This is a genomic window from Cohnella sp. AR92 (genome assembly GCF_003990975.1).
Classification (GTDB): domain Bacteria; phylum Bacillota; class Bacilli; order Paenibacillales; family Paenibacillaceae; genus Cohnella.
Genome location: NZ_RZJR01000019.1, coordinates 1 through 57,671 on the forward strand (window position 1 = coordinate 1; position 57,671 = coordinate 57,671).

The 57,671-nt window shown below is 54.8% G+C and carries 45 protein-coding genes and 1 pseudogene (1 of these 46 running past the window's edge); 37 read left to right on the forward strand and 9 right to left on the reverse strand.

Annotated features, from left to right (window positions below; all coding sequences use genetic code 11):
* Positions 1 to 466 (forward strand): annotated as a pseudogene (locus tag ELR57_RS24575) (hypothetical protein); the annotation flags it as partial.
* A gap of 147 nt (positions 467 to 613) precedes the next feature.
* Here the strand turns inward: ELR57_RS24575 and ELR57_RS28130 are convergent.
* Positions 614 to 772: a hypothetical protein gene (locus tag ELR57_RS28130; protein ID WP_192896614.1), complete on the reverse strand. Its 159-nt coding sequence runs from the start codon at positions 770 to 772 to the stop codon at positions 614 to 616.
* 126 nt (positions 773 to 898) lie between these two features.
* Positions 899 to 1,063 (reverse strand): hypothetical protein, encoded by a 165-nt coding sequence (locus ELR57_RS28135; protein WP_192896615.1) that lies wholly within the window; start codon positions 1,061 to 1,063, stop codon positions 899 to 901.
* 212 nt (positions 1,064 to 1,275) lie between these two features.
* Here ELR57_RS28135 and helD point away from each other — a divergent pair, with 212 nt between their 5' ends.
* The 3 genes from helD to ELR57_RS24590 are packed head-to-tail and all read left to right on the forward strand — an operon-like array spanning position 1,276 to position 6,608.
* Positions 1,276 to 3,657, forward strand: a complete 2,382-nt coding sequence (helD, locus tag ELR57_RS24580; protein WP_126962001.1) for an RNA polymerase recycling motor HelD — start codon at positions 1,276 to 1,278, stop codon at positions 3,655 to 3,657.
* Positions 3,654 to 5,504: a DNA helicase RecQ gene (gene recQ / locus ELR57_RS24585; protein ID WP_126962003.1), complete on the forward strand. Its 1,851-nt coding sequence runs from the start codon at positions 3,654 to 3,656 to the stop codon at positions 5,502 to 5,504. The genes helD and recQ overlap by 4 nt, the downstream gene beginning before the upstream one ends.
* Positions 5,505 to 6,608 (forward strand): M24 family metallopeptidase, encoded by a 1,104-nt coding sequence (locus ELR57_RS24590; protein ID WP_126962005.1) that lies wholly within the window; start codon positions 5,505 to 5,507, stop codon positions 6,606 to 6,608. It abuts the gene before it with no gap.
* 48 nt (positions 6,609 to 6,656) lie between these two features.
* On the opposite strand, the gene ELR57_RS24595 is transcribed toward ELR57_RS24590, so the two are convergent.
* Positions 6,657 to 7,580 (reverse strand): proline dehydrogenase family protein, encoded by a 924-nt coding sequence (locus ELR57_RS24595; RefSeq protein WP_126962007.1) that lies wholly within the window; start codon positions 7,578 to 7,580, stop codon positions 6,657 to 6,659.
* 129 nt (positions 7,581 to 7,709) lie between these two features.
* Here ELR57_RS24595 and ELR57_RS24600 point away from each other — a divergent pair, with 129 nt between their 5' ends.
* The 15 genes from ELR57_RS24600 (at position 7,710) to ELR57_RS24670 (ending at position 22,241) form a co-directional block, all read left to right on the forward strand.
* Entirely contained in the window at positions 7,710 to 8,783 is a 1,074-nt protein-coding gene (locus tag ELR57_RS24600; protein ID WP_158630155.1) for a lactonase family protein, read from the forward strand.
* 87 nt (positions 8,784 to 8,870) lie between these two features.
* On the forward strand, positions 8,871 to 9,662 hold the full coding sequence (locus tag ELR57_RS24605) for a lipase family protein (RefSeq protein WP_126962011.1): 792 nt from the start codon (positions 8,871 to 8,873) through the stop codon (positions 9,660 to 9,662).
* A gap of 171 nt (positions 9,663 to 9,833) precedes the next feature.
* Positions 9,834 to 10,715 carry a LysR family transcriptional regulator gene (locus tag ELR57_RS24610; protein WP_126962013.1) on the forward strand — a complete coding sequence of 294 codons (882 nt, stop codon included), beginning with the start codon at positions 9,834 to 9,836 and terminating at the stop codon, positions 10,713 to 10,715.
* A gap of 157 nt (positions 10,716 to 10,872) precedes the next feature.
* A complete protein-coding gene (locus ELR57_RS24615) occupies positions 10,873 to 11,760 on the forward strand; it encodes a transporter substrate-binding domain-containing protein (protein WP_126962015.1) in 888 nt (295 codons plus the stop codon).
* A gap of 54 nt (positions 11,761 to 11,814) precedes the next feature.
* Positions 11,815 to 12,624, forward strand: a complete 810-nt coding sequence (locus ELR57_RS24620) for an amino acid ABC transporter permease (RefSeq protein WP_126962017.1) — start codon at positions 11,815 to 11,817, stop codon at positions 12,622 to 12,624.
* Entirely contained in the window at positions 12,621 to 13,331 is a 711-nt protein-coding gene (locus tag ELR57_RS24625) for an amino acid ABC transporter permease (protein ID WP_126962019.1), read from the forward strand. Before ELR57_RS24620 ends, ELR57_RS24625 begins: the two co-directional genes overlap by 4 nt.
* On the forward strand, positions 13,328 to 14,080 hold the full coding sequence (locus ELR57_RS24630; protein WP_126962021.1) for an amino acid ABC transporter ATP-binding protein: 753 nt from the start codon (positions 13,328 to 13,330) through the stop codon (positions 14,078 to 14,080). Before ELR57_RS24625 ends, ELR57_RS24630 begins: the two co-directional genes overlap by 4 nt.
* A gap of 30 nt (positions 14,081 to 14,110) precedes the next feature.
* Positions 14,111 to 15,124 carry an LLM class flavin-dependent oxidoreductase gene (locus ELR57_RS24635; protein WP_126962024.1) on the forward strand — a complete coding sequence of 338 codons (1,014 nt, stop codon included), beginning with the start codon at positions 14,111 to 14,113 and terminating at the stop codon, positions 15,122 to 15,124.
* A gap of 24 nt (positions 15,125 to 15,148) precedes the next feature.
* Positions 15,149 to 16,414: an amidohydrolase gene (locus ELR57_RS24640; protein ID WP_126962026.1), complete on the forward strand. Its 1,266-nt coding sequence runs from the start codon at positions 15,149 to 15,151 to the stop codon at positions 16,412 to 16,414.
* 13 nt (positions 16,415 to 16,427) lie between these two features.
* Positions 16,428 to 16,940, forward strand: coding sequence for a DinB family protein (locus ELR57_RS24645; RefSeq protein ID WP_126962028.1), 513 nt, complete (start codon positions 16,428 to 16,430; stop codon positions 16,938 to 16,940).
* Positions 16,941 to 17,012: 72 nt separating this feature from the next.
* Positions 17,013 to 17,537: a GNAT family N-acetyltransferase gene (locus ELR57_RS24650; RefSeq protein ID WP_370452346.1), complete on the forward strand. Its 525-nt coding sequence runs from the start codon at positions 17,013 to 17,015 to the stop codon at positions 17,535 to 17,537.
* 17 nt (positions 17,538 to 17,554) lie between these two features.
* Entirely contained in the window at positions 17,555 to 18,880 is a 1,326-nt protein-coding gene (locus tag ELR57_RS24655; protein WP_126962032.1) for an LLM class flavin-dependent oxidoreductase, read from the forward strand.
* 155 nt (positions 18,881 to 19,035) lie between these two features.
* The gene (locus tag ELR57_RS24660; RefSeq protein ID WP_126962034.1) at positions 19,036 to 19,503 is read left to right on the forward strand and encodes a cupin domain-containing protein; all 468 of its coding nucleotides are present in this window, start codon (positions 19,036 to 19,038) and stop codon (positions 19,501 to 19,503) included.
* A gap of 486 nt (positions 19,504 to 19,989) precedes the next feature.
* A complete protein-coding gene (locus tag ELR57_RS24665; protein WP_126962036.1) occupies positions 19,990 to 21,054 on the forward strand; it encodes a LacI family DNA-binding transcriptional regulator in 1,065 nt (354 codons plus the stop codon).
* Between the two features lie 20 nt (positions 21,055 to 21,074).
* Positions 21,075 to 22,241: a sn-glycerol-1-phosphate dehydrogenase gene (locus tag ELR57_RS24670; RefSeq protein ID WP_126962037.1), complete on the forward strand. Its 1,167-nt coding sequence runs from the start codon at positions 21,075 to 21,077 to the stop codon at positions 22,239 to 22,241.
* Positions 22,242 to 22,383: 142 nt separating this feature from the next.
* Here ELR57_RS24670 and ELR57_RS24675 read toward each other — a convergent pair whose 3' ends face one another.
* From ELR57_RS24675 to ELR57_RS24685, 3 genes are all read right to left on the reverse strand, one after another.
* Positions 22,384 to 22,590, reverse strand: a complete 207-nt coding sequence (locus tag ELR57_RS24675) for a helix-turn-helix transcriptional regulator (protein ID WP_126962039.1) — start codon at positions 22,588 to 22,590, stop codon at positions 22,384 to 22,386.
* Positions 22,583 to 23,038: a hypothetical protein gene (locus tag ELR57_RS24680; RefSeq protein ID WP_126962041.1), complete on the reverse strand. Its 456-nt coding sequence runs from the start codon at positions 23,036 to 23,038 to the stop codon at positions 22,583 to 22,585. Before ELR57_RS24680 ends, ELR57_RS24675 begins: the two co-directional genes overlap by 8 nt.
* A 182-nt stretch (positions 23,039 to 23,220) precedes the next feature.
* The gene (locus ELR57_RS24685) at positions 23,221 to 24,153 is read right to left on the reverse strand and encodes an AraC family transcriptional regulator (protein ID WP_126962043.1); all 933 of its coding nucleotides are present in this window, start codon (positions 24,151 to 24,153) and stop codon (positions 23,221 to 23,223) included.
* A 182-nt stretch (positions 24,154 to 24,335) separates the two neighbouring features.
* Between ELR57_RS24685 and ELR57_RS24690 the strand changes: the two genes are divergently transcribed.
* The 8 genes from ELR57_RS24690 (at position 24,336) to ELR57_RS24725 (ending at position 35,076) form a co-directional block, all read left to right on the forward strand.
* A complete protein-coding gene (locus ELR57_RS24690; protein ID WP_126962045.1) occupies positions 24,336 to 25,064 on the forward strand; it encodes a ThuA domain-containing protein in 729 nt (242 codons plus the stop codon).
* Between the two features lie 132 nt (positions 25,065 to 25,196).
* Positions 25,197 to 25,535, forward strand: coding sequence for a PadR family transcriptional regulator (locus ELR57_RS24695; protein ID WP_126962047.1), 339 nt, complete (start codon positions 25,197 to 25,199; stop codon positions 25,533 to 25,535).
* A gap of 1 nt (position 25,536) precedes the next feature.
* On the forward strand, positions 25,537 to 26,070 hold the full coding sequence (locus ELR57_RS24700; protein ID WP_126962049.1) for a DUF2812 domain-containing protein: 534 nt from the start codon (positions 25,537 to 25,539) through the stop codon (positions 26,068 to 26,070).
* Positions 26,071 to 26,425: 355 nt separating this feature from the next.
* Complete coding sequence (locus ELR57_RS24705; protein WP_238162682.1) at positions 26,426 to 30,772, forward strand: carbohydrate binding domain-containing protein; 4,347 nt, start codon at positions 26,426 to 26,428, stop codon at positions 30,770 to 30,772.
* Positions 30,772 to 31,632, forward strand: coding sequence for a glycoside hydrolase family 16 protein (locus tag ELR57_RS24710; RefSeq protein WP_126962053.1), 861 nt, complete (start codon positions 30,772 to 30,774; stop codon positions 31,630 to 31,632). The genes ELR57_RS24705 and ELR57_RS24710 overlap by 1 nt, the downstream gene beginning before the upstream one ends.
* A gap of 138 nt (positions 31,633 to 31,770) precedes the next feature.
* The gene (locus tag ELR57_RS24715; RefSeq protein ID WP_238162680.1) at positions 31,771 to 33,180 is read left to right on the forward strand and encodes a sugar ABC transporter substrate-binding protein; all 1,410 of its coding nucleotides are present in this window, start codon (positions 31,771 to 31,773) and stop codon (positions 33,178 to 33,180) included.
* Positions 33,181 to 33,253: 73 nt separating this feature from the next.
* The gene (locus ELR57_RS24720) at positions 33,254 to 34,222 is read left to right on the forward strand and encodes a carbohydrate ABC transporter permease (RefSeq protein WP_126962055.1); all 969 of its coding nucleotides are present in this window, start codon (positions 33,254 to 33,256) and stop codon (positions 34,220 to 34,222) included.
* Positions 34,219 to 35,076 carry a carbohydrate ABC transporter permease gene (locus tag ELR57_RS24725; protein WP_126962057.1) on the forward strand — a complete coding sequence of 286 codons (858 nt, stop codon included), beginning with the start codon at positions 34,219 to 34,221 and terminating at the stop codon, positions 35,074 to 35,076. The genes ELR57_RS24720 and ELR57_RS24725 overlap by 4 nt, the downstream gene beginning before the upstream one ends.
* A 29-nt stretch (positions 35,077 to 35,105) precedes the next feature.
* Here ELR57_RS24725 and ELR57_RS24730 read toward each other — a convergent pair whose 3' ends face one another.
* Entirely contained in the window at positions 35,106 to 36,749 is a 1,644-nt protein-coding gene (locus tag ELR57_RS24730; RefSeq protein ID WP_126962059.1) for a response regulator, read from the reverse strand.
* A gap of 1 nt (position 36,750) precedes the next feature.
* Positions 36,751 to 38,481: a sensor histidine kinase gene (locus ELR57_RS24735; protein WP_158630157.1), complete on the reverse strand. Its 1,731-nt coding sequence runs from the start codon at positions 38,479 to 38,481 to the stop codon at positions 36,751 to 36,753.
* 119 nt (positions 38,482 to 38,600) lie between these two features.
* Here ELR57_RS24735 and ELR57_RS24740 point away from each other — a divergent pair, with 119 nt between their 5' ends.
* A complete protein-coding gene (locus ELR57_RS24740; protein ID WP_158630158.1) occupies positions 38,601 to 40,178 on the forward strand; it encodes an extracellular solute-binding protein in 1,578 nt (525 codons plus the stop codon).
* A 96-nt stretch (positions 40,179 to 40,274) separates the two neighbouring features.
* Here ELR57_RS24740 and bglS read toward each other — a convergent pair whose 3' ends face one another.
* On the reverse strand, positions 40,275 to 40,991 hold the full coding sequence (bglS, locus tag ELR57_RS24745; protein WP_126962065.1) for a beta-glucanase: 717 nt from the start codon (positions 40,989 to 40,991) through the stop codon (positions 40,275 to 40,277).
* A gap of 263 nt (positions 40,992 to 41,254) precedes the next feature.
* On the opposite strand from bglS, the gene ELR57_RS24750 reads away from it, so the two are divergent.
* The 9 genes from ELR57_RS24750 to ELR57_RS24790 all read left to right on the forward strand — a co-directional run.
* Entirely contained in the window at positions 41,255 to 42,874 is a 1,620-nt protein-coding gene (locus tag ELR57_RS24750; protein ID WP_126962067.1) for a response regulator, read from the forward strand.
* A 4-nt stretch (positions 42,875 to 42,878) separates the two neighbouring features.
* Complete coding sequence (locus ELR57_RS24755) at positions 42,879 to 44,657, forward strand: sensor histidine kinase (protein WP_126962069.1); 1,779 nt, start codon at positions 42,879 to 42,881, stop codon at positions 44,655 to 44,657.
* Between the two features lie 3 nt (positions 44,658 to 44,660).
* Positions 44,661 to 45,647, forward strand: a complete 987-nt coding sequence (locus ELR57_RS24760; protein ID WP_126962071.1) for a substrate-binding domain-containing protein — start codon at positions 44,661 to 44,663, stop codon at positions 45,645 to 45,647.
* 234 nt (positions 45,648 to 45,881) lie between these two features.
* On the forward strand, positions 45,882 to 47,396 hold the full coding sequence (locus tag ELR57_RS24765) for a sugar ABC transporter ATP-binding protein (RefSeq protein ID WP_126962073.1): 1,515 nt from the start codon (positions 45,882 to 45,884) through the stop codon (positions 47,394 to 47,396).
* A gap of 17 nt (positions 47,397 to 47,413) precedes the next feature.
* Complete coding sequence (locus ELR57_RS24770; protein ID WP_126962075.1) at positions 47,414 to 48,433, forward strand: ABC transporter permease; 1,020 nt, start codon at positions 47,414 to 47,416, stop codon at positions 48,431 to 48,433.
* A gap of 71 nt (positions 48,434 to 48,504) precedes the next feature.
* On the forward strand, positions 48,505 to 49,518 hold the full coding sequence (locus tag ELR57_RS24775; RefSeq protein WP_192896616.1) for an ABC transporter substrate-binding protein: 1,014 nt from the start codon (positions 48,505 to 48,507) through the stop codon (positions 49,516 to 49,518).
* 594 nt (positions 49,519 to 50,112) lie between these two features.
* On the forward strand, positions 50,113 to 55,068 hold the full coding sequence (locus ELR57_RS24780; RefSeq protein WP_158630159.1) for a S8 family serine peptidase: 4,956 nt from the start codon (positions 50,113 to 50,115) through the stop codon (positions 55,066 to 55,068).
* Positions 55,069 to 55,089: 21 nt separating this feature from the next.
* Positions 55,090 to 55,758 (forward strand): hypothetical protein, encoded by a 669-nt coding sequence (locus ELR57_RS24785; RefSeq protein ID WP_126962078.1) that lies wholly within the window; start codon positions 55,090 to 55,092, stop codon positions 55,756 to 55,758.
* Positions 55,759 to 57,671, forward strand: partial view of an RHS repeat domain-containing protein gene (locus ELR57_RS24790; RefSeq protein ID WP_126962080.1) — the 5' portion only. It continues 3,040 nt past the right edge of the window; the window shows 1,913 of its 4,953 coding nt (coding positions 1–1,913); the start codon lies at positions 55,759 to 55,761; its stop codon lies off the right edge, out of view.

Sequence of the window (57,671 nt, forward strand, 5' to 3'; positions counted from 1 at the left end):
GATCGTCGAATTGTATGGCTACCGGTTCAAGATCGAATGTACGTTTCGGGAAATGAAGCAAGTGATCGGCGCGTTCGGCTATCGCTTCTGGAGTACGTCGATGCCCAAGGTGAATCGTTTCCGCCGCAAAGGCGAAAGCGATCCGCTGGAGCAAGTGACGAGCGAGTCGGATCGGCAGCGGATTCGGTTGACCCTTCAGGCGATCGAAGGCTTCGTCATGTGCAGCGTCATCGCCACGGGCATCGTACAGTTGATCGCTCTACGCTTTTCCGGTCAAACGCCTGCACTGTTCTTCCGTTATTTGCGTACGCCGTCCAAGTCCATCGTCTCGGAGGCGACGGTAACGGCATACTTGCGCAAGTCGATTTTTCGCCTGTTTGCCCAAAATCCACAGTTATCCATAACGAAAATAATCCGTTCCAAGCAAAATTCGTCCGATTTTGACGCCAATTCAATGGCTTCTTAAGCTTTAGAACTTTTTACTGTCCAGTAGAGAAATAAATATGAAAAATCGAATACATTCGCCAACCCTGGCGTGAAGCACAAAATCTGCCCGCGAAGCCGGTCGTTGACCGGACGGGCAGATTGGATAGCGCGCTGTCATGCGGAAATCTTACTGCGGACGAATCCGGACGACGCCGATGTCCGTCGCGTTGATAGAGATGGCGTTGCCGCCTTGGTTGATCGAAGCGTTCGCGGTTTGGCCGACCTTGACGTTGGTTTTATGGCTGCTCCACTTCACCGTGCGGCTGGATTTGTTCTTCTTCAACATGGCTCACCTCCTCTCGCGAGGATGGGGGATGAGCGGGCGAAGGCTGGGCAGACAGAGAATGGGCGGATAAAGACTCGGGGGATGAGAATTGGGCAGATGAAGGATGGGCAGGCAGAGGCTGGCGGATCAGCGCCTGCGGCCTTTGGACTTGGCGATCTTGATGTTCAGGGCATTGCTGGCAAGGGCGTTGCCGATAAAAGAATGGGCGGAGGCGGACTGACGAATCTGGATGACCAGATAGTGCTTGTCGCCTACCCGATAGCGGAAAGTCTTCACGCGGGTTCGGTTCACGCGGATCCTCCTTGTCTGTCTTGTCTCCTGTACAGGTTATGCAGCGAATGTCCAAGCCGAAGCGGCGCGTGCTGAAGGCAATCGTACGACCTTTGTCGAATAGGATAGGGTAATCGAGGGGCGGACAACGCGGCGAAGAGCTTGCACTCGGAGAGCGAGCATGATAAAACAAAGGGATATTGATGTTGGCAAGCTGTAAGGAAGGACGTGAAGTGTTGGAAAAGTCGGAAGTCAATCGGCAGGAAGAGACGGCGAGGTTGGCGGAGGTTCTCGGAGTCATCGACAGACGGCTCTATAAGGAGCTGTCCGTTCTAGGGGATCGGCGGGGCGATGTCGTCGGGATCCGGCAGGAATTCTGGGACGACGTCAGCTTCAACTTCTCGGATGCGACGGAGCTGGGGGAGACATGGAGCAGCATCGTGCAGCAAGCCGAGCTGCTGGCGGAACGGGAGCGCAGCCACCGGGTCGCGTCGACGGCGGTGGAGCGGCTGGCCTGGCAGCACGACAACCCTTATTTTGCGCGGATCGACTTTATGGAGGGACAGGGAACGGACGGCGAGCCGAATCCCGTCGAGCAGATCTACATCGGCCGCTCGTCGCTGATCGCCGAGGACGGCCAGACCTTCTTGATCTATGACTGGAGAGCCCCGATCTCGAGCTTGTTCTATGACGGCGAGCCGGGACCGGTACGCTATGAGACGCCGGGCGGGACCATCGAAGGGACCATGACGCTGAAGCGTCAATTCGTCATTCGCGGCGGCCAACTGAAGCATGTGTTCGACACCGACGAGACGATCGGGGACGACATTCTTCAAGCGGTGCTGTCGGAGCGTTCGGATACGTCCATGAAGAGCATCGTGGCGACGATCCAGAAGGAGCAGAACCGGATCATCCGCGACGAGAAGCACAAGCTGCTTGTCGTGCAAGGAGCGGCGGGTAGCGGGAAGACGTCGGCGGCGCTGCAGAGGATCGCTTATCTGCTGTACCGTTATCGCGATACCCTGACGCCGGACCAGGTCATTCTGTTCTCGCCGAACCCCGTATTCAAGGGATATGTCTCGCGGGTTCTGCCCGATCTGGGAGAAGCGAACATGCGGCAGATGACGTTCCGCGAGCTGATCGAATCGAGGCTCGGCCGGCGCTGGGAGGTCGAGGACCTGTTCGCGCAGACGGAGGAGCTGGCAGCCGCGAGCGGGACGGCAGAAGGCGATTCGCGGGAAGCGGCGGCCCGATACAAAGGGTCCGAGCACTTCTTCACGACCGTGAGGAATTACTTGGATCGCCTCAAGACGGCCGGCGTTCGCTTCCGTCCGCTTCGCTTCCGCAGCGGTACGATCGTCTCCGCGGAGGAGATGGCGGCGAAGTATTACGGTGACTTGGGCCGCGAGGATTTCGGGGATCGGCTGCTCAAGCTGAGACGATGGCTCAATGAACGGCTGAACGCTTGGATCGAGAGCCAGATCGGGGAATCGTGGCTGGAGGAAGCGGCGGAGCTCGCGGACGATGAGGATATCCAGCGAATCTACGTTCAATTGCGGCGCGAAGGAGGCTTCCATGACGAGGCGTTCGACGACGAGGATCGCATGACCGAGCTGCTCATGCGCAGGGTCGCCGAGCAATCGATCGGACCGCTTCGCAAGGCGGTGAAGGGCTTCCGCTTCATGGACCCGATGGCGACGTACCGCGAGCTGTTCCGCAGCCGCACGCTGTTCACGGCATGCGCCCCCGACGGCAAGCTGCCGCCGAAGTACGAATGGATGGCTCTCCGCGCGGATGAGACGCTCGGCCGCAAGATGATCGATCACGAGGACGCGACGCCGCTGCTCTTCGTCATGGAAGCTCTCGAAGGCTTCCGCAAGATCGAAGGGGAGGTCAAGTACCTGTTCGTCGACGAGGCGCAGGATTATTCGCCGTTCCAGGCGGCGTTCCTCAGGAGACGCTTTCCGCACGCGCGACTGACCGTGCTCGGCGACTTCAACCAGGCGATCTACGCCCAAGCGGAAGAGAGCGGAGGCTTCGGCGGCTGGACGCGTCTGGTGCCGGAAGCGGACACCGCCGTCTGGCGGCTGACGACGAGCTACCGCTCGACGCGGCCGATCGTGGAATTCTCGAAGCGAATCCTGACGCCGCAGGATGCGGAGAGCATCGCTCCCTTCAACCGGGAAGGCGAATATCCCCGCATCCTCTCGTGCCGCGACAGCTCCGAGCTCGCGCAAGAGATTGCCGCCAGAGCGACGGAGCTTCTGGAGGCGGGCTACGCGACGATCGGCATTATCGCGAAGACCGCGGTCGAATGCGGGAATGCCAGCGCCTTGATCAAGGAGCGGCTGCCGGACGAGACGCCGGTGACCCTCGTGACCGGGGGCTCGGCGAAGCTGCCGAAGGGCATCTCGATTCTTCCTTCTTATCTGTCGAAGGGAATCGAGTTCGACGCGGTGCTTGTCTGGGATGCGTCCGCCGAACGTTACGGAAGAGAACAAGATCGCAAGCTGCTCTATACGGTGTGCACCCGCGCGCTTCACGTGCTGGACGTCTATTACGCCGAAGAGCTGTCGCCGCTGCTCGCGTTCGCAAGACAGGAGGCGGAGCGATGAGTCTCGAAGCTTATCCGAGCCCGAACCGCATGGAAGACGCCAGACGGGCGCTGCGGCGATTCTTCGGCTACGATTCCTTCCGCAAGGGGCAGGAGACGCTGGTCTCCGCGATATTGGCGGGCCGGGACGTGCTCGGCGTCATGCCGACCGGAGCCGGCAAGTCGATCTGTTACCAGCTGCCGGCCGTGCTCCTTCCCGGAGTGACGCTGGTCGTGTCTCCGCTCATCTCCTTGATGAAGGATCAAGTAGACGGGCTTACGGAGACGGGAATTCCGGCAACCTACATCAACAGCTCGTTGTCGGCCAAAGAAACGAACGATCGGATGCGCGGGATCGAGGAAGGGCGCTATAAGCTCGTTTATATCGCTCCCGAGCGGCTGGAGTCGGAGCGATTCCTTAACTTGATCGGACGGATCGAGGTCCCGTTGATCGCCGTCGACGAAGCTCACTGCGTCTCTCAATGGGGACACGATTTCCGTCCGAGCTACATGGGCATCGTTCGCATCCTTCCGTATCTGGAAAGCAGGCCGGTCATGGCGGCGTTCACGGCGACCGCGACGGACGTCGTCAAGGAGGACATCCTGGAGCGGCTGCGCCTGCGCTCGCCCGAGCGCGTCACGACAGGGTACGCGAGGGACAACCTGGCGCTGTCGGTCGCGAGAAATACGGACAAGCGGGAATTCCTCGTTAAGTACATCCGGGAACGCACCGGCCAATCGGGCATCGTCTATGCGGCCACTCGGCGAGAGGTGGAGGCCTGTCAGCAGCATCTCGCGAAGCTCGGACTCCGCGTCGGCAAGTATCACGCCGGAATGACCGAGGACGAGCGTTCCGCCGTACAGGACGCGTTCCTGCGGGACGACCTGCAGATCATCGTCGCGACGAACGCGTTCGGCATGGGCATCGACAAGTCCAACGTTCGTTACGTGGTCCATTACAACATGCCGAAGAACCTGGAGGCGTATTACCAGGAAGCGGGGCGCGCCGGCCGCGACGGGGAGCCGGGCGAATGCGTGCTGCTCTTCTCCGCGGCGGATACCGTGACGCAGAAGTTCTTCATCGAGCAGAGCGAAGCGGACGAGGAACGGAAGCGCAATGACTATCGGCTGCTGAACGACATGGTGGAATATGCGAATACCTCGGATTGCCTGCAGCGCAGCATCGTGCGCTACTTTGGCGAAGAGGGCGGGGAGCCGTGCGGACGGTGCGGCAACTGCACCGACACGCGGGAGCTTCGCGACGTGACGGAAGAAGCGAAGATTATTTTCTCCTGCGTGGCAAGAATGAGGCAGCGCTTCGGCGTGACGCTCACCGCCAAGGTGCTGCGGGGAGCGAATGACGCGAAGATCCGCCAGTTCGGGTTCGATTCGCTGACGGTGTACGGAATGATGAGCAAGACGCCGGAGAAGGAGCTTGTCCGGCTGATCCACGAGCTGATCGCCGACGGTTACCTGCGGCTGACGGACAGCCAGTACCCCGTCGTCCAGCTGGCGGAGCGGGTTCGGGGCGTCATCGAAGGAACGGAGCGGGTGATGAGCCGCGTCGAGCCGGAAGCTCAAGCGACAAGAAGCCGTTCGCGTTACGGAGGAGGCCGCGCGGACGGCTCGGAAGCGCCGTACAGCGAGGAGCTGTTCGCCAAGCTTCGCGAGCTGCGCAAGAAGCTGGCCGATCGGGAGGGCGTGCCGCCGTTCCTCGTCTTCAATGACGCGACGCTGCGGGAGATGTGCCAGAGATTGCCGGCCTCCGAGCAGGAGATGCGGGAGGTCAAGGGGATCGGCGAAGCCAAGTACGCCAAGTACGGCGCCGAGTTTCTGCGCTTGATCAGCGAGAATGGGAGTGAACAGTAAATGAGCACGATTTACCATACGAGAAGGAAGAAGACGTTTGAATTTCTGAAGGAGAAGGGAATGGACGCGGCGCTGCTCACGTCACCTTCGATGATCTATTACTTAACGGGATTCCGCTCGAATCCCCATGAACGGTTCCTTGCGCTGCTGCTCGACGCCCGTTCCGAAGAGGAGACGCTGTTCGCTCCGATGCTGGACGCCCAAGCGGCCAGCGAGCAAGGCACTGTCGATACGATCATTCCGAGCGGCGATACCGAGAATCCTTACGAGAAGCTGAAGCAGAAGCTTGGGGCCGCCCCGGCCAGTCTCGCTATCGAGAAGAGCAACGTCACCGTGGACAAGGCCGAGCGCCTTCAAGACGTCGCTCCGGGCGCCCGATTCGAGGATCTTACTCCGTTCTTGGAAGCAATGCGCATGCGCAAGACAAGAGATGAGGTCGAGAGGGTTCGGCTTGCCGTCGAGACGATCGAAAAGGTCATGAACCATGCGCTCACCCATGCCGTCGTCGGCATGACCGAGCTTGACCTGACCGCGGAGCTGGAATATCAGATGAAGCGCTTCGGAGCCGACAAGCCGTCGTTCGATACGATCGTTCTCGCCGGCCGTCGTTCCGCGCTGCCGCACGGCACTCCGGAGAACGTGGCGTTTCAAGAGAACGATTTTCTGCTGATCGATATGGGCGTCGTCGTGCAAGGCTACTGCTCCGATATCACCCGCACGTTCATCATGGGAGAAGGAACCGCGGAGCAGGAAGCGATCTACGAGGCCGTTCATGCCGCGAACCTTCGAGGCATCGAAGCGGCTCGCGCGGGCCGGACTCTGGCCTCCGTGGATAAAGCCGCGCGCGACGAGATCGAAGCGAGAGGCTACGGGAAGTACTTCACCCACCGGGTCGGCCACGGCTTCGGGATGGACATCCACGAGTATCCTTCCGTGCACGGAGACAATCGGGAGCCGATCGAGACCGGCCTCCTGTTCACCGTCGAGCCGGGCATCTACGTGCCGGAGATCGGCGGGGTTCGCATCGAGGACGACCTCTACATCAAGGAGGACGGCACCGCCGAAGTGATCACGACGTTCACGAAGCATCTGATCCGTCTCTAAGAAGAAGCTCGGATTTCCTGCTTTGATCCAGCCTCTATCTCCTATCCTCTACCGGAATAGGTTCCGAACGACAAGCCACAGATTGCCGGGTTTCTCCGCGAGCCTCCGGGTGAAGTAAGGATACCATTGCCTGCCGTACGGAACGTAGCAGCGAACCTGATAGCCCAAGCCGGCCAGCTTCGCCTGCTCTTCCATGCGCAGGCCGTACAGCATCTGGAATTCGAACAGGCTCCGGTCGATACCGGTTCGTTCCGCGTACGAGCGGACTTCGCCGATGACCCGGTCGTCGTGCGAGCCGATCGCGACGAACGCCCCGCTGTCCAGATGCAGCCGTATAAGCTTATGAAGCTGAAGGAGAATGTCTTCGGAATTCGCGAAGGCAATCTCCTTTTTCTCTTGATATGCCCCTTTGACCAGCCGCAGGGCAATCCCCTCCTGAAGGAGCCGGGCGGCGTCTTGCTCGCTGCGGAAGAGGTACGATTGAAGCACGGTGGTCACGTTCGCGAATCCCTCTTCGCGCAGCTGCCTGACGAGATCCAGCGTGGCTTCGGTATACCGCGAATCCTCCATGTCGAGGCAGACGGAGGTACCGGCCTTCCGGGCCCGTTCCGCAATCTGCCGGACGTTGCGCAGGCAGCATTCCGGATCCAGCGCGAGGCCCATCTGCGTCGGCTTGACCGACACGGTCGATCGGGCTTTCTGCAGCCGGATGCCGTCGAGCAGCCGAAGGTATTCCTCCCGGAAGCCCGCTGCCGCGTTCAGGCTGCGAACCGATTCTCCCAGATGATCGAGCGTCGCCGAGATGCCGATCCGATTCAATCGCTGAACCATCAGCAAGGCGCTGGTTCGATCCTCTCCGGCAACGAAGCGGCTGGCAAGCCGGGCGCCGAACCGGGTGACGAGCCGCTCGACCAGACGATTCCCGAAGAGAGCCAGCATCAGCCTCCGATAAACCGCGCTCCCACGTCCCATGCTCCCCGCCTCCTTTGGCTCACAAGCATTTTATCCCTATTCTATTCAATGAGACCCCGATTCAGCTTCCAAAAAGATGCTATAATATTCGCTATATGCCTACTAGCCGAGAAAGGCGGTTGTTCAACCATGCCATGGAATGCGAATGCGTCCGTCATTGCCCCGATCGTCGTCGGAACGTACGATTCTTCCGACCGGGAAGGGATTCATCTGATTGCCTTGAACGGCGAGACGGGAGAGATCAAGCGGATCGGAGGAGTTGCCGGGGTGGAAAATCCATCGTTCGTCGCCGTACATCCCAGCAAGAAGCGAGTTTATGCCGTGAGCGAAACCGATGACGGAGGAATCGTCTCCTACCGTTACTCTTCGGAGGTGCAGACGCTGTCCGAGCTGAATCGCCAGCCTTCCCGCGGCGATGCGCCCTGCCATCTGCGAGTGGATGCTTCCGGCAGTTGGCTGGTAGCGGTCAATTATATGACGGGAAGCGTATGCTTGTACCCGATTATGGAGGACGGATCGATCGGTCCGATCTCGGACCAAGCCGTTCATGAAGGCAGCAGCGTTCGGACGGATCGGCAGGAGGCGGCCCACGCCCACTCGATCTTCCCGATCCCGGGAACGAAGGAGTGGATCGTCTGCGATCTGGGCACGGACGGCCTCTATATTTATCGAATCGAGGAGCCGGAAGGCAAGCTGAAGCTGTTGAAGCGCTTCGATACGGCCAAGGGCGCCGGACCGCGGCATACCGCGTTCCATCCGAGCCTTCCGATCCTGTATGTGGTGGAGGAGCTGAGCTGCGCGGTGTCGGCTTACGAATACCGGGCCGCGGATGTCGAGCTCCTTCCACTGCAGACAGTGCCGACGCTTCCGGCGGACTTCGAGGGCGAGAATACGTGCGCGGATATCCACCTGACCGAGAGCGGCGAGTTCCTGTACGCGTCGAACCGCGGGCATGACAGCCTAGCCGTCTATCGGGTGCTTGAAGACGGGAAGCTGCAGCCGCTTGGACAGGTGTCCGCGGGCGGACGGACGCCGCGAAGCTTCGCCGTGTTCGGCGATCGATGGCTGCTCAGCGCCCTTCAGGATTCGAACGCGATCGTGTCCTTCCGAATCGGCGAAGACGGAATTCCCGTGCCGGCCGGGCATTCGATCTCGGTCGTCAAGCCGGTGTCGCTGGAGCTCGTTCCTTCGCGGTCGGAATAAGCGAACCATCGCCAGCGATTGTTCGCCGTTAGTCAAGCACCGCAGCCCTTCCCTCCTAATAAAGTATAGGGGGAAGGGGTGGGGAGAATGGGAACGAACGCATTCGACGTGCGCAAAGCCATCCTGCTTGCGGGAGTGTGCAGCCAGACCTATAAGCAGTACGAACATCCGGACGGCAGCTTCATGGTACCCGCCCCTTATCGGGCGGTCGCGGCATTCGACGCCCAATCGCTGAACCGCAACCGCGAGCTGTTCGGCTTCATCCTGGAGTCGGAGGACGAGGTCGTCGTCGCGTTCCGCGGAACGAGCTCGACATCCGACTGGCTGTCGGACGCGATCGCCTCCCAGATAAGCTACCCCTATTGCAAGAACGCCGGGCAGACGCATCGGGGCTTCACCCAGATCTACAAGTCGGCGCGGCATGGCATCATGAGCGTTCTCAAGAATATGAGCAGGGAGAAGCGGCTTGTTCTGACGGGGCACAGCCTCGGAGGAGCGCTGGCGACTCTGTGCGCGATGGATGTCGCGGAGAACGTACCTTTCCGCTCTTATGCTCTGTATACATTCGGATCGCCGAGAGCCGGAGATCCGAGCTTCGTCCGGGCGCTGGCGGATGGCGTGGCCAATTCTCATCGCGTCAGCAATCTGTTCGATGCGGTTCCGTACCTGCCGCCCGCCGTGTTCCGAATGCCCAGAAGCAGCAAGGTATACGAATACAGGCACGTCAAAACCGCGGCTCCGATGGAATTCCGCAAGCGGACGATGTCGGGCAACCATGTGATCGGGAGCTACTTCTGGGAGCTCTCGAAGAAGGATCCGACCTATGCTGCGTCGCTCTGCGCGGCGAATCTCGGCTTCTGTCCCGCGAGGCCGCAATAAGCAAGCGAAGAAACCGTTCCCGACGGCAGCCGGGGACGGTTTTTTTGGCCTGTCACGATTCTGCGAGGACTTGGCGGAGAAGTCTGATATTGACAGATAAAGCCAATCCGGCGTAACATGGATAAAATCAATATCTGAGTTATCTAATCGGAAAAGTGGGATGTGGTGCAAATGAACATCGAGAACATGGAAGCGTTCGTGTACGTCATCCATTACGGCAGCTTCAACAAAGCGGCGGATGCGCTGTTTCTGTCCCAGCCTTCAGTGACGGCTCGCATTCAATCGCTGGAGCGGGAGCTCGACTGCCGCTTGTTCGACCGGATCGGCAAGCAGGTGCAGATGACGGATGAAGGCAAGCGGTTCCTTCCTTACGCCCAGCAGCTGCTGCAAATCTATCGCAAAGGGAAGCAGCACGTCCAACACAAGCAGCAATTGCCGAACGAGCTGAGAATCGGATGCACGGTGTCTGTCGCCAATTATTTGATTCCGGGCTTGCTGCCCGAGATGAAGCTTCGCTATCCCCAGATCCAGTTCAAGCTGCAGACCGGAACGACGGACGAATTGGCGAACAAGGTGTTGAACAAGGAAGTGGACATCGCCTTCTCGCGTCCCGTCAGCCACCCCGGGATCCGTTCGATCAAACTGCTGCTCGATCCGATCCGGCTTCATGTGTACGCGGGGCATTCTTTTCTGCAGGAAGAGAACTTAAGCATCGAGGCTCTCGGCGACGAGCCGCTCGTCTTCTTCGAGTGCGGGGCTCTCGATTGGCTGCGAATTCATCGGGTATTCGAGTCGCTGAATCGGCCGCCCCGAATCGAGTTCCAGACCGACAATTCCGAGACGGCCAAGAAGCTGGTCCTCCAGAAGGCGGGCATCTGCTTCCTCCCGGGCATATGCGCGAGACAAGAGGTCGAGGAGGGCAAGCTGTTTCCGATCGATTTTCCCGAGACGTCCGGAATCTCCATGCAGACGTGCGCGATCTCGCTGCAAGGCGAGAACACGGAGATCCTTCAAGAGTTCGCAGCCATTCTCAAGTCTCGGGCAAGCGACTGAGCGAGCGATTCAAAAGTTGAATTCATCGATAGATTTTCTCTATTAGAAGTTGCATTGACGCTTTCTTCCCCGGGTGATAAATTAGTTTCAACATAATTCTTACTTATCGGGTAGGAATTATAAGTTATCGTACATTCCAAAGGTGGAGGGTCCAAAAATGAAAAAAACATTATCGGTTTTAACGGCGGCAATCAGCTTAGCGGTGGTGCTGGGCGGCTGCGGCAACAATAATTCGAACAATGCTTCCGGCTCGCCCCAAGCTTCGGCATCGGAATCGGCTAAGGCGTCGACGCCGGCGGCGGCGTCGCCAAGCGCCAGCACGGAGAGCTCGGCCCCAGCGGAAGTGAAGAAGATTATCGTAGGAACGGGAACGCAATTCCCGAAAGTGGCCTTTCTGGACGATAAGGGAAAGCTGACGGGCTTCGACGTTGAGCTCGTGCGCGAGATCGACAAACGTCTGCCCGGCTACGAATTCGAGCTGCAAACCTATGATTTCGCCAACCTGCTGCTGAGCCTTGAGACGAAGAAGATCGACTTCGTCGCCCACGAGATGGAGAAGAATCCGGAGCGCACGGAGAAGTACCTGTTCAACAAGGAGCCTTATGCTCACTGGTCGAACGAGATCATCGTCGCCAAGGACAACGACTCGATCAAGAATCTTGACGACCTGAAGGGCAAGAAGGTTATCGTCGGCGCGACGAGCGCGGAAGCGCAGATTCTCGAGAACTATAACAAGGAACACGACAACGCGATCAAAATCGTTTATTCGAGCGGAGGCTCGGCGGACTATGTCAACCAGATCACAACCGGACGCGTAGACGCCACCATCGGCGCGAACTTCACGCTCTCCCTTATCGACCCGGATGGCAAGCTGAAGACGGTCGGCGACCCGCTGAGTTCCGCGGATATCCTGTTCGTCTTCCGCAAGGACGATCCGGATGAGCAAGTCCTGGCGGATGCCATCGACGGAGCGATCAAGGAGATCAAGCAAGACGGCACCCTGGGGAAGCTTAGCACGGAGTGGCTCGGCGCGGACTTCTCGTAAAGCCTCTCGTTAATCGGTCGGCCATCGTTTGAATCAAGGGAAGGGGGGAAACGAATGCCCGGCGCCAAGTTCGATATCGCGTATGTGTTCGATTATTTTCCCAAGCTGCTCTCCACGCTCAATCTAACGCTTACGATCGTAGGCTTGTCTATCTTGTTCGGGTTGGGCGTCGGTTTTCTCGTCGCCCTCCCCCGTCTTTACAAAGTCCCCGTTCTTAAGCGAGTGTCGCAGGTGTATGTCTCGTTCTTCCGAGGCACGCCGATTCTTATTCAACTGTTCTTGATCTACTACGGTCTTCCCGAACTGCTCAAGCTCGTTCATGTGGACGTCACCCGTACGCCGGTTCTCGTCTTCGTCGTGGCGACGTATTCGCTGCATGCCGGGGCATTCCTCTCGGAGATGATTCGCGCCGGCGTGTCGGCGGTCGACCGCGGTCAAGTCGAAGCCGCCTATTCGGTCGGGATGAGCGGATTCCAGGCTTTCGTCCGCATCGTCCTTCCGCAGGCGCTGGCCATCTCGCTTCCGGTCTTCGCGAACCTGGTTATCGCGACGCTCAAGGAAACCTCGCTCGCTTTCTCCCTTGGCATTATGGAGATGTCGGGCAAGGCGCAGACGCTCATCACGCTGGGGCAGCATTTCGTGGAGACCTATATCGATCTGGCCCTTATCTACTTTGTCATCAGCTTCGCCCTGGAGCAAGCGTTCCGGCTGCTGGAGCGCCGCATGCTGCGGCATGAACGGCGAGAGTCGTCCTCGGAACGAAGGTTCGGCTGGAAGAGCCCTTCTCTGCGGGGATTGCTGGCCAAGACACCTAGAGCGCAGGCCAAGACGTCTAGAGCGCAGGAAGGGAGGACGAGAGCATGAAGTTGGACCCGGCCTTTATCTGGACAGCGTTCGTCAGTCTGCTGTCGGCAGTGCCGACGACGCTCTTCATCACCGTTGTATCGGTGCTGGCGGGATTCGTGTTCGGAACGGGAATCGCGCTGCTGCGGCTCTATCGGGTTCCCGTGCTGAGCCAGATCGCGACCGGCTATGTCACCTTTATCCGCGGCACGCCGATGCTTACCCATCTGCTGCTCATCTACTTCGGATTGCCGGCGATCATCGACTCGGCGGCGAAGAGCATCGGATCTTCTTTCCGGTCGGTAGAGATTCCTTACATCGCCTTCGCGCTGATCGCCTTCACGATTACCGCCAGCGCGTATCTGTCCGAAGTCGTTCGTTCCGGGCTGCTCTCCGTGAATCGAGGCCAGCTGGAAGCCGCCCATTCGATCGGCATGACGACGCCGCAGGCGCTTCGCCGTATCGTGTTCCCGCAAGCGTTCGCCGCCAGCCTGCCGAATCTGACGAACAGCCTGATCGGGATGCTCCACGGTTCCACGCTCGCTTTCACCGTATCGGTCGTCGAGATCTTCGCCAAGGCGCAGATCGTCGCGTCGACGAATTGGAAGTTCTTCGAGGCATATATCGCCGCCGCGATCATCTTCTGGGGATTGACCGTGCTCATCGAGCAGATCGCCGCGCGCATTGAACGAAGAATCAATGTTTACAACCGAGGAGGAGTCGCATGATCCAGCTCAGCCGAATTACGAAGACGTTCGGCCGCCAAGAGGTGCTGAAGGGCATCGATCTGACGGTTGAGAAAGGAGAGGTCGTCGCGATTCTAGGACCAAGCGGCTCCGGTAAGACGACCCTGCTCAGGTGCATTAACTTCTTGGAGCGGCCGAGCGGAGGAACGGTGGCAATCGGAGACTACAAGGCGGATGGCAGACACCCTTCGAAGAAGGACATTCACGAATTGCGTCTAAAGTCCGCGATGGTCTTCCAGCATTACAACCTGTTCCGCCACAAGACCGCGCTGGAGAACGTGATGGAAGGGCTCGTCGTCGTGAGGAGAATTCCCAAGGAGGAAGCGCGGGCGAAGAGCATAGCCGTCTTGGAGAAGGTGGGGCTTGGCGCGAAGATCGACGCCTATCCGAGCCAGCTGTCCGGCGGACAGCAGCAGCGCGTCGGCATCGCGAGGGCGCTGGCGCTGGAGCCGGAGGTCATCTTGTTCGACGAGCCGACGTCCGCCTTGGACCCGGAGCTTGTCGGCGAGGTGCTGGAGGTTATCCGCAAGATCGCGAAGGAAGGCATTACGATGATCGTCGTGACGCACGAGATGGGCTTCGCCAGAGACGTGGCGAACCGCGTCGTCTTCATGGATGAGGGCGTCGTGGTCGAAGAAGGCGATCCGAAGGAGATCTTCGCCAGGCCCAAGGAAGAGAGAACGCGGCAGTTCCTTAGAAGAATAACGCCGGAGCCCAACTATTCGATCTGAACAGGGAGCTTCGCTTGAGGAGGATATCGAATGAGTCTGAAACTTAGCATTCTGGACCAGAGCCTGATCAACTCCGGAGAAACGGCGGAGCAGGCGCTGCGGAATACGATCGAGGCTGCGAAGCTGGCCGACGATCTCGGCTACCATCGCTTCTGGGTATCGGAGCATCATGATTCCGAACAATTGGCCGGCTCCTCGCCGGAAGTCTTGATCTCCTACTTGGCCGCGAACACGAAGCGCATTCGGGTCGGCTCGGGCGGCGTCATGCTTCAGCATTACAGCCCGTATAAGGTCGCCGAGAACTTCAGCCTGCTGTCGGCGCTCGCTCCAGGGCGCATCGATCTCGGGATCGGACGCGCGCCCGGAGGGCTGCCGAATTCGACGAGGGCGCTGCAACGCGGCGTGACCGAGCCGCTCTCGCTGAACGAGAAGGTAGCGGAGCTGGAGCATTACCTGCAAGGAACACTGCCGGAGGACCACCCGCTTGCGGGAATTCGCGTGACGCCGAAGCCGGAGACTCCGCCGGAGCTGTACCTGCTAGGCGCCAGCGTGGGTAGCGCGGAGCTCGCCGCGGAAGCGGGACGGCCATACGTGTTCGCCCTGTTCATCAACAGCGATCTGGCCGTTGCAGAACAAGCGATCAAGACGTACAGAGAGCGGTTCAATACGGCGAAGGGCACGAAGCCGCAGGCGATTCTGGCCCTATCCGTGATCGTGGCGGAGACCGACAGCCAGGCTCACGAGCTGGCCGAAGAGTTCAAGAACGTAAAGATCCGTCTGGAGAGCGGCCGCACGGTCACGGTAGGCACTCTCGAGCAGGCGGCGGAATTCGTTCGCCAAGCGGACGAATCCTACGAGATCGAAGTGAAGGATGCGGATATCACGAAGGGATCGAAGGACACGGTGAGGGCGAGGCTGCTCGAGCTGCAGAGCCGGTACGAGGTCGAAGAGATTATCGTCACGACAGGGATCAAGGATTTCGGGCTGCGCAAACGCTCCATTGAGCTGCTGCAGGAGGCGTTCGCTCCGATCCGCCAGGCGTAGGACTATCTATTAGGAGGAGTGCGAATGAGCCGCCATTTGACAAATACAGAGGCAGAAAATGAGGCAAAGGCGGCGCAGGAGTCGCTGGCGGCGCGGCTGGTCGCGATCCGGCGTCAGCTGCACGCGAACCCCGAGCTGTCGCACGAGGAATTCCAGACGACCGATTGGATTCGCGGCTGGCTGGAGGAGGCGGGCGTACGCATCCTGGATTACTCGCTCCGCACCGGCGTGATCGCGGAGATCGGCGGAGCGCGGCCGGGACCGACGATCGCGCTGCGGGCCGATATCGACGCGCTTCCGGTGCAGGAGGAGACGGGGCTTCCGTTCGCCTCGCAGAAGCCCGGCCGTATGCATGCGTGCGGCCACGATTACCATACGGCATCCCTGCTGGGAGCGGCGTTTCTGCTGAAGAAGAGGGAGAGCGAGCTCGCGGGAACCGTGAGGCTGATCTTCCAGCCTGCGGAGGAGAAGGCGCACGGCGCGCTCGAGGTCATCGAGAGCAGCGCGCTTGACGGGGTGGATGCCATCTACGGCCTCCACAACAAGCCCGATCTTCCGGTCGGCACGATCGGCATCAAGGAAGGACCGCTTATGGCCGCCGCGGACGGCTTCGTCGTCAAGTTGGAGGGGACCGGCAGCCATGCCGCCGTTCCTGAAGCGAGCGTCGACCCGATCGTCGCCGGCGCCCATCTTATCGCGGCGCTTCAGACGATCGTGAGCCGCAACGTTAGTCCGCTGCAGAGCGCCGTGATCAGCGTGACCCGAATTCATAGCGGCACCTCCTGGAACGTCATCCCGGAGAGCGCGCTTCTGGACGGAACGCTGCGCACGTTCGACGAAGGCGTCCGCGCTCTGGTGAAGGAGCGTTTCGAGCGCATTACCGACGGAGTCGCCGCCGCTTTCGGAGTGAAGGCCAGCGTGAAGTGGATTCAAGGGCCGCCGGCGGTGAACAACGACCGGGTCTTGTCGGAGACGGCCGCTATCGCGGCACGGAGAGTCGGGCTGCAGGTCGTCGTTCCGGCGCCATCGCCTGCGGGCGAGGATTTCGCCTTCTATCAGCGGGCCGTGCCGGGCGCCTTCTTCTTCATGGGAACCTCGGGACCTCACGAATGGCATCACCCTGCCTTCGACATCGATGAGCGGGCGCTTCCGCTGACGGCGGCATTCTTCGCCCGGTTGGCGGAGGATAACCTTGTCCAACTTGGCGGCAAAGACGCCTTATCCAGCCAAGACTTCGCATCTTCGCAAGATGAATCTCCAAACTCTATCCCTAACGACACAACCGTATAAGGAGTGACGATGTATGAGCCTAAGCGATAACGAGCTCGCTAGATACTTAAACGCCCACGAACAGCTGAAGGAAGCGATCGCGGGAGTGGCGCCCGAGCAGCTCAAGTGGAAGGAAGCCCCGAACAAGTGGAGCATTACCGAGGTGCTTACCCATCTGGCCGACCACAACCTGATCGTTTCCTTCCGAATTCGCGAGATTTTGTCCGGTTCCCCGGAACGGCTTCCCGGCTTCCGCCAGGATCCTTGGGTCGAACGGCAATACGGGAATGAGGCGTCTCCTGCCGACATTCTGGCGTTCTATCTCTCGCTGCTGAACTATAATGCGCAGCTGTTCCGCCGACTGACCGCGGAGGACTTGGAGAAAACGGCCGTCAACGCCAAAGGAGACACGGTGAAGCTGAAGGACGTCATTCGTTCCTTTATCGAGCACGTGCAGCATCATCTGGGACAGATCGACCGAATCAAACGGGCTTGGTCCGATGCTTCGGACAGCGTCCGCGCCCAAGAACAAATCCCCCAAAAGTGACGCAAAGCTCTGCACGGGAAATTATATGACATCATTTTTCCTATACGATAAAGAAACAGAGAGGTGACCATGATGGCCAATCCGAACCTGCGAATTCGCGAGGCGAAACAGCAAGACAGCGAAGCGCTCCGCAAAGTTCTGGTAGAAGCATATGAGCAGTACTCGGCGGAGATTGCCGATCAATGGGAGGCCTACAAGGAATCGATCGTGGCCTCGGTTGACGGAGGCTCTCCTAAGGCGCGGCTTGTCGCGGAACTGGACGGAGAGATTGTCGGCAGCGCGCTTCTCTTCGATTCTTCGGCCGAAGCCTATGGAGCGCCGGAGCTCGGCATCCACAATCCCATCATTCGTTTGCTGGCCGTATCCCCGTCGCATCGCGGCCAAGGCATCGCGACCGCTATTATCCGCGAGAGCGTCAGGCTAGCTTCGGAATGGGGAGCGGACACCTTGCACCTGCACACCTCGGACGTGATGGCTCCGGCCGTTCGGCTCTACGAGTATCTCGGGTTCGAGCGAGATTTCGACAAGGACGTGAACAAGGGCGTCAGGCTCGTGAAGAGCTATAAGCTTAGCCTTAAACAGACAGCGTTCCATTAAAGGGAGGAATCGAAGGCATGGCGAGAAAACAACTGAAGTTCGGAGCGATCATTCACGGCGTCGGAGGCAACATCTCGGCTTGGAGGCATCCGGAGGTGCTGACGGACGCAAGCGTAAACTTTAACTTCTACAAGAGTCAGGCTCAGAAGGCGGAGGAAGGCAAGTTCGACCTGGTGTTTATCGCGGACGGTTTATACATCAACGAGAAGTCGATTCCCCACTTCTTGAACCGGTTCGAGCCGCTGACGATCCTCTCGGCGCTTGCCGCCGTCACGAGCAAGATCGGGCTGGTCGGCACGCTGTCCACTTCGTACAGCGAGCCGTTCACGGTCGCCCGCCAATTCGGCTCGCTCGACCATATCAGCGGCGGCCGCGCCGGCTGGAACGTCGTGACCTCGCCGCTGGAGGGCTCGGCGCTGAACTACGGCAAAGACCGACATCCGACTCACGACGAGCGCTATCAGATCGCGGAGGAATATTTGGACGTGACGCGCGGATTGTGGGACTCTTGGGAGGACGACGCGTTCGTCCGGGACAAGGAGAGCGGCGTGTTCTTCGACCCGTCTAAGCTTCACACCTTGAATCATAAAGGCAAATTTTTCTCCGTTCAGGGACCGCTGAACATTGCCCGTTCCAAGCAAGGCCACCCGGTCATCTTCCAGGCAGGCTCTTCGGAGAGCGGGAAGAACCTTGCGGCGAAGGGAGCGGATGCGGTGTTCACCGGCCCGGAGACCCTGGAAGAGGCTAAGGCCTTCTATCAGGACGTCAAGCGCCGGACAGTCGAGCAAGGCCGATCCGCGGACGATATCGTTATCCTGCCCGGCATCGGGCCGATAATCGGCAAGACGGAGGAAGAAGCGGAGCGCAAGTACCAAGAGATCGCGAGCCTCGTCTCGATCGAGAACGCGCTGAATTACCTCGGGCGCTTCTTCGACCACTTCGACTTCTCGCAATTCCCGCTGGATGAGCCGTTCCCGGACATCGGGGACATCGGCAGCAACAGCTTCCGAAGCGGCACGGACAAGATAAAGAAGCAGGCGAAGGAGCAAGGGCTTACGCTCCGCCAGGTCGCTCTGCAGAGCGCGACGCCGCGAGGCGAATTCTTCGGAACCCCGGAGCAGGTCGCGGACCGGATCCAGCTGTGGCATGAAGAAGGAGCGGCGGACGGCTTCATCATTCATTCCAATATCCCCAGCGGGCTGAAGGATTTCGTCGAGCTGGTCGTGCCGATTCTGCAGGAGCGCGGAATTTACCGCACGGAGTACGAAGCGGACACGCTGCGGGGCAACCTGGGCATTCCGATTCCCGAGAATCGCTATGCGCTGGAGAAGGTTCGCGGTTAATTCCCTCTATCCCTCCGCCTACAATCCGAAAAGTCGACTCTTTTCCTCTCAAGCTGGGGAACGGACTCGGCTTTTTTTTCGCCAATTCGGGATCGTTCGAGGTTAACTCTGTATAATAGGGAATAGACAAAGAGAGTTGAAGGAGAGAAACCTGCATGTCCAATAGAACGTTGTCGCCCTTGATCGAGAAGCTTGATCTGCAGCCGCACATAGAGGGCGGTTGGTTCCGCGAAATCTGGAAGTCTTCGTTCGAGATTCCTCATGAGGTGCTTGGAGCAGCCTACTCGGGAGCGCGGGCATCGGCGAGCTCGGTGTATTTCCTGCTTCATCCGGGCGAGGTGTCGGCTTGGCACAAGGTGCTGTCGGACGAGCTGTGGCTTTATCATTCGGGCGGTCCGCTGCTGCTAACGTTTGGCGGAAAAGGCGAAAACCCGGCGGAAGAGGAAAAGCTGGTTCTCGGCATGGATCTGGAGAAGGGGCAGCAGCCTCAAGCTTTGGTGCCCGCGGGAGCGTGGCAGACGGCAACCCCTCTCGGTGACGAGCCGGTGTTTGTATCGTGCATCGTGGCTCCGGCTTTCCATTACGATGATTTCACGCTGATCGATTCCAAGGACAAAGAGTAAGATTCGCGAGGCCGGGCGGAGAGAAGCGAGGATCCTGCCCGGCTTTTGGTTGGGTTAGGACTATTTTGATGGGATATTGAACCCCTTACCGTTCCGAAGTTTTTTATCTGGGCGAAATTAAACGATTAGATTATTGGTTAAATCAACGAAAGCCTAGCAAGTCATGGCGTGGAAAGACGTGTAAGAGAGTACAGGCTAAAAGCCGCTTCCCGGTCGGACGAATCTCCCGCCGGGGAGCGGTTTGTTTCATGTAGGGGATATACGGGCCCCGCGCCGCGAATACCGATAAATTCGGTATTCAGAGGGCAAGCGGTGTGTTCGAAGCACGTCCGCAAGGAGCTTTCACATTACGCAACAACCCCAACAACAACCCAGGCATCAGTCCCCGGCAACACCCCCAAAATGTCCTTGCATTCGAATTGTTAAGAATGATATAACAAAATTAATATATAACTAAACGTTTAACGGGGCGGAGGCGGGCTGCGGATGGGCAGGGTCGGAATCAAAGATATCGCCGCCAGGGCGAATGTGTCTACGGCGACTGTCTCGTATGTGCTTAACGGCACTCGCAACGTGAAGCCGACGACCAAGGAACGGGTGCTGCGCGTGATCGAGGAGCTGAACTTCAAGCCCAACTCGATCGCCCAGAGCTTGAAGAACCGTCGCACCGATACGATCGGCGTCATCGCGGAGGACGTGACCGTATTCAACGTGCCGGAGATCATCGATGGTATCAACGACTTCGCGGACCGGCACGACCTTCATATTCTGTTGACGAACCTGCGGCTGGACAAACGGATCGGCAAGAAGTTCGATCGGGTCGAGAGCTATGCCCGTTACGTCGAGAACGCCGTCTCCGATCTGCAAGGCAAGCAGGTGGAAGGGATCGTCTACATCGGAGTACACCCTCGCGATCTATCCGGAACGATCGACACCCATGGCAAGCCTATCGTTTATACGTACTGTTACTCGCAAGATGAGATCACGATTCAATACGACGACGAACAGGCCTTCTACGACGCGACGGCTTATCTCGTGAATCAGGGCCACTCCAAGATCGCCGTCATCAGCGGGATCCTCGATTCGCTGCCTTCCCGAATGAGATTCAACGGCTACTACAAAGCGGCGAACGAGTACGGGCTGCCCTCTAACCCCCAATGGATTCGAATGGGAGATTGGGAGGCCGAATCGGGCTTTCGCCTGACGCAAGAGCTTCTGGCCTTGGAGGACCCGCCGACCGCCATACTGGCGATGAACGACGTGATGGCCGCAGGCGTTCTGCGCGCCGCTTCGGAGGCGGGAGTATCCGTTCCGCAGCAGCTGTCCGTTATCGGCTTCGACAACCGCGAATTCAGCGAATACCTGACTCCGCGTCTGACGACCTTGGAGCTGCCTCTGCACGAGATGGGCTATCGGGCGATGGAGTCGCTGGCGAAGATCATTCGGGGGGAAGAAGTCGAACGCAAGCTGAGTCCCGCCTGCCGAATCATCTTGAGGGAATCGGTTGCGCCTCCGAGAGAGGCAGCGTTTACGAATGGAATATTTATATAAATAGAGAGGGAGAGTTACGTATGAGTGACATTATGGTGAAGGTACGGGAAGCGGCTGCGCAAATGCCGGGAGTCGATCGAGCGTCGCTGGAGATCGATACCGTAAGAATAGAAGAGGGAGCTCTGCGACAAGCGGCTCCTTACTTGCGCAAGAAAGGCTATGCCAGAATCGGGCTGGTCGCCGACCGGACGACCTACGAGATCGCGGGCAAATCACTGGAAGCGGACATCGCTCTTGCCGGAATCCAGGTTCAGACGATTCTTATCTCGCCTAACGCGCAAGGGGACGTGATCGCTGACGAAGCATCGCTCGTTCAATGCATTCTTGACGCCAAGAGGTTCGGCGCGGAGGCTCTCCTCGCCGTCGGCTCGGGAACGCTTCATGATATCACGCGCTTCACCGCATACGGAATCTCCATTCCGTTTATCTCGGTGCCGACCGCTCCATCGGTGGACGGCTTCAACTCAGTCGGCGCTCCGCTCATTCTGAGGGGAGAGAAGACGACGATCCAGACGATCGGTCCGTCCGCGATTTTCGCCGATCTGGACATCCTGACCAAAGCGCCTTCGGAGCTTGTGGCGGCTGGCTTCGGAGACATGCTGGGCAAATACACTTCCTTGTTCGATTGGAGCTTCGGGAGAGCGGCGGCCGGCGAGATTTATTCCGAGGCCGTTGCGGAGATGACCCGCGGGGCGCTGCAGAAGTGCGTCGATCAGGTCGAGGAGATTGCGGCCCGCACTTCGAAGGGGATCCGGATTCTGACGGAAGCGCTGGTGGAATCCGGCTTCGCCATGCTTCTGCTCGGGCAATCCCATCCGGCTTCGGGAGCGGAGCATCACCTCTCGCATTATTGGGAGATGGAGTTCCTGCGCACCGGGCGGAAGCAAATCCTGCATGGAGCCAAGGTAGGTGTCGCGTGCGCGGTCATAGCGAAGTTATACCGCCGGTTGGCCGAGCAAGGAGAGTTGCCTGCGGTTCCGGCAGACCGGCAGAATATCGTTCGCGATGAGCTGGCTCGCATTCCGGACGCGGACAAGCTCAAGGAGTGGCTGCGCAAGGTTGGCGGTCCAACCGAGACGGAGAACCTTGGAGTTAGCGAGGAGCTGCTGGAGAGAAGCTTGAAGGAGGCCCACCGCATTCGGATGAATCGCTTCACGCTCCTGAGAGCGTATAACGAGAATCGATAAATGCAGCGAATAGGTCAGGCGGACGCCCGTGCGGATGGATACGGAGGAGCACGGCGTCCGCTAAAGTCCGCGAAGGATAAGCCTCATTAGCCAAATATAAGGATTCATACAGCCCCCTAGGCTCCAATGCTTTAGTCCTATGTTACTTCAGAATAAACAATTCTTCGACGGGAAGACCAAGAGCTCTTGCCATCTTAATGGCTAATACTGTACTAGGTATGAACTTGCCATTTTCAATCGTATTAACCGTCTTTCTGGTGACTCCAATCAATTCTGCTAACTGTTCTTGTGTCAATTTCATTTTGGCTCGCTGCACTTTAATCGTATTTTCAAGAACATCTTCACTCATCGCTCAGAACCTCATTTTTGTCAAGAATTAAGTAACTCACTTGGGGACAAATGACGCCGACGATAAGCAATATGTGTAAAACAACTTGGATATTTACTGTAACATACAAGCTAAGCGCGAATAAAATCCCAACTGATCCCAGAATAGCCCAGAAGCCTATTCTAAAGCTCTTAAGTCGAATCATTTGGTAGTACTCATTATTTAATGAAATGGCCAGAGAGCGTTTCTTTTGAATGAGGAACGATGAAAGGACAATCTTTATGAGGTAATAAGCCCAGACAATTCCACTAATAATAGAAATAAAAGTAATGAAGCCCGTGATGAAATTGTTGATATCTAATTGAAAATACCGAGTCAAATACGTAAGTTGCCATAATGCAAAACTTACCAAGCTTCTTTTGATAAATCGTATCCTTTTCTCTTCTAGCTGAGTTGTTTCGGATGCCAATTCGATCTCCTCCTCATCAATGTAACCTACGCTACTCATAATATCACGTTTGTGTTACAAAGAAAAGGGATATAAGTAAAAAATGGAATATTATCTTCACTTTGGATCAAGTCTTGGAGAACAGAAATGGGAAGTTGGTGTAGTTGTATCTCGTTTGTGTGCGTTTGACTTATCCCGGATCCCTAGCCGGATTTGTCCTGGAGCTTAAGCTTGAACTGCTTCGGAGAGCAGTCGTTGTACCGCCGGAACATTTCGTAGAAGTGGCCGATGTTCGTGAAGCCGACCGATTCGGCGATCTCGGCGATGCTTAGGTGCTCGCAAGTGAGCAGAAGCTGCTCCGCTTTCTTGATCCGCTTGAGGACGACGAAGTCGGTGAACGACATGCCCACGCCCTTCTTGAACGTCTTGATAAAATGCGTATAGCTCATATTGACCAGCTTGCTGGCGTCGGCGACCGAGATCCTCTCGTCCAGTCTCTCCTCCACATAAGTCAGAGCGGGCTGAAGCCGCGTCAGCAAGCTGTTGTTGTTATAGTGAAGCTGCTGCCTGTGGTCGTTCCGAAGGAGCTGCAGCAGCATGCTCTTGATCGCGGAGGAGACGGCGAGCTCGTAACCGACCTTGCTCTCGTTCATCTCGACGTAAATTTCCCGGATCAGCTCCGCCATTCTCAGGCGAACGTCCTCCTTCTCCCGGAAAATATAATTCACCGAGCTAAGAGGCCGGATCACCTCGGAGAAGTGCTGCATGCTGTTTAGCGTGCTCGGATCCCAATATTTGCGCAGGTCGATCTGAAAAACGATATAGCTCATGCTGCCGTCGTTCGTCTGGAGAGTCGTGTGAGGCTCCGAAGAACCGAACAAGGCGATATCTCCGGGTTGAAGAGAGATTCTCTCCTCCTTGCAGAAGACGGTAAGTTCCCCCTTCAGGACCAGAAGAAATTCGACTTCCTCATGGTAGTGCCAGCCGGAGTAGCGGGATTGCTGCCAGTTCTGCTCCAGGCGGATTCGGGTCTCATCGGATGCCCGGTTCTGCGCCCCTTCGTCAATCTGCCAGATGCGGATCGCGAGGAATGGATTCTGATAGACAACGTGCTCGTAGAACATATCTGGATGCATGCGGCTCAACTCTCCTTATCGGTGGCATTACACAGAATAACGTAAGATAAGAGTAGCATATAACTTGCCTTGAGAATAGCCGATGGCAGAATACCGGAGAAAAAGAATCGATTTTGTAATCGTTTGCTTCTGCGTCATATCCTACAATGGGAGGCAGAAAGCACAGAGGAGAGGTGCAGCGTATGAGCGCGAAAGTGAACGTTACGATCTGGAATGAATATCGTCATGAGAAGACGAACGAGAAGGTTGCATCCGTGTACCCGAACGGGATGCATGCGGCGATCGCCGAAGGGCTGGAGGTTGACGGCAAGCTTCGGACGGCTACGCTGGACGAGCCCGAACATGGCCTGACGGCCGAGGTGCTTAACGATACGGACGTCCTCATCTGGTGGGGACATATGGCGCATGGAGAAGTGGCGGACGAGATCGTCGAGCGGGTGCATCAGCGCGTGCTTCAAGGCATGGGGCTGATCGTGCTGCACTCGGGCCATTTCTCGAAAATATTCAAAAAGCTCATGGGGACGTCGTGCGACTTGAAGTGGCGGGAGGCGGACGAGAAGGAGCGCATCTGGGTCGTCAACCCGGCTCATCCGATCGCGGACGGCATCGGGGAGTACATCGAGCTTCCTCAGGAAGAGATGTACGGCGAACACTTCGATATTCCCCAGCCGGACGAGCTCGTGATGGTCAGCTGGTTCGAAGGCGGAGAGGTGTTCCGCAGCGGCGTCTGCTATGCACGCGGCGCGGGCAAGATCTTCTACTTCCGTCCCGGGCACGAGACGTACCCGACGTATTACAACACGCAGGTTCGCCGGGTCATCAGCAACGCCGTAAAGTGGGCCGCTCCCGTCAAACGAGAACAGCCGCGCTATGGCAACGCTCAACCGCTTGAAGAGATCAAAGCTAAGTAAAAAGCAGCATAGGAAGGACCGTAGCTTAGGCTACGGTTCTTTTTTTTGCACTATATTGACAATCGTTGTATCGTGTCTTAATATAATGACATACGATATATCGACCTACGATATAAATTGGAGGTGACCCGAATGGAGAGATGGAAGGAGATGCTGCCTCTGACGGAGGCGTTCTATTACATCCTTGTCGCGTTATACGTGGAGCCCTCCCACGGCTACGGAATCATGCAGGAGGCCGAGAGGATGAGCAGGGGGCGAGTCAAGATCGGAGCCGGCACGCTATACACGGCTTTGAACACTTTGCTGAACAAAGGAGTCATCGAGAACTATCCGGGGCCGGAAGGGACCGACTCCCGGCGGAAGATGTACGCCATCACGGAAGACGGAAGGGCGGTCGTGAAGGCCGAGATCGAGAGATTGGAAGAGCTTCTGGAGTCAGGCAGAACAGCACTGATCAAAGGGAGGAATTAAGATGGCGGAAACGATGGAGAAGCGATACCGGCTGTCGCTCAGCTGGGAGCACGATAAGGAAGAGAATTACTTGAACCGGCTGTCTGCCGAAGGACTTCATTTCGAGAAAATAAGCGGCTTTGTTCGTTACACGCTGAAGAGAGACCCATCGGTTCGATATACGTACCGCCTCGATTATCAAGGCGGCTTCAATAAGAAGACGAATAATAAACAGGAGTATATCGGGCTTTTTGAGGATGCGGGGTGGGAATACGTGAGCAGCTACGGCAACATGTGGCACTACTTCCGCAGGGAGTGGAGAGAAGGGGAGGAGCCGCAGCTGTATACGGACCGGGAGTCGATGGTCGGTTTCTATAAGCGAATCCAGTCGGTAATTCTGATTCTTTTCCTATCCAATCTGATCATCATGTCCGTCAATATTTTGAGGCCGGGACCGATCCGGATCGTTCTGCTCTTCCTTTACGCTTTTCTCTTTGCCGTTCTCGGCGTGGGATACGCGAAGCTGAACAAGAAGATCAAACAAGCGGAAGGTTGATTCGCCAGCGCCCATCTTAAGCAGAGGAGACTCATCCTCTGCTTTTTCCATGCCCTTGCGAAGATTCCAGGAGATCGCTTTCCCCTTTGGCCTTCCCGGCCAGGTGAGGGCGATCTTTTCTTTGTCCGTCGTGCTGCAGGGCTTGGAACTTTGTTATGAATACTAAAGATTTGGTATATAGTCCCTCTCGCGATGAATCTATACTGACATCGAGGCGGCGGAGTTTCGCCGTGCGAACAATATAGGAGGGATTGGTCTGATACGCAAATTAGGGTTAACGGTTCTGGTTGCGAGCCTGGTGATGTCTGCATTGCCACTAGCCGCATCCGCGAAAGAGGATCCCGGGAAAGTGACAATGGCGGCTGGGACAAGTGGAGGTCCGGCCGGTACAGGAACCGAGAGCTCCATCGCGGCTTCCGGGAAGTCTGACGGGCAGACATCCTATTCCGATATGGGAGGCCATTGGGCGACTAATGCGGTTCTGCGTCTTAGCGGGCTTAACATTGTGAAGGGCGATCCGAGCGGAAACTTCATGCCAGACAATCCCGTCAGCAGGGCGGAGTTCGCCTCGATGCTGAACCGGGTATTTAAGTTCGCCTCTGCGGGGACTAACGATTTTAAAGATGTAAGCGCCTCCGACTGGTATGCGGAAGATGTGCTCAAGACGCGTGAAGCGGGGATCATCCAAGGATATCCGGATGGCACGTTTAGGCCGCTCGGCCAGTTGGCCCGCCAGGATGCCGCTATTATGCTGGCAAGAGCGCTTCGAATGGAACCGGAAGCGGAGCCTAAAGCCAATGCTAGGTTCTCGGATGCGGGAAAAATTGCACCCTATGCGCAATTGTACGTAGCGGCTGCAGCTCAGTCCGGTTATCTGAAGGGAGACAACAAGGGGGAGCTGCATCCTGAGCAAGCGCTCACTCGAGCCGAGGCGGCGGCTATCCTCGACCGCGCGATCGCGTGGATGAGCTCGCAAGCGGGCAGTTACCGGGTGGACGAGATTAAGGGCAATGCCTTTGTTAATCTGTCCGGAGTCGAGCTTGACGGCGCGGCGGTACAAGGCAATCTTTACGTGACCGCCGGCGTCGGCGATGGGGACGCTGCGTTCGAAGGGATCAAGGTAAAAGGGCGTACGCTCATCGAGGGCGGCGGCGCGAATTCGATCCATTTTCGACAGTCCCAGCTTGGAACCGTGATATCTGCTAAGAAGGAATCGGCCGTTCGCATCTTGCTCGAGCAAGGCACTTCTGCCGAGGAGCTGATCGCAGTCCGACCGACGACGATTGAGATTTCGGCCGATTCGCAAGTGGAGACTCTCCGCATAGAAGCGGCTGCGTCCGGGACGAATATTGTGAACAAAGGGAAGCTCAAACGGCTTCTGTCGGAAGCTGAGAACGTGAGTTTAAATGGCCGACCGATAGCAAAAGGAGCGGATCTCCAGCCTTCGGAAACGACAGACGCGGGAAGCGGATCCGTCGATACTGGCGAGTCTGGCGGCAACACTGGCGGGGGGGCCGCAACCCCGGGCGACTGGAAGCTAGTTTGGCACGATGAATTCGATGGCGATTCGATTGATTCATCCAAGTGGAATGTCACCGATTCGGGAACCGTGTACAACAACGAACTCGAATATTATCGGCCTGACAATGCCTCGCTCGTCAAGGACGGCGCAAAAGGCGTGCTTCGGCTAACCGCAAAGCGAGAGGACTACGGAGGCCGAAGCTACACATCGGCCAAGCTGACATCGAGGCTGAAAGGCGATTGGACCTACGGCAAGTTTGTCGTTCGCGCCAAACTGCCGATTCAACAAGGAATGTGGCCGGCTATCTGGATGATGCCGACGGACGAACAGGAGCAATATGGACCATGGCCGGGCAGCGGAGAGATGGACATCATGGAGCTAACCGGTCCGCCTGCCAGCGATCAGGCCAACGCCGAAGTCTATCCGAGAACGGTGCATGGTTCGCTTCATTATGATATACCGCATGCTTCGCAATCGAAAACCTATACGCTGCCGAAAGGGCAGACGTTTGCGGACGATTACCATGATTTTGCGATGGAGTGGCTCCCGGGTTTGATCCGGTATTATGTCGACGGTCATCTCTATTTTGAAAGCCGCGATTGGGGAACGAAGGAAGACGGACAAGCGGATTATTATACGTACCCCGCGCCGTTCGACAGACCTTTCTATATGATTCTCAATTTAGCCGTAGGCGGCGATTGGCCAGGCGATCCGAAGGCCGACTTCCAGACCGACCGGATGGATATCGACTACGTACGCGTGTATGAGTACAAACACCTCTCCGAATGGCCGGATGTGACGGGCCAGCGCCCGGACTTGTCGGCTGGCGTGGAGCCGCAGCGCGAACCGCTGCCTGACGGCAACCAGATCTACAATGGCGATTACACGGGCGGAACGGGAACGGGAGGGGCACCGACCGATTGGGAATTTCTGTTGAATGCTGGCGGTGACGGCAGCGTCTCCGTCGTCAACGATGCCGTCAAGGGCAAGGCCGCCAAGGTGGCCATCACGTCGGCAGGCGTACAAAATTATTCGATTCAATTGACGCAGCGTCCGCTTTATCTAGAGAAGGGGAAAGCGTACAAGGTGACCTTCGATGCGAAAGCGGACGAGCCGCGGCCGCTTATGAGCAAGGTGACCGAGTTCGGCGGAGGCTGGACGGCCTACTCGAAGGAGCGCAACTTCTCGTTAACCGAGGATTGGCAGACTTATGAATATACATTCAATATGAACTCGGCAAGCGACAACAACGCGAGGTTCGAGTTCAATCTGGGACTTGGAACGGCAGCGGCATACTTCGCCAACGTGCGCGTGACGGAGACAACGCCGACCGTCGAGCCGCGGAAGGCTCTGCCGGACGGCAATTTGATCTTCAACGGCGGCTTCGACCAAGGCTCGGCCCGATTGGGCTATTGGCGTTTCGTAAGCTCTGATGCGGCCCGCGCCTCGGCTTCGGTTAGCAATGAGCTCGAATTCCCATACATGCAGAGGCAGTTTATGGCGGTATTGTCGGAAGACTCCGGGCTACCGGAAGATGTCCAACTTATACAGGACGAGCTGCCTCTGGCCGAGGGCGAATCCTACACGCTCACCTTTGATGCGAAAGCCGACCGAGCCAGGACGATAAGCCTAGCGTTGTCCGTAGGAACGCCAGGCGATGTCCAATATGGTGGCGGCGATACGGTCGAATTGACGGAGGACATGCGCTCGTATGCCAAGGATATCACCATTCGATCGGGCGAGCAGGCTTCTGCCGCGGCACTCTCCTTCCAGCTCGGAGGAACGGCGGGCACCGTCTATATCGACAACGTCAGGCTGGTCCGGCGCGCGGCGCCTCCTGCCCTCGACAGCTATCTGAATTGGGCCGCCGCTTCCTACTGGAACGCCGAAGGCGTAACGGAGAAGACCGCGGTCAACGGTGCGCGGCAGTTAGCCGGGTTCGATGCCGGCGGCTACGCGGACTACAAGTTCCGCATGTCTAGCAACGGGGTCTATGTGCCGTCGTTACGCCTAGCGGATACAGCGCCTGACGCCGAGGTGAAGGTCGCCTTGCTAGATTCGAATTTGGAGGAGATCATGACCGTTGAGGCGGGGACTGAGGGCATGGAGAGCGATCAGACAGTCTCGCTGCCCGCGCTGGATATCCCTGCAGGTACTAGCTTCCTCCGGGTATCCGGATCGGGCTTCAGCCTGGCTCGGGTGGAATTGTCGGCAGAGCTCGCCGTCAACGGCGACTTCAGCCAAGGAACGTCGGGGTGGGCGTTGTTCAAGAAAGACTGGGAAGAATCCGATCCGGTCAAGGACACGAATATGGAGGCCGTGGACGGCATGCTTCGAGTCAATCTCGGCGGCCCGGGCACGGAAGTCTGGAACGTTCAGGTGAAGCAAGAAGGCAAGACGCTGAAGCAAGGAGCGGCGTACAGGCTTCGTTTCGAAGCGGCTTCAACGATCCCCCGCGACATCGTCGCGCTCGTCCAGCATGACGGCAGCGTCGACGGCAACTGGACGACCTATCTGGAACGCGAGACCGAGCTCAGTACCGATAAGAAGGCGTTCGATTATATCTTCGTCTCCCCAAGCGATGAATCCAGCGCCGTGCTGCAGTTCAGCATGGGGAAGGTCGGAGACGTTTCGGGGGCGCATGAGATCAGCCTGAGCAAGATCTCCCTAATCCGTGTCGATCCGTCGCTTGCGGGAATCACCGAAGGCGTCAATCTCGTTCCGAACGGTGACTTCGCAGCCGGAGTCCCCGGCTGGAGCAGCTATTCGGTTGACGCGGGCGAGCTGTCTATTCGTCATGGAGACGAAGGCACGCTGCATATCGATGTGTCCAGTCCAGGCGCGAACAGCTGGGATCGCCAGGTTTATTTCGAGGGTCTGCCCTATACGAACGGGCACCGCTATAAATTGACTTTCAAGGCGAAGACGACGGTTCCGCGCAAGATGAATATCAGCGTCGGTTGGCTGGACGCAGCAGACAATTACGCTTGGCATGGCTATGGCAGCCATATCGTCGAATTGGGGACGGATGAGCAGACTTACACGTACACGTTCGACGTCGGACCGGACAGCACGTTAATCGGCAGATTGACCTTCGAGCTGGGCCGAGTGGAAGCCGGCGACGGAGCCGCGGCGGTCGATATCGACGATATCGTGCTAACCGACGAGGGTGAAACGTAATGAAGCGGTTTATCGTCGGGTGGAAAATCCAAAAGATACGCTGGGCGTGCGTATGGCTCTTATTCGGGACTGTTCTGGCCGGCTGTTCCGCCGGAGAGAATCACCAAATCCCGGAACGGCCGGGGATGAAGCTTGTCTGGCATGACGAATTCGACAAAGACGGACTGCCCGACAGCAGCAAGTGGAGTTATGACGTCGGCGGGGATGGCTGGGGCAATGACGAGTTGGAGTATTACGCGGAGGCGCGGCAAGAAAACGCCGTTGTCCGCGACGGCTATCTCACGCTCACAGCGCGCAAAGAAACGTACGAGGGACACGATTATACGTCGACGCGTTTGGTCAGCCGCGGTAAGGGAGACTGGAAGTACGGTCATATTGAGGTTCGCGCCAAGATTCCTACCGGAACCGGAATCTGGCCGGCGATCTGGATGATGCCGACCGAATCGGTTTATGGAGGTTGGCCTTCCAGCGGCGAAATGGACCTTATGGAGCATGTCGGATTCGAGCCGGGCGTCGTGCACGCCACGGTCCATACCGAGAAGTATTATTGGAAAAAGAACAACCAGAAGTCCGCTCAGACCTTGATTCCCGATGCGGACCGTACGTTCCACGTTTACGCGCTGGACTGGACGCCGGATAAGGTGCAGATCAGCGTGGACGGCACAACCTATTTCTCCTATGCGCCGGGGCCGGAAGATCAAGGGGACGAGTGGCGTGCCTGGCCTTTCGACCAAGCCTTCCATTTAATCATGAACATCGCGGTGGGCGGTTCTTGGGGCGGCCAGCAGGGAGTGGACGATTCGATTTTTCCGCAGTCGATGGTTGTCGATTACGTGAGAATCTATCAACCTGAGAAGTAGCATCGGATTGTTTATTATTTGTTACGCAAGCTTGGGATTTGTTATTTAAGGTGAAGAACGGGGCTCCTATAATCGAATTGCGAGGACGGGTGACCCGTTCTTCAAAAAAAATCATATCTTGCTATAGGGGGATTCACAGTGCGAAACAAGAAATGGACCGTATTCTCGACTGTAATGGCATCGACCTTGCTGCTTGCGGGTTGCGGGAGCAATTCCGGCAACGGCGGCGACGGCCAAGCGGCCGCAACCACATCGGCATCGCCTTCCGCGAGCGCAAGCGGACAAGCATCGCCCTCCGCGCAGACAGATCCCGTTACGTTGTCGGCTTGGATCATGCCGAACAGCCCGAAACCGGACGCAGACTTCCTCAAGGTCATGGATCCGTACCTGAAGGAACATCCGAACGTTACGCTGAAGGTAACCGTGCTGGACTGGGGTTCCGCTTGGACGAAGATAACGACGGCAGCAACCAGCGGCGAAGGCCCAGACATCCTGCAGCTCGGCACGACTTGGGTGCCGGCGATTGCAAGCATGGGCGGCATCGACAAGATCACGGACAAGATGGGCGACGTTGGAGGAGAGGCCAGCTACCTTCCTGCCAGCTGGAACACGACTAAGATCGAAGGCAAGGAAGACATTTATGGCGTGCCGTGGTTCGTGGACGCCCGGGCCATCTATTACAACAAGGAAGCCTTCAAGGCGGCGAACGTCGACCCGGCCGAAGCGTTCAAGACATGGGATTCGTTCAAGTCCGCGCTGGAGAAAGTCAACGGAGTCACGTTAGACGGCAAAAAGGTCGCAGCGCTCGGGGTTCCGGGGAAAAACGACTGGAACGTCGTGCACAACATATTCCCATGGATCTGGGCAGCAGGCGGTGACGTTCTGAGCGCGGACCACAAGTCGGTAACGTTCAACGACGACAAGGGAGTCGACGGCGTCATGTACTACACTGGCCTCGCCAACGAAGGCCTCGTGGATAAAAGCTCGCTGGAGAAGAACTCCTCGCAGATCGAGAGCGACTTCGGCGACGGCAAGTCCGCTGTCATCATTACCGGTCCATGGCTGGCGAAGAACTTCGCAACACCGTCCAAGGCCGGCGGCATGGACGATAAGGCGGCGGCCAAGCAGTTCGCAATCTCTCCGCTGCCGGCTGGACCTTCCGGACAGTCCACCTTCATCGGAGGCAGCGATCTGACGGTGTTCAAGGGCTCGAAGAATAAAGACGCAGCCTGGGAAGTCATCAAATATCTGAGCACGGTCGAGGCTCAGCAGGCTTACGCGGATATATCCGGCCAATTGCCTGCGAATAAGAACCTGATCGAATCGCCGGATCTTGATGCCAACATGAAGGCTTTTGCGGAAGCGACGAAGTATGGCAAGTCCTACCCGTCCATCCCGCAGTGGGGTCCAACCGAGACGGCACTCCAAAAGCACTTCGCCAATATTTGGGATATCGTTGCAGGCGTGAAGGGTAAGTACGATAGAGACAGCATCCAGAAAGAAATGAATGACGCGGCAAGCGAGGTCAATAGCATTATCAAGCAATAAGTACGATGAACATAGGGGCGTCTCGCGCCGAGCCGGCGCGAGACGCTCCTTTCCCGAAAGCGAGGACAACCCGATGCAACCCGATAATGTGACGAAGCGCAAAGCCAATAGCTATACTTCTCTTCAGAAGTCCTTCAGGACCAACCGATTCGCGTATATGCTCATCGTTCCAACGCTTCTGTTCATGCTGCTCGTCCACTTCCTGCCGATGGCGCAGGGCATCGTCATGTCGATGCTGAAGCTGAACCAATTCACGCTAGCCCAATATTTGCGAGCGCCATTCATCGGCTTCGATAATTACAAGTCGCTGTTGTTCGACGAAAGCAATCCCATCCGGCAAGGCATGGGATTCGCGGTGCGCAACACGGTCATCTACACGATTGTGGTCACCTTCCTTGTATTGGCTTGGGGGCTGCTAGTCGCGATGCTGATGAACCGGCCGTTCCCAGGACGCGGAATCGCTCGAACCGCCATGCTGCTTCCATGGGTTGTACCGTCTTATGTGGTAGGGGTATTGTGGGGATTCATGTGGCAGCGCGACGGTATCATTAATTATATATTGGTCGATCTGCTGCACCTTATGGGGGAGAAGCCGTTCTGGCTGATCGGTCACAATACGATCTGGGCGATTATCATCCCGACGATCTGGCGGGGCTGGCCCTTCCTCATGGTCGTCTTCCTGGCGGCTCTTCAAACGATACCCGAGGATATTTACGAAGCGGCCCGCATCGACGGCGCCCACAAGCTGCGTCAGTTCGTCCATATCACGCTGCCTTTGTTGAAGCCGGTTATCGCCGTCCAGCTGTTGTTCCAGTTCATTAATAACGTCTACTCGTACAACATCGTTTCTACCATGTTCGGCAATGGAGCCGGCTATCCCGGCGAATGGGGAGATCTTCTCATGACGGCGCTTACCCGGCAATCGTTTGGGTATTGGGCATTCGGGTCAGGCTCCGCAGCTTCGTTCCTGTTAATGGTCGTTATGCTTGTTTTCGTAGGCATCTGGTATCGAACGTTCAGATCGGAGTTGAACTCGCAATGACAAGACGCAATTCGGCCAAACTGGCAAGTTTATCGCTTACAACTCTCACCTGGATCATCGTCTTTATTACGGTGTTCCCGATTTTGTGGATGGTATTCACCTCGTTGCATTCGAACAGCGAGATTCTGAACGGCATTACGTCTCTCGCACTCCCGTCTCCGCAGTGGTCGAATTACCAAAATATGTGGGAAACGGTCAATTTCGCCGTCTATTTCCGCAACAGCCTGCTGATTTGCGGGTTAACGACTGTGTTTGCCGGCGCCTTCGCCGTCATGGCCGGCTATGCGCTTGCCCGCTTTCGGTTCGCGGGCTCGCGCACGGTCAGCCTAAGCATCGTCTCGACGCAGATGATCCCGGGCATCATGTTCCTATTCCCGATCTATCTGATGTTCCTGTGGATCAAGCAGGCGCTCGGCATTCCGATGATCAACACTTACTGGGGAATGATCCTGGTGTACACGGCCTTCTATACGCCGATCAGCATCTGGATCATGCGCAGCTTCTTCGTTTCGATTCCCCGCGATCTCGAGGAGTCCGCGGTCATCGACGGATGTACGAAGTTTCAAGCCTTCTACAAGGTTATCCTTCCGTTGTCGGTGCCCGGCATTATCGCGACCTGCATCTATATTTTCCTGACGGCTTGGGACGAGCTTCTATTCGCCTGGGTGCTTACGACCAGCTCGGACGTGCAGACCATTCCGGTAGGAATCCGCTTGTTCGTGGGCCAATATAATACGCGCTATGACCTTCTTATGGCCGCTTCTACCGTCGTCACGCTTCCAGTCATGGCTATCTTCTTTATGACGCAGCGCTACTTTATTAGCGGCATGACGGCCGGCGCGGTAAAAGGGTAATTCATAGAAGCGCGATCCGCATCCGCAAGTCAACTCTTTCTCGAATCCCGGTACTCCTGAGGAGTGAGCCCGTTGAATTCTTTGAAGAGCTTGATGAAGTAATGCGCGTTGGAATAGCCGAGCTGTGCGGATATCTCGTAGATCTTGAGCGGCGAATGAGAGAGCAGATAGGTGGCTTTCTCCATCTTCAAGTTAAGAATATAGTCGCTTATTCTCTTCCCCGTCTCGGATTTGTAGATCTTGGACAAGTAAACCGGATGCAAGCCTACATGGTCCGCAATCGCATGAAGAGAGACATAATGAAGATTCTGATCAACAAAATCATGTACCTGAGTGATCAACTGCTTGCGCTGGTCCAACCGTTCGGCATCGAATTCGTTCTTTAATTGCGACAGCACGGCGGATGCCCATTCTCGCAGTTGATCCGCCGTGTGTACGGTCCGTATCGCCAATTGCGGCAGGTCGACAATCTCGCCGAGAAGACGATTGCCTCGATGGGCGATGTAGTAGAAGACGCTCTCGAGGTAATGGCGGGCTTCCTGAACATGTTCGGGAGACAGATCCTCCCGGCCTTTCAACTCTTCGGCGATGGAAGCCAGCTTGTCCTTGATTGCATCCCAGCTATTCGTCTCGAACAGATGGAATAGCGTCGGAGGCTCATAGAGGGATTGGAGCGAAGAGATACCGGCAGGGATCACGGATTCTCCTCCTGACAGGTAGACGCCTGTCTCCGGTCCGATCCTCTGTCGAATCGTCGTTACCGCGGAGAGGTACAGTTGGCGCGTCCGATTCGGGAATACGCCCCAATCGGTCGTGACGACGGAGATGCCGCCGCCGAGAAGCGCGTTTACGTTTTTTTGCAATTGATAAGCGATACGTTCAAGAAGGGCTGCATCGGCTTTCGCAGCCTCCTCCGTATCGTCCTGCTCAACGTTCCCTATGTCGGCTCGCGGCTTGGCCGCCACCAGGAATAGGAGATAGTCGTGGGTATCTTTGCACGACCAGATTCGAAAGTGTTCTTGGAGCAATTCGCTGGCGATGTTAACGATGGCATATTCGAACAGCAACAGACTGTTTAAGTCCTGCTGTTGGAAAAACGCTTCTAGCCGAATAGCGAGCAACGAAGTACGATCACCGATGGAGAAGGGGACACCGAACTTGTCCATCTTGTCCGCAAGCGCGGACCTGGATAGGCGGCTTCCAAGAAGCAGCTCGTTCAGCAGCTTGTCACGCAGCAATGGCAGGTGCTCGCGAAGCGTTTGCGTTGTTCGCTGCTGGGAGGACAAGGCTTCCCATTCCAAACGAATTTGTTGTTGGAGCTGCTTGAGCGTATCTATCATGAATTCGTCGGCTACGGGCTTAAGCAGATAGGCGCTTGCTTGCCGCTCGATCGCCTGCTTGGCGTACTCGAATTCAGCGTAGCCCGTGAGCAATAAGCACTTGACATGTTTCCAACGATCGCGAACAACATCGATCAATTCCATTCCAGACATCTGCGGCATGTTGATATCCGTGACAAGGATATCGATTGGATGCCGTTGCAGAATCTCCAACGCCTCCATTCCGGAGTAGGCAATGTGGACCTGTTCGAAGCCGAGCTCCTGCCAGGGGATCGTGACGGACAGGTCATCCACGACGTACGGCTCGTCGTCTACAAGCAAGATTTGAAGCATCCTATTTTCCCTCTTTCTTGTCTATTCGAAGTTTTACATGGATACCGCCTAGCTCGGATGGTTGAATAGACAGCCCCGAAGCGGGTCCGAACTGATGCTTGAGGCGCTGCTGTACGTTCCACAGGCCGCAGCCGCTTTCGCCCCGTTCGGGCTCGTTCAGTTTGGCAAGCAACCCGTTAATCTCGCTATCGTTCATACCGGCCCCGCTGTCTTCAACGGTGAATTCAATATGCTCGCCAATGGCTTTGCCGCTGATGCTGATGTAGCCGGCGCCTGCCTTTTTCTCGATGCCGTGAACAATGGCATTCTCTACGAGCGGTTGGATCAGTAACCTCGGAATCGCCTCGCCAAGCAGCGGCTTAGGCACTTCGATATTATATTCGATGCGTTGTTTGCGTAAGTTCTGGATTGACAGGTAGTTTTCCAGCAATTTAAGCTCGTCCCCTACTGTCGTCATGTCATGGTCTAGTCGGGTGATATAACGGTAGTATTCGCCGAGATTGAGAGCCATTGCGGTCACGGCCGCGGTATCTCCAACACCCGCCTTGCTCTTTATGAAAAAGAGGCAATTGTAGAGGAAGTGAGGATTGATCTGAGACTGCAGTTGCTTCAGGTAGGCGTCCTTGGCGCGAAGCTGCTCCATGTAGACTCGCTCGATGAGAGATTGAATTTGGACAGCCATCTCATTAAACGACTCGTTCAACACGGTGAATTCGCTGTTGGTCTTCAGCCGGATCCTTGTCGACCATTGGCCCTCTTTCAACCGGTTGACCGCTCTCAGCAGTACGTTAATCGGGCGCTGGATTTGCCGGAACAATAGGAGCGAGAACAGGATGCCAAGTCCTAGCAGGACGAACGAAGCCGTGAAAAACGAGCTGCGGCTGCTCTCCAGGGGCTTCAACATTTGTTCCAGCGGCGAGTAGTGAATAACTTGCCAACCAAGCGAGGAAGACCAGACGCTGCTGACAAGATAGCGCTTGTCCTTATACGTGACAATCGAGTAGTCGTTCTTCTGCGAGGACAGATTACCCAGACTTGACACGAGTCCTTGAATAATGTTCGCGTCCGTGCCAGGGGGATTAATGAGACCCATCCCCGGATGATAGAGGAATGTGTATCCGCCATAAGGAGCTTGGATATCGCCTAGCAACTTCTGCAGATTGGAGGCCGGAAATCGAACCTCCATGATCATGTTGGCCAACTGAGGGGTTGATGAGTAGTCTGCCGGATCGGATAGCACCATGCGGAAATCGCCTCCCGATGCTCGCTGGTCGGTTGGGGCTGTATAGGTCCATCCGTTGGCAAGAGGGGACGACAACAGCGAAGGGTCGATTCGCGAATCCGAATCCGAAGAGAGATAATCCTTATTCTCCACGTTATAAACCGTAATGGTATTCACCAAGTTGCTAGTAACAGACTGAAGCGACAGCTTCTCCAGCACGCTTCGAATGGTTTCATTGCGGTCGATGAGATGGTCAAGCAGCCCGATCTGCTCGAAGTCGCGGACGGTTGGGTCGCGAAGAAGCGTATAAGCGGTAGTAGCCAGCTGATCAATGTTGCCGTCGAGCTGCTGGACAAAGAATTCCAGATTGCTGAGATCGGCGTTGGTTACTTGCTGTGTGATGACTTTAACGTCTTGTTGATAGGAACGTCCGTAAAGCAACAGCGTAATGAAAATGACGGCGACGAATAACAGCAACATTTTGACAAAAAGGTTCACGTGCTGGCGCAAGATGATCATCCTTTATGGTAACATATCACTTTTTATCAAATTATATCATGTCGAAAGAGCAAGGATGTGTTACTATGATCAAGAATTCGACGGTTTATGGCGATAGGGGTGGAGCCAGATTGCATTTGCGTTGGTACGCGATGTTGCTTGCGGTCATCTTGTGTGCCGGCTGCGATGGAACTAGACCTGACGGAACGGCCGCACTTAAAAACAACTCCGATGTCTATTATGATGATGAGCTTGGAAAGTTCGTCCCGCCTGTTGTGCTAGAGACGGTTGGAGCCGTTACTCCCAACGCCGTCTTCGCGAATGGAGAGACTCTTGAAAATAATGTGCACACGCGATGGGCTGAGGAACGGCTGGGTATTCGCATCCGCTATAAATGGACGATACAAGACACGAACGGCTCCTATGGCAACAAACTCCGGATTGAATTGGCCAAAGGCACGCTGCCTGACATCGTAACCACTCGGGAGGCAGAGGTCGTTCAGGAACTGATTGACTCCGGACAGTTCGCGGAGGTTGGCGGGCTGTTCGACCGGTATGCCTCCCCGACATGGAAGGCAGCGATGCGCGAGGATCCGGCCGCCTGGGACTCCTTGACGCGGGCCGGCGGAAAGTATGCGATTCCGATTCTAGACTACGAGTACAATTCCGACCCGGTCTTGTGGATCCGAAGCGACTGGCTGGACAAGCTGCATCTCGATAAGCCGCGAACGATGGAAGAGTTGGAGCGAGTCATAACTGCTTTCACCGAGCAGGATCCAGACGGCAACGGCTTGAAGGACACGTACGGGCTGACGATAAGCTTCGCACACGGCGCCAACACGTGGATGGCCGACAGCAGTTGGATCTTCGGCTCATTCGGCGTCGTACCGAAACAGTGGAACCGGACGAATAATGGGCTGCTTGCTTACGGCTCCATCCAACCCGGAGTGAAGGACGCGCTTCGTCTCCTTAAATCCTGGATTGCTAAAGGCTATGTACCTGCGGAAAGCCAGTGGTACGACGAGACAAAAGCGGCTCAGCTATTCGTGTCAGGCAAAGCCGGCATCGTCGCGGGACCCTATTGGATGAACGGTTGGCCGCTCTCCGAGTTAACGAAGGCGAATCCGAACGCCAAGTACGAAGCGATCCAGATACCCTCGGGGGCGAGCGATATCGTGCTTCGGCGGGGCACGCTGCCCGTTAACGGCGCCATCCTGATTAACAAAAAAATGAAGCACCCCGAAATCTTTTTCAAATACCAAAATTACTTATTCGACTATTATGCAACCTCCAAGGGAGAGTTCCAATACGGACTTGCGGAAGGCTACGATTGGATAGTGAAGGACGGTAAGCCGACGATCGCCCCTGAAGATTTGCCTCAAGGAGGAATTCGGGTTGCCTCTTACACGCTCACGTTTGACGGAGCGCGCATCCCGTCCCAAGTCGTGAAGGAGCTGCCCGGAGGTGTGGCGCAAGTCTTATTATCGCAACGGGATGCCTCGCGCAAGGATGAGTTTACCGGTCCTCCGACTCGAACCATGAAGACGAATTGGGAATTGATCCAGAAGCTTGAGCAGAAGTCGTTCGAAGCCATCTTGTTCGGCGACTCCTCGGCGGACGAGTTCGATGCGTTCGTAAAACTATGGTTTGAGTACGGCGGAGACCTAATAACCAATGAGGTAAACGATTGGTACAGATTCTCCAAATAGTTCATTCGAATTCGCGTTATCAACGAACCGTCATCGCGATGCGGCTTCCGACTGGAAGCCGCTTCCACGATGACGGTTTTTTGACTCGCTAACGATTTAGTTGCTCGTATATTTAACCCAGTCGTAATAGGCGTAAAGCGGATTAGCGCCGTTATAGGAACCAAGCCATGAATCTACGCCCTTGCCGTTCCACAGATTCATCATGATTCGGCCCGGATTGGATGGGATGTTACTCGTCACCGTATGCTTCAGCGCCCCGTCCACGTACCACTTGATGTAGCCAGGCTGCCAGTCGAAGGCGTACGTATGATAGCTCTGCGAAGCGTCGAAGCCAAGATCAACCAGCTTCTCGTGTCCGCCGACTCCGTTCGTATAGTAATTGAATTGAACCTTGGTCGTATCCTTTCCGAGAAATTCGATGTCGATCTCGTCCCAGGGTTTACCATCCGAGGGTCCGGTATAGGTGAAGAAGGACGATACGATTCCCGTATTCTTGGCCGGCATCATGCTGACCTCATATAGCCCGTAGCCGTACTTATTCACGGTACGGTACTCCGCGCAGTCGAACGTATTGTATGAAGGACTCGTCAGTGCCAAGCGAAGCTGTCCCCCTGAGGTGAATGTTGCGTTGTTGGCCCTCCAAGTGCAATTGAACATGCCGCCGTTCGAGTAACCGTCCGATTTCTGCCAGGTAGCCGAATTAAAGTAAGTAAGCGGTTCCCAGAATACCGTTGCTGCCGAGGATGGGGCGGCGAACAGGATGCAAAGCAGGACGAACAGTGAGAAAGCGCCTGTCAGTCGTTTTCTTCTCATTAATTAACCCTCCTATTGATTGTTGGAGATGCATGTTGATCATACTGCGTCTTTGGTAGCGCTACCATGACAATGATTTAAGTTCCATAACAACTTTTCAAGGTGATGTCTTCGTCTATCCATGCCCTTGCGAAGATTCCAGGAGATTCTTCGATCAGCAGAAGATTTTTTCCCATTGCCCTCCCCTAGAGCAAACGGCTATTCTAAAGTAGAGTCTGTCTATAGAGGATGTTCCGACCCTAACGCGAAGGAGGGCATACCCGATGTACAAACTTATTATCGTCGATGACGAGGTGCTGGTTCGGCAGGCGATCAAGAGCCAGATGAATTGGGCGGAGCTCGGCTTCGAATGCTCCGGCGTCTACGAGGACGGAGCGGACGCGCTCGAATCGATGGAGCGGGAAGAGGCCGACGTCGTCTTGACCGATATTGGGATGCCGTTCATGGACGGCCTGGAGCTAACCCGGGAGCTGGCCGCGAAGTACCCGCAGGCGAAGGTGATCATCCTGACGGGCTACGACGATTTCGATTACGCGCAGCAGGCGTTAAAGCTGCAAGCCGTGGACTATATTTTGAAACCGGTTACATCCTCCGAGCTGGGAGCGGTCCTGTCTAAGCTGCGGGAAGAACTGGACGCGAAGAGGAACCGGGAACAGGATTATGAGCAGTTGAAGCGAGAGCTGGCGGAGAGCATGCCGGTTCTTCGGGAGAGATTCCTGGAGCGGCTGATGACCTCGGAGATGCCGGTTCGCCAGAGGGAGGAGGGCATGAGCTATTTCCGGCTGGAATGGGCGGGACCTCACCTCGTTGAGCTGGCTGTCGACGTAGACGAGTACAATTGGGAGCTGCCGGCATCGATCACCGATCAGCAGCTCATCCGATTCGCGGTGTTTAACGTCGCGCAGGAATTAATAGCAAAAAGCGAGGGGACGGCGGTCTTCCGGGACAGGGAGAATCGAGTGCTCGCTTTGTTGTCGGGGAACGACCCGCAGGAGCTGCAAGAGAAGGCGCTCTCGGTGGCGGAGGAAGTGCACCAGGCGGTAACGGCCATCCTCCCGGTGAAGCTCTCGATCGGCATCGGCTGCAGCTGCCGCGACCGGGAAGACTTGCTCTTCGCTCACCGCACGGCGTTATCGGCGCTCGAATACCGCTTCGTTATCGGAGATAACGCCATCATCCGGCTGTCCGACGTCGAGCAGCGCAGGAGGCCGGAGGAGCTGTCCGTAGTCGCCTGGGAGAACGAATTCGTCACGAAGCTGAAGACCGGCACTTCGGAAGAGATGGACGAAGCGGTGGACCGGCTCTTCGCGGACATTCGCAAGAGTCTGCTGCCTTTGGAGATCTGCCAGATGTACCTGCAGCGGCTCGTGCTGACGATCGTGCATACTTCCTACGAGATGACTTCGGGCGAACAGAAAGGGACCGAGCCGGCTTACAGCCCGGTGCAGCAGATGGCGTTCCTCGAATCTCTCGACGAGACGCAGGAGTGGATGCGAGAGCTGTGCCGCTCGACAATCGCCAAGATCCGGAGCTTGCGCGAGGACCAGAGCGCGTCGCAGGTGAACAAGGCGCTCGAATATGTCCGAAGGAACCTGAAGGACCCGGACCTGTCGCTGATCTCGGCCTGCAAGCATATCTCGATGAGCCCGAGCTACTTCAGCGCCATCTTCAAGCAGCGTACCGGCCGGACCTTTATCGAGCAGGTGACTTATGCGCGCATGGAGCGGGCCAAGGAGCTTCTGGCCAATACCTCGATGAAGAGCTATGAGGTCGCCCATGAGGTCGGATACGGCGACCCGCATTACTTCAGCGGAGTGTTCAAGAAATACGCAGGCGACACCCCGACCGACTACCGTCTCAAAACGACGTCAAAGAAAGCGTGATCCCGTGAGGCTTCTTTTCCGAATCCGCAGCTTTCAGACCCACATCGCGCTCGCCTTCGTTGCGGTGATTCTTCTGACCATTCTCATCATGGGCGTGACGTCCTACTATCTCTCGAGAGAATCCGTTCAGTCGAATGCGCAATCCTACACCGCGGAGATCGTCAAGCAGGTCAACAAGAACATCAACTCGTACGTGAACGGAATGACTTATATGTCCGACCTCGTCGCGAACAACCGGACCGTCGTGGAATATCTGTCCTCCTCTTCGTTCTCGAGCTTGGCCGAAGAGAAGAAGCAGAAAGAGACGATCACCGACTTCCTGGAGTCGATGCTCGTCTCGAGGACGGATATCGCTTCGGTCAACATTATCGGCAACGGCGACAAGCTGCTGACGGGACGCCAGGATCTTGATTGGAATCCGTATGTCGATCTGCGCGCCATGAAATGGTATACGGATGCGATCGCGGCCCACGGAGAGAACGTGATCTCGTCCTCTCATGTCCAGCCTATTTTCAAAGACCGTTATCCGTGGGTGGTGTCGCTGAGCCGGGAGCTGATCGGCCGGGACGGACAGAGCCTGGGCGTGTTCCTCGTCGACCTCAATTTCAGCGTCATGAACGATATCCTTAAGGACATCAAGCTCGGGCATCGCGGTTACGTCTTCATCGTGGACCAGAACGGAAGGCTCGTCTATCATCCTCAGCAGCAGCTGATCTATAGCAATCTGAAGTCCGAGATGATCGGCAAGGTGCTGGAGGCGAAGAACGGAACGTTCACGAGCAATGAAGGCGGCGACAGCCGAATGTATACGGTGCAGGATTCCGACTTCGGCTGGAAGATCGTCGGCGTCTCTTACGTGAACGAGCTTGCGCAGAATCAGGAGAATTTGAAGCTGGGCTTCCTCGCGCTGGCTCTGATGTGCATCGTGCTGGCGGCGATGATCGCGATCTATCTCACTCAACGGGTCAGCCGCCCGATCCGGCAGCTGGAGAGGCATATGAAGGAAGTAGAGCGCGGCAACTTCGATATCCATGTGCAAGTGCCGAGGACGATCGAGATCGGAAGGCTGGCGAGGGCGTTCAATCTAATGGTCGGCAAGATCAAGGAGCTGATGAACCAGATCATTCTCGATCAGGAGCAGAAGCGGCAGAGCGAGATCAACGCTCTGCAGGCGCAAATCAATCCTCACTTCCTATACAACACGCTCGATTCGATCGTCTGGATGGCCGAGAGCAACAAGAACCGGGAGGTCATCGCGATGACATCGGCTCTCGCCAAGCTGTTCCGAGCTTCGATCAGCAAGGGAGAGGAGCTGGTGCCCGTCAAGAACGAGATCGAGCACATCACGAACTATTTGCGAATCCAGCAGATGCGCTACAGCGATAAGTTGGACTATTCGATCGACATCGGCGATTCCGCGCAGCATTTCTACACGATTAAGGTGATCCTGCAGCCCATCGTCGAGAACGCGATCTATCACGGGATCAAGAAGAAGAAAGGCATGGGCTTCATCACGATAACCTCGGAAGAGACCGAGAACGATCTGATGCTTGTTGTCGAAGACAACGGCATCGGCATGGACGAGGAGACGGTCCGGACGTTGCTGCTTCCGACGGCCATAAGGAAGGAAGGCAGAGGAGTCGGCGTGCGGAATGTGCATGAACGGCTCCAGCTCTATTTCGGATTGCAATACGGCCTGTCCTATTCAAGCCGGCCTGGCGCCGGAACGAAGGTGACGATTACGTTGCCGAAGACATCTAATCCGCTGGAGCAGGGAGAGTGACCGATGATCGCGAGCCGCCTTCGAACCATTCTAGGAGCCGTCGCTGCCGTCATTGCCCTCGTATTGCTCGGCCAATATCTGATCGGCAAGCTTGCGAAGCCCGAGAGAATCGATATTCAAGTCATTATCAAATCGACCGACAAAAACATTGAGTTCTGGCAGGTGATGAAGGACGGGATCGAAGTCGCGACGAACGAGTTCGGGCCGTCCGTGGAGGTGACGGGTTCCCGTTCCGACGCCGATATCGACGGGCAGATCGCATTGGTCGAGCAAGCAATCGAGAAAAAGCCGGATGCCATTATTCTGGCGGCCAACGATATAAATCGACTGGTGCCTGCCGTCGAGGAAGGGGCGAAGCGGGGCATTCGTTTCTTCATCGTCGATTCCGGCATCAATTCGGACATCGCGGAGAGCGTGATCGCTACGGACAACATCAAAGCGGGACAAGCCGCGGGCATGGAAATGCTGCGGCATCTGGACGGGCCCGGCAAGATCGCGATCATCAACTACGTGCAGACTGCGGCTTCTCTTATCGACCGGGAACGGGGAGTCCGGTTGATGCTGGAGGGGAGGAAGGACATCGAGCTGATGGACACCTTCAATGCGGCCGGGTCGGAGACGAACGCCTACCAAATGGCGAAGCAGGTTCTCGAAGACAATCCGGACGTGCGGGGAATCATCGGCCTGAACGAGCCGACGACAGTCGGCGCGGCGCGAGCGATCAAGGAGATGGGGCGGCAGGGCCAGGTCAAGCTGATCGGGTTCGACAGCTCCGTTAACGAGATCAAGCTGCTGGAGGAAGAAGCGATGCAGGCGACCGTGATCCAGAAGCCGTTCCAGATGGGGTACCTCAGCATCAAAACGGCGGTGGAGGCGTTCCAGGACAAAAAGGTGCCGAAGGTGATCGATACGGGGTCTCTGGTGATCACGAAGCAAAATATGTACGACGAGGAGAACCAGAAGCTGCTGTTTCCTTTCTACGATAAATAAGGCTGAGGACGCTTCCACGCATCTTCATAACAGAAACGGGCGAAAGCCCGTTTTTTTGTTTTCGGCAGGCCGCGCTCAACTCCGCATTTTATTCGACTGTTTCCGTAAGAAATCACATGTAAGCGATTCCAATGGACGTGTAACATGAGAAGCATGAAGGATGAAGCAAGGGCAAGGCATATGGCAAGGCGTTCTCAACAAGGCAGAACGGCCAGGTGAGAAGGAGGAGCTTGCATGAGCGCACCGCTCGTGAACATGAGAGGAATCGAGAAGCATTTTGCCGGCGTGCATGCGCTGAACGATTGCCGGTTTGAACTTCGCGCGGGCGAGGTTCACGCGCTTGTCGGAGAGAATGGAGCCGGCAAGTCCACGCTGATGAAGATCCTGACCGGCGTATACCAGATGGATGCGGGCGAGATCGAATTCAAGGGAGAGCTTGTCCCTATTCCCGATACGAAGGCGGCCCAGAAGCTTGGCATCAGCATGATTCACCAGGAGCTGAATCTCGCTCCGGACTTAACGGTTGCGCAGAACATCTTTATCGGCCGGGAGCCTAGGAAGCTGGCCGGCATCCTGCTGGACGATAAGAAGCTGAACCGGCAGGCGGAACAGCTGCTTAAGCAGATGAACCTCGACATCGAGCCAACCGCTCTCGTCGGCAACTTAACGGTCGCCAAGCAGCAGATGGTCGAGATCGTCAAAGCGATCTCCTACGAGTCGCAGGCGCTCATCATGGACGAGCCGACCGCCGCGCTCAGCGACTCCGAGATCGAGGAGCTGTTCGCCATGATCGACAAGCTGAGGCTGCGCGGAGTCGGGATCGTCTATATCTCGCATCGCATGGCGGAGCTGCAGCGGATCAGCGACCGAATCACCGTGATGCGCGACGGCTGCTATATCGATACGGTGCCGACGAAGGAGACGACGGTCGATCGGATCATCGCGATGATGGTCGGCCGCGAGCTTTATCACTCGGCATCGCCGGAGAGCCTGTCGCAGAGCGGGGAAGTCGTGCTCGAGGTGAAGGAGCTCAGTCGAGGCCATGCGTTCAAGAAAGTAAGCTTCCAGCTTCGCAAAGGCGAAATCCTAGGCCTCTCCGGCCTGATCGGAGCGGGACGCACGGAAGTGGCGAGAGCGATCTTCGGAGCGGATCGGGCCGATTCCGGCGAGATCTTCGTCCGCGGCAAGAAGGTGAAGATGTCGAACCCGCACCAAGCGGTGAACGAAGGAATCGGATACCTGTCCGAGGACCGCAAGAGGTTCGGATGCCTGGTCGAGCTGGACGTCCAATCCAACGTGGCCATCTCTTCGTTCCGAAGGTTCTCCAAGCTGAGCTGGATGTCCAAAGCACGGATTCGCCAATCCGCGGAGAGCGTCGTCGAGAGCCTGAAGGTCAAAACGCCGAGCGTTCAACAAACGATGAGGAATCTGTCCGGCGGCAACCAGCAGAAGGTCATCATCGGCAAGTGGCTGACGAAGGACTGCGACATTCTCATCTTCGACGAGCCGACGAGAGGGATCGACATCGGCGCGAAGAGCGAGATATATAAGCTGCTGGACAGCCTAGCCCAGCAAGGCAAGTCCATCATCATGATCAGCTCGGAGCTTCCGGAGATTCTTCGCCTTAGCCATCGGGTGCTCGTCATGTGCGAGGGCCGGTTGACGGCCGATCTCGTGAACGACGGCAAGCTCTCGCAAGAAACGATCATGCAATTCGCAACCCGGAGAGAAGAGGAGCTTCACGCCTAAACAGAGGGGGATATTCCATGAAAAGAACGTCGCTCGCGCTTGGGCAGCAAGCGCCGGCAGGCCAACGGCCGATTCGGTTCAAAAGCGGATTACTGCAGCAATTCCTGGCATTCGGCAGTCTGATCGTCTTGGTCATCTTCTTCTCGTTCGCCTCCGAGAACTTCTTCCAGTTCTCGAATATCGTCGGCATTCTCCTGTCGACGGCGGTGACGGGCGTCCTGGCGCTTGGCGCCACCTTCGTCATTATCACGGGAGGGATCGACCTCTCGGTCGGCACGGTCATGACGCTGAGCGCGGTCATGACGGGGGTCAGCATCACCTTCTGGGGGACGCCGATCTGGATCGGACTCCTGGTCGGCATCCTGACGGGCGCGCTCTGCGGCTTAGTGTCCGGTTACGCGGTTGCGAAGCTGAACATTCCGCCGTTCATCGCCACGCTGGCGATGATGATGATCGCCAAAGGGCTCGCGCTCGTCATCTCGGGAACGAAGCCGATCTACTTCTCGGACGCGAAGGGATTCACCGACATCTCGCTCGGCTCCCTGCTCGACAAGATCTTCCCCGGGTTCTCGATTCCGAACGCCGTTCTGATCTTCTTCGGCGCCGCCATCGTCGGCAGCTTGATGCTGACCCGGACCTTGATCGGCCGGTACGACTTCGCCATCGGCAGCAATGAAGAGGCGGCTCGTCTGTCCGGCGTCAACGTCGGCTTCTGGAAGATCGCGATCTACACGATCGCGGGCGTGTTCACCGGCATCGCCGGCATCCTGATCGCCTCCCGCCTCAATTCCGCTCAGCCGGCGCTCGGCCAGGGCTACGAGCTGGAAGCGATCGCGGCGGTCGTCATCGGCGGCACCTCGCTTAGCGGGGGCAAGGGCACCATCGTCGGCACGGTGATCGGCGCGCTCATCATGAGCGTGCTTACGAACGGGCTTCGCATTCTGTCGGTGCCTCAGGAGTGGCAAACGGTCGTCGTCGGCTTCGTTATCTTCCTGGCGGTTTACGCCGACATAATCAGACGCAAGAGAGCCGCTTGATTCCGATATGGTCTTCGGTTCGAAGATTATATATAAAGGCTGTCAAACACATTTTGAAGGGGAGCGTTCCTATGAAGAAAAGCATGAGAGCATGGTCCACCGCCTCGCTGCTGCTGGCCGGAGTCTTAGCCCTATCGGCTTGCGGTTCGAACAACAACGGCAACGCCGGCAAGTCGGCCGCGCCGGAATCCAGCAAGCCCGCAGCTTCTTCCTCCGAGAAGCTGTACATCCCGATCATCTCGAAGGGATTCCAGCACCAGTTCTGGCAGGCCGTCAAGACCGGCGCCGAGAAAGCGGCCGCGGAGCTGAACGTCGAGATTACGTTCGAAGGTCCGGAGACGGAAGAACAGGTCGACAAGCAGCTCGAGATGCTGCAGGTCGCCTTGGATAAGAAGCCCGACGCGATCGGTTTCGCCGCGCTGGACAGCAAGGCGGCCCAGCCTTATCTGGATAAGGCGAAGAGCTCGAACATCCCGGTCATCGCGTTCGACTCCGGCGTCGACAGCGACATTCCGGTGACGACGGCTTCGACGGACAACAAGGCGGCAGCCGCGCTCGCAGCCGACAAGATGGCCGAGTTGATCGGCGGCAAGGGCGAGATCGCGATCGTCGCCCACGACCAGACGAGCCGCACGGGCGTCGATCGTCGAGATGGCTTCAAGGAGCAGATCGAATCGAAGTATCCCGACATCAAGATCGTCGACATTCAATACAGCGGCGACCATCTGAAGGCGACCGACCTTACGAAAGCGATCATGCAAGCCCATCCGAACATCAAGGGCATCTTCGGAACGAACGAAGGCGCGGCGATCGGCGTCCTGAACGGCGTCTCCGAAGCGAAGATGGACGGCAAGGTGGTCGTCATCGGCTTCGACTCCGGCAAGGCGCAGATGGACGCGATCCGCAGCGGCAAGTTGGCCGGAGCCATCACGCAGAACCCGATCGGCATCGGCTACGAGACGGTGAAGGCGGCGGTTGCGGCAATCAAGGGCGAGACCGTCGAGAAGAATATCGATACCGGCTTCTATTGGTACGACAAGAACAACATCGACGACGAGAAGATCAAGGCCGTACTCTACGAGTAACATTAATAGGGAAGAAAAAGGGAGGGAGCGCAAGTCGCTCCCTCCCTTTGACGACTAAGAAACGGACTTATTGTGCCCAATAAATACATCTGCTCAAATATTGATAGGAAACGCTCAAGATCCATACGTTCGTTTGGGTCGGAAATCAGGGGGATGAACAGGACCGGCAGCAAACATCGACGTAATATCAAGGAGGGGGATTACTATTCCAACCGTTATGCTTAGTAAGACTCTTCTCGTTACAATCATGAAGCATACATATTTTTAAACAAAGGCTATCAGAATTCTAAAAAACACGAATTATGAGGCTGTGGACGAACGATCTCCTCTATAGTTGATTTCTAGATTCTGTGTTACTAGATAAATAGTCTTTACCTAATCTTTATCTCAAACTATTTATATTATTACATAAACTAATAAAAAATACTAAAAAATAACAAAATATCTCAATGAAAACGAGGTTTTATTACTATATTATAGATTTATCGAATTATAAATTATGGAAGGAGTATAATTATGAGAGTTTTTTGTTATTTTAAGGAGATAGCTTCGAAGGCGGGAGTTTTGTGTCTTATAGGAGCGTTACTACTGTCAGTGGTTCCTGCTTCACCGATTGCTCCAACGGTGCATGCAGCAAGCAAAAGTGATAGTAAGCAGTCCTCGAAGTACATTGTTGGTTTGAAAAAGGACGTAGCAACGGATTCTTTTATTTCCAAGAAGGGTTTCGATCATAGGAAAGTTAGAAAAGGTAGAGGCTCAAACACTTTAATGCTGAGCTTGGATCCTGATGAAGTAAGTAACTTGAAAAAAGATTCCAGTGTTCGGTTCGTGGAACCAGACGCTAAAGTTAGTGTTGCATCAATTGATTCTGTCACCCTTACTAATGATAGTGAATTAGAGGAACACCAGCCTTCAGCGGAGACTATGCCTTGGGGCGTTCATGCAATCGGGGCGGACTTGGCAGATAGTCAGCATTTGAATGGGATCGGGATAAAGGTTGCTGTTCTCGACACGGGAATATCACGGCATGAGGATCTAAACGTGAGAGGCGGGGTAACATTCGTACCCGATACGGAAAGTTACTACGACGATAACGGTCATGGCACGCATGTGGCAGGGATAATAGGGGCCCAAGAGAATAATATTGGCATCGTAGGGGTTGCACCGAAGGTAGAGTTATATGCGGTGAAGGTTCTGGACAGCATGGGTACCGGCAGTTATAGCCAAGTTATTCAAGGAATTGACTGGGCGGTCGAGCATGACATGGATATCCTCTCGATGAGCATTGGTGGTGAAGTTGATAGTCAGGCGTTGCATGAGGCGATTACGAGTGCTATGAATCATGGTGTAATTGTCATTGCTGCAGCCGGCAACAAGGGGGCAGGAGAAGAGTCGGAAATATATCCGGCATTATATCCGGGGGTTGTGTCGGTCGGGGCGGTAGATCAGTCATTACAGAAAGCGAACTTCTCAAGTACTGGTAGTGAATTAGATCTTATGGCGCCTGGAATGAGCATTCGAAGTACAAACTTTAATGGAGGTTATAGTTCTCTCTCTGGAACTTCAATGGCAGTTCCGTTTGCTACAGGAGCCGCAGCCTTGCTTTGGTCTGCCAATAAGGAATGGACGGCAGAGCATATCATTCAACAGCTTTACGAAACGGCGACACCACTTGGCGCGGCTCATGAATATGGACATGGGCTTATTAACGTTGCTAAAGCGCTGCAACTGATAAATGGACCTGTTGAGCTTGATGTAATGTCCTCCCCTAATGATCCCAATGCATCTTTTGATGTTAATGAACAAGATGCTCGTTTGCTCGAATTAAGCAACCAATTGGATGCGCTTTATCGTAAGGCCTATCAATCGGACGATCAAGCACTCGCTAAGAAAATAAAAACTCAATACTATGAGTTATACAGGCAGAACGTAAATCTGCATCAGGTTACAATGGTTAATTCCTCTTTGTCAAAAGAAGAACGAAGTGTGCAACTTCAGAGTCAAATAGCGGCATTCGAGAACCGATCCGAAGAATTTAAGAAACTCGAAGAGGCTTATCAACAAGCGATAACAATTGCATTAAATGCTGTTCTACCCGAGGGTTCGATTACTAATACGAATTACAAAACAGGAGATGGTCAGGTCGTTCAAGCAGGTCAAGAAGCTAAGGTGTCAATCGCTTGGGTACAAGTCCCTTCGAAGGTAGATATCCAGGTTAGCAACTTAGACACTCAGTCGATTGTATCTTTAGACACATACTATCCTGATGATTTATTTATGACCTATACGTGGAGTACTCTTGATACGACAAGTCCCGGTCACTATCAGATCCGTTTATCATATCCGGATGGACCAGTAGACTTCGATGATTTTTCCATTGAAGTAACGGAGCCGGTAACCCAAGTGCCTGTGGAGCAAGAGCCGGTGCCTGTGGAGCAAGAGCCGGTGCCTGTGGAGCAAGAGCCGGTGCCTGTGGAGCAAGAGCCGGTGCCTGTGGAGCAAGAACCGGTGCCTGTGGAGCAAGAGCCGGTGCCTGTGGAGCAAGAACCGGTGCCTGTGGAGCAAGAACCGGTGCCTGTGGAGCAAGAGCCGGTGCCTGTGGAGCAAGAGCCGGTGATCGTGGAGCAAGAACCGGTGCCTGTAGTGGATGAGCCTCTGATGTCCATTCAAGCAACTACCTTAACTCTGAATTCAGCAGTGGATGTTAATTTGGCAGAAGGAGTAACACAGATATATGCATTTACACCGTCCGCTACTGACAAATATAAATTTTTTACCGGGCCTTATGGGGGGACAGGAGCGGAGAACGACACTGTTTTAGAATTGTTCTCGGATGCTAATTTAACCAACTTGATTGATTCAAACGATGATGCTAACAGTACCCTATTCTCTGAGATTGGCACGACGTTAACTGCAGGAGTGACAGTTTATCTAAGATTAAGCGGATATGGTCTAGGAGCTGTTCATGCACGGTTAACAGTGAAAAACTTTATTACAACAATCACGGTGGGAAGTTCTACAAATGTAAGTTCAGCTTCTGCTTATAAATTTGTTCCGACCACTTCAGGTTTTTATCGGTTTTATACGTCTTATTACGGAGGTAGCAGCAGTGCAGGGGTGAATGACACCTACTTAACTTTGTACTCGGACAATAATCTCACCCAATTCATTGACTATAACGATGACGCATACAATGGCAACAGTTTTTCTGAGATTTCCAGCTACTTAATAGCCGGAGTGCCTTATTATATTCAAATTGACAACTATTTCGATGTTGTGCATGCGAGATTGCAAATCGCGGCTGTAACGCTAGATTCACTTTCGTTAAATTCTGCGGTGAATTTAGATTCCTCAACTGGCTTGTTGAAGATGTATTCCTTCACGCCTACGACAACGGATACGTTCAAGTTTGTCACGGGCCCTTATGGGGGAACAGGGGACGATAACGATACCTTAATCGAACTCTATTCGGATCCGCAGCTAACTAACCTGATTGCTGCGAATGATGAAGGATTAATAAGCTACTTTTCCGAACTGGACATTCAATTAACGCAAGGTGTTACAGTGTATGTGAAAATAAGAACTCCGGTAGGCGATCTATTACATTCCCGCTTCGCTATTAATTTATATACCCCGGCATTAACAACCTCTACCCCAGTGAACGCGGATTCAAGAACGAGTGGGTCTACGATATACAAGTTTACCGCCCCTTCGACAGGCGTATACAAATTCACGACAAGTTACTATGGTGGTAGCACGAGTGCAGGCCTAAACGATACTTTGCTTGGTGCATATTCTGACATTGACCTAATCAATTGGATTGATAACAACGATAATTTCAATAATTCTGTATTTTCTCAAGTCGTTATTTCCGTAACTGCGGGAACGTCAATCTATCTGCAAGTTCAATCGTTAGATTCGAAAGGCGTTCATGCAAGATTGAGTGCAACAGCGCTATCAACATCAACTTTGAGCATAAGCACGACACCTGATATATCAACTTCAGATGTTAAGTTGTATAAGATTACGCCTACGTCAACAGGAACCTATCGAATCAATACGACTTATTACGGTGGTCTTGATACTAACCAGGAAAATGATACGGTTATTTCGGTTTATAGCGATGCTTCATTCCAAACACTTCTCCCATATGGCTATAACGACGACTCGAACGGAATGCTCTTTTCTGAAGTCCTTGTATATCTTACGGCCAATACTTCATACTATCTCAAAGTTTCCGGTTACGACAATGCTCCGTTATATACAAGATTGAAAATTGCTCAGACAGCTGCGCCGTTATCATGGATCGATACTCCAACAAGCAATCAATCGATTAGTAAGTTATTTACGCTTAGTGGGTGGATCTTAGATGGCGCTGGTGTCAATAAAGTTGAAGTTCTTATAGATGGAACTGTTCAGGGTGAAGCGCAGTACGGCTTAAGCAGAGAGGATGTTTTTAATGCCTATCCTGCTTACAATAATCATAATTCTGGATTTCAATATCCATTGAATACAACATTGTTAACAAACGGAACGCATACTCTGACTATACGTGAGACATCAATAATCGGCATATCAACTATTGTTGCCACCAAAAGTTTTAGTATTTCTAATACACTTGATGGAAGTCTTCCAACTGTGAGCAGTCTTAGTGCTTCAGGAGCCGTACAGGCCAATAGCGGTTCATTTGATCTATATGCTTACGGAGTGGCAGACATCGGAGCAGGAGTGGCTAATGTCGAGTTTATTACCTGGTCAGAATTTAATGGACAAGATGACATAAAGACAGTCAAGGGAAAGAATATGGGAAGCGGAACCTGGAAGGCAACGATACCGCTGGATCAACATAACAACGAACGCGGAAATTATATTACGCATGTCTACGTATCCGATTATTCGGGTTATAGGGTTCTAGTCGGTCAAGTGACATCGAAAGTTTATTTGAATGGAATAGATTACCGTTATGACGCAGCAGGGAGGCTGATTTCATTAATACCAGCTCTGAATAAAGAATACAAATTTACCTATGATAAAAATGGAAATATGCTTAAGAGCCAATACTACGACTATAGCAATGACACGTCGGGCTTATCCGGCTACAGCACGACACAAGGAAAGAACAACTGGTACTACCAAGAATGGGATGGAACAACCTTCACCAATTTGACTTGGGATAGTCTTAACGGATTGTGGAGAAATTCTTCGAGCAGTACGGAAATCAGTAGTGACTCCCAACTTCCAGGAACGAAAAATTCCGTAAGAAAGTGGATAGTCTCTACAGTAGGGACCGTAACTATATCAGGGAATGTGGCCAAATCCGATATCACCGGCGGAGACGGAGTAAACGTAAAGATTATGAAGAATAGTACACAGATCTGGCCAGCAAGTGGATGGCAATACATTGCCTACAACAATAACTCTGGCATTAATGTTAACGTGAAAACTACTGTTGCAGCAGGAGATGCCATTTATTTCATAGTCGATAAAAATGCCAATAATTCAAATGATTCAACTAAATGGAATCCCGTTATTTCTTATGATTTTATTTAAACTGAAAGGAGAACATTCGATATGTGGAAACATAAATGGAGCAAGCGATTTATGGTATTGGCGGCAGTATTACTGGTGGTGCTCGCAATGGCTATTGGGTATGTAGTTGCAGAAGAAAACGATCAAGGACCTGATGAAAATAGTATTCGCAGAGAAATCGAAAGCAAGGTGAAGAGCAATCATCATATCCCCCTTCAGATTCAGGAATCATCCGGCGACTTGGCCTTGGAGGCGGAGCTTAACGATCTAAAGAGCAAAGCGCAACAAAACCGAACAAAGCGATTGCATCAAGCGGATCAATACAACTATACGCAAAGTGAACTCGAAGATTTATTAGTCAACGGAGCGACTGTCGAGGATATCTATTATTCGGATTATATTGGCAATGAGTGGCTTGTCGAGCCGAAGGAGCTGATCAAGCAAAAGCAGGATGGCAGTTTATCGTGGACAGAAATAGAAGCAAAAGTGAAGCGTGATAAAGAATCGCAACTAGCCTTGTTATCCAAAAAACACCCAAAAGTCCAAAACTTATTCGCCAAGAAGAAAATGAATTCGGCTGAGAAGCTGCAAATGCTAGAGCTGGCTGATCAACAAGGAGAGCAGGCTGTATCTAAAGCACTGGTCGATTATGAGTCCAAAGGGCTCGAAGGCCTTCACTTAAAGAAATCTGACTCGTTGGAGGAGAACTAAATGAGAACATTGTATTCTTTTCTATTCTCCTTATGCTTTGCATTTCTATTCGCTTTGATTATGAAGCCGAATATCGGACATGCCGAAGTTAGCGGCAGCGTACTTGATGGATTAATCGCTCAGCAAAATATCAATCAAACTGAGAAGCCTCAGTATTCATCATTAGGTGGTGCGAATGAAACTGTTGATCCGAATTCAGGAAAACTAACCTGGACTCAGAATCAAATTCATCTACCGGGTCGAGATGGCCTGGACTTGGATATAGGCGTCTTGTACGATTCGAATTATTCTTTTTCTTATATGAGAAGCTCGACCAGCAGCAAACAAGTCAAAAAGTATAACTATTACATTTCCAGATATGATTTGGGAGTCGGGTTCTCCTTTACGTTCCCATCCATTCAATTGGCGGATGGAGGATATAAATACTATCATCACGGAGACGGGCAAATCTATCGCTTTGATACCAGTGCGACTTCAGAACCTGATAAGACAACGCACCTGATCGGTTACCAAGGCAAAGACATGAAGTTGATGACAGATTCTAGCACAACCGGTCTATATAACAATGGACAGGAACGCTCCAAATATTATTTGGAATACGCGAACAAAAAAAGAGAATATTTTGCTCAAGACGGGCGTCTATTGGGCATTGTGGACCGCTTCGGGAATGAAATCAAATTCCAGCATATTGATCGCCTAATGTATGACGGCAAGACGTATAAAGTCATCTCTTCCATTACGGATACTTTAAATCGGACGGTTACCTTTACTTATGAGTCCAATATATCCAGCGGCAATGATGAGAGCATCTACGTTACTGTCAAAGATGCTAATAACGTACAAACGAACAGCGTTACCTATTTGAAATATGCGCAAGATTTATTATTCAATAGCACTCCTGATGGTTATGTTCCTAATCTTTGGGAAATAGACAATGAGGATGACTATATTTATTTTGGATATGACGTCCAGACGGGAAGGTTTATTTTTACAAGCAAGTCGTTTACTAACTCAGGATATAATAGTTATAACCTCTTAACTGACGTCTATTATCGAAATGCAAGCACTCATACAACGTATGATAAAGTAACGAGAAACTTAGGATCCGGTGGTGTTTGCGAGGATTTCAGAGTGACATCCAGCTATGATGATAAGAGTGGAGGAACTTCGCCAGCGGGAGGCTATTCTCATATCAATTATACCTATAAGGGTGATTATACTGGGTATCCGGCATATACGAATCCTGCTGCATTACCAACAACCTACTATTATTCATCAACGAGTACCGTTCAGAGCAGCACGCCGACCTTTGGATTAGAGAACACGACCAATTTTGATGGAAAGGGAAAACATGTTTCAACGGTTACCTTAGCGAGCAATGGGGAGAAGAAAGTAGTAAATAACTTGCTCTTCGATAGCATACTTAAATCAAAGCCCACAAAAACTCAAATAATGGAATCTGATGGAAGTTCAACGAATGTCCTCTATGTAGGAAGAGAATATGCGGATTGGGGAGGGGTGCTTAGTGAGACTCAGCCGCTTACGGATACTCAATTCAACAATGCTTCAACAAAGGCTAAATATACCACGACATATACGTACGACACAAACTTCTATTTCCCATTAAGTAAATCTTGGTATAAGGATATCGAAAGCACGACACCGATTATAGAATCCTATCAATACTATCCAAGCGGTCGATTAAAGAGTACGACAGATGCAGTGGGAACTGTAGTTAATTATTGCTACGAGTCTACCGATGGGTTGACGTCAACTTGCACTAATCCTAGTGCTACGCTTAATGGAAAAGTGGGGAAAATAAAAGCAACAAAATTGTTAGGCGGCGGTCAAGTTGCAACAACGGAAACCATTTACAAAGCGGACACACAGTTTGCCTACCCAGGAGAGATCAT

Coding starts and splice junctions, on each gene's coding strand:
- ELR57_RS28130 (WP_192896614.1), bottom strand. CDS start 772: ATGTTGAAGAAGAACAAATCCAGCCGCACGGTGAAGTGGAGCAGCCAT.
- recQ (WP_126962003.1), top strand. CDS start 3,654: ATGAGTCTCGAAGCTTATCCGAGCCCGAACCGCATGGAAGACGCCAGA.
- ELR57_RS24590 (WP_126962005.1), top strand. CDS start 5,505: ATGAGCACGATTTACCATACGAGAAGGAAGAAGACGTTTGAATTTCTG.
- ELR57_RS24595 (WP_126962007.1), bottom strand. CDS start 7,580: ATGGGACGTGGGAGCGCGGTTTATCGGAGGCTGATGCTGGCTCTCTTC.
- ELR57_RS24600 (WP_158630155.1), top strand. CDS start 7,710: ATGCCATGGAATGCGAATGCGTCCGTCATTGCCCCGATCGTCGTCGGA.
- ELR57_RS24605 (WP_126962011.1), top strand. CDS start 8,871: ATGGGAACGAACGCATTCGACGTGCGCAAAGCCATCCTGCTTGCGGGA.
- ELR57_RS24610 (WP_126962013.1), top strand. CDS start 9,834: ATGAACATCGAGAACATGGAAGCGTTCGTGTACGTCATCCATTACGGC.
- ELR57_RS24615 (WP_126962015.1), top strand. CDS start 10,873: ATGAAAAAAACATTATCGGTTTTAACGGCGGCAATCAGCTTAGCGGTG.
- ELR57_RS24620 (WP_126962017.1), top strand. CDS start 11,815: ATGCCCGGCGCCAAGTTCGATATCGCGTATGTGTTCGATTATTTTCCC.
- ELR57_RS24625 (WP_126962019.1), top strand. CDS start 12,621: ATGAAGTTGGACCCGGCCTTTATCTGGACAGCGTTCGTCAGTCTGCTG.
- ELR57_RS24630 (WP_126962021.1), top strand. CDS start 13,328: ATGATCCAGCTCAGCCGAATTACGAAGACGTTCGGCCGCCAAGAGGTG.
- ELR57_RS24635 (WP_126962024.1), top strand. CDS start 14,111: ATGAGTCTGAAACTTAGCATTCTGGACCAGAGCCTGATCAACTCCGGA.
- ELR57_RS24640 (WP_126962026.1), top strand. CDS start 15,149: ATGAGCCGCCATTTGACAAATACAGAGGCAGAAAATGAGGCAAAGGCG.
- ELR57_RS24645 (WP_126962028.1), top strand. CDS start 16,428: ATGAGCCTAAGCGATAACGAGCTCGCTAGATACTTAAACGCCCACGAA.
- ELR57_RS24650 (WP_370452346.1), top strand. CDS start 17,013: ATGGCCAATCCGAACCTGCGAATTCGCGAGGCGAAACAGCAAGACAGC.
- ELR57_RS24655 (WP_126962032.1), top strand. CDS start 17,555: ATGGCGAGAAAACAACTGAAGTTCGGAGCGATCATTCACGGCGTCGGA.
- ELR57_RS24660 (WP_126962034.1), top strand. CDS start 19,036: ATGTCCAATAGAACGTTGTCGCCCTTGATCGAGAAGCTTGATCTGCAG.
- ELR57_RS24665 (WP_126962036.1), top strand. CDS start 19,990: ATGGGCAGGGTCGGAATCAAAGATATCGCCGCCAGGGCGAATGTGTCT.
- ELR57_RS24670 (WP_126962037.1), top strand. CDS start 21,075: ATGAGTGACATTATGGTGAAGGTACGGGAAGCGGCTGCGCAAATGCCG.
- ELR57_RS24675 (WP_126962039.1), bottom strand. CDS start 22,590: ATGAGTGAAGATGTTCTTGAAAATACGATTAAAGTGCAGCGAGCCAAA.
- ELR57_RS24685 (WP_126962043.1), bottom strand. CDS start 24,153: ATGCATCCAGATATGTTCTACGAGCACGTTGTCTATCAGAATCCATTC.
- ELR57_RS24690 (WP_126962045.1), top strand. CDS start 24,336: ATGAGCGCGAAAGTGAACGTTACGATCTGGAATGAATATCGTCATGAG.
- ELR57_RS24695 (WP_126962047.1), top strand. CDS start 25,197: ATGGAGAGATGGAAGGAGATGCTGCCTCTGACGGAGGCGTTCTATTAC.
- ELR57_RS24700 (WP_126962049.1), top strand. CDS start 25,537: ATGGCGGAAACGATGGAGAAGCGATACCGGCTGTCGCTCAGCTGGGAG.
- ELR57_RS24705 (WP_238162682.1), top strand. CDS start 26,426: ATGGCGGCTGGGACAAGTGGAGGTCCGGCCGGTACAGGAACCGAGAGC.
- ELR57_RS24710 (WP_126962053.1), top strand. CDS start 30,772: ATGAAGCGGTTTATCGTCGGGTGGAAAATCCAAAAGATACGCTGGGCG.
- ELR57_RS24720 (WP_126962055.1), top strand. CDS start 33,254: ATGCAACCCGATAATGTGACGAAGCGCAAAGCCAATAGCTATACTTCT.
- ELR57_RS24725 (WP_126962057.1), top strand. CDS start 34,219: ATGACAAGACGCAATTCGGCCAAACTGGCAAGTTTATCGCTTACAACT.
- ELR57_RS24730 (WP_126962059.1), bottom strand. CDS start 36,749: ATGCTTCAAATCTTGCTTGTAGACGACGAGCCGTACGTCGTGGATGAC.
- bglS (WP_126962065.1), bottom strand. CDS start 40,991: ATGAGAAGAAAACGACTGACAGGCGCTTTCTCACTGTTCGTCCTGCTT.
- ELR57_RS24750 (WP_126962067.1), top strand. CDS start 41,255: ATGTACAAACTTATTATCGTCGATGACGAGGTGCTGGTTCGGCAGGCG.
- ELR57_RS24760 (WP_126962071.1), top strand. CDS start 44,661: ATGATCGCGAGCCGCCTTCGAACCATTCTAGGAGCCGTCGCTGCCGTC.
- ELR57_RS24765 (WP_126962073.1), top strand. CDS start 45,882: ATGAGCGCACCGCTCGTGAACATGAGAGGAATCGAGAAGCATTTTGCC.
- ELR57_RS24770 (WP_126962075.1), top strand. CDS start 47,414: ATGAAAAGAACGTCGCTCGCGCTTGGGCAGCAAGCGCCGGCAGGCCAA.
- ELR57_RS24775 (WP_192896616.1), top strand. CDS start 48,505: ATGAAGAAAAGCATGAGAGCATGGTCCACCGCCTCGCTGCTGCTGGCC.
- ELR57_RS24785 (WP_126962078.1), top strand. CDS start 55,090: ATGTGGAAACATAAATGGAGCAAGCGATTTATGGTATTGGCGGCAGTA.